40 protein-coding genes and 1 tRNA gene (1 of these 41 only partly in view) are annotated in these 46586 nt (G+C 50.2%); 21 read left to right on the plus strand and 20 right to left on the minus strand.

Translation table 11 applies throughout. The features are described from left to right. Positions 1-758: the beginning of a cellulase family glycosylhydrolase gene (locus ACJMNB_RS04115; RefSeq protein ID WP_405339271.1), read on the minus strand. Its footprint begins 1777 nt before the window's first position; the window shows 758 of its 2535 coding nt (coding positions 1-758); its start codon is at positions 756-758; its stop codon lies off the left edge, out of view. Positions 759-927: 169 nt separating this feature from the next. Here ACJMNB_RS04115 and ACJMNB_RS04120 point away from each other — a divergent pair, with 169 nt between their 5' ends. The 3 genes from ACJMNB_RS04120 to ACJMNB_RS04130 are packed head-to-tail and all read left to right on the plus strand — an operon-like array spanning position 928 to position 6029. After that, a complete protein-coding gene (locus ACJMNB_RS04120) occupies positions 928-2595 on the plus strand; it encodes a hypothetical protein (protein WP_405339273.1) in 1668 nt (555 codons plus the stop codon). A gap of 45 nt (positions 2596-2640) precedes the next feature. Next, complete coding sequence (locus ACJMNB_RS04125) at positions 2641-4650, plus strand: hypothetical protein (protein ID WP_405339275.1); 2010 nt, start codon at positions 2641-2643, stop codon at positions 4648-4650. A gap of 23 nt (positions 4651-4673) precedes the next feature. Next, on the plus strand, positions 4674-6029 hold the full coding sequence (locus ACJMNB_RS04130; RefSeq protein ID WP_405339277.1) for a hypothetical protein: 1356 nt from the start codon (positions 4674-4676) through the stop codon (positions 6027-6029). A 144-nt stretch (positions 6030-6173) separates the two neighbouring features. On the opposite strand, the gene ACJMNB_RS04135 is transcribed toward ACJMNB_RS04130, so the two are convergent. From ACJMNB_RS04135 to ACJMNB_RS04150, 4 genes are all read right to left on the minus strand, one after another. Beyond that, positions 6174-8354 (minus strand): glycoside hydrolase family 5 protein, encoded by a 2181-nt coding sequence (locus tag ACJMNB_RS04135; RefSeq protein ID WP_405339279.1) that lies wholly within the window; start codon positions 8352-8354, stop codon positions 6174-6176. A 218-nt stretch (positions 8355-8572) separates the two neighbouring features. Continuing rightward, positions 8573-10066 carry a glycoside hydrolase family 5 protein gene (locus ACJMNB_RS04140; RefSeq protein ID WP_405339281.1) on the minus strand — a complete coding sequence of 498 codons (1494 nt, stop codon included), beginning with the start codon at positions 10064-10066 and terminating at the stop codon, positions 8573-8575. 114 nt (positions 10067-10180) lie between these two features. Next, positions 10181-13030: a DNA polymerase I gene (polA, locus tag ACJMNB_RS04145; protein WP_405339283.1), complete on the minus strand. Its 2850-nt coding sequence runs from the start codon at positions 13028-13030 to the stop codon at positions 10181-10183. A 17-nt stretch (positions 13031-13047) separates the two neighbouring features. Next, complete coding sequence (locus ACJMNB_RS04150; RefSeq protein WP_405339285.1) at positions 13048-13950, minus strand: hypothetical protein; 903 nt, start codon at positions 13948-13950, stop codon at positions 13048-13050. Positions 13951-14080: 130 nt separating this feature from the next. Between ACJMNB_RS04150 and ACJMNB_RS04155 the strand changes: the two genes are divergently transcribed. Both ACJMNB_RS04155 and ACJMNB_RS04160 read left to right on the plus strand, forming a co-directional pair. After that, complete coding sequence (locus ACJMNB_RS04155) at positions 14081-14782, plus strand: SIMPL domain-containing protein (protein ID WP_405339287.1); 702 nt, start codon at positions 14081-14083, stop codon at positions 14780-14782. A gap of 56 nt (positions 14783-14838) precedes the next feature. After that, complete coding sequence (locus ACJMNB_RS04160) at positions 14839-15996, plus strand: FprA family A-type flavoprotein (protein WP_405339289.1); 1158 nt, start codon at positions 14839-14841, stop codon at positions 15994-15996. 60 nt (positions 15997-16056) lie between these two features. Here the strand turns inward: ACJMNB_RS04160 and ACJMNB_RS04165 are convergent, their stop codons facing one another. Together ACJMNB_RS04165 and ACJMNB_RS04170 are read right to left on the minus strand one after the other, a co-directional pair. Next, on the minus strand, positions 16057-17643 hold the full coding sequence (locus tag ACJMNB_RS04165) for an NAD(P)H-hydrate dehydratase (RefSeq protein WP_405339291.1): 1587 nt from the start codon (positions 17641-17643) through the stop codon (positions 16057-16059). 59 nt (positions 17644-17702) lie between these two features. Then, positions 17703-18635 (minus strand): outer membrane beta-barrel protein, encoded by a 933-nt coding sequence (locus ACJMNB_RS04170; RefSeq protein ID WP_405339293.1) that lies wholly within the window; start codon positions 18633-18635, stop codon positions 17703-17705. Between the two features lie 209 nt (positions 18636-18844). Between ACJMNB_RS04170 and ACJMNB_RS04175 the strand changes: the two genes are divergently transcribed. The 9 genes from ACJMNB_RS04175 (at position 18845) to ACJMNB_RS04215 (ending at position 28646) form a co-directional block, all read left to right on the plus strand. Then, positions 18845-20266 carry an esterase gene (locus ACJMNB_RS04175; protein ID WP_405339295.1) on the plus strand — a complete coding sequence of 474 codons (1422 nt, stop codon included), beginning with the start codon at positions 18845-18847 and terminating at the stop codon, positions 20264-20266. 191 nt (positions 20267-20457) lie between these two features. Continuing rightward, entirely contained in the window at positions 20458-21864 is a 1407-nt protein-coding gene (locus tag ACJMNB_RS04180; RefSeq protein WP_405339297.1) for an ATP-binding cassette domain-containing protein, read from the plus strand. A gap of 2 nt (positions 21865-21866) precedes the next feature. Next, positions 21867-22991: an Mrp/NBP35 family ATP-binding protein gene (locus ACJMNB_RS04185; protein ID WP_405339299.1), complete on the plus strand. Its 1125-nt coding sequence runs from the start codon at positions 21867-21869 to the stop codon at positions 22989-22991. Beyond that, on the plus strand, positions 22991-23287 hold the full coding sequence (locus ACJMNB_RS04190; protein WP_405339301.1) for a DUF971 domain-containing protein: 297 nt from the start codon (positions 22991-22993) through the stop codon (positions 23285-23287). Before ACJMNB_RS04185 ends, ACJMNB_RS04190 begins: the two co-directional genes overlap by 1 nt. Before the next feature lie 29 nt (positions 23288-23316). Next, positions 23317-24201 carry an RNA polymerase sigma factor RpoD/SigA gene (locus ACJMNB_RS04195; RefSeq protein WP_405339303.1) on the plus strand — a complete coding sequence of 295 codons (885 nt, stop codon included), beginning with the start codon at positions 23317-23319 and terminating at the stop codon, positions 24199-24201. Continuing rightward, the gene (locus ACJMNB_RS04200) at positions 24201-25916 is read left to right on the plus strand and encodes a tetratricopeptide repeat protein (protein ID WP_405339305.1); all 1716 of its coding nucleotides are present in this window, start codon (positions 24201-24203) and stop codon (positions 25914-25916) included. Before ACJMNB_RS04195 ends, ACJMNB_RS04200 begins: the two co-directional genes overlap by 1 nt. A gap of 83 nt (positions 25917-25999) precedes the next feature. Beyond that, the gene (locus tag ACJMNB_RS04205; protein ID WP_405339307.1) at positions 26000-27904 is read left to right on the plus strand and encodes a tetratricopeptide repeat protein; all 1905 of its coding nucleotides are present in this window, start codon (positions 26000-26002) and stop codon (positions 27902-27904) included. Beyond that, positions 27891-28340: a septal ring lytic transglycosylase RlpA family protein gene (locus ACJMNB_RS04210; protein WP_405339309.1), complete on the plus strand. Its 450-nt coding sequence runs from the start codon at positions 27891-27893 to the stop codon at positions 28338-28340. The genes ACJMNB_RS04205 and ACJMNB_RS04210 overlap by 14 nt, the downstream gene beginning before the upstream one ends. Positions 28341-28457: 117 nt before the next feature. Continuing rightward, positions 28458-28646: a hypothetical protein gene (locus ACJMNB_RS04215; protein WP_173556590.1), complete on the plus strand. Its 189-nt coding sequence runs from the start codon at positions 28458-28460 to the stop codon at positions 28644-28646. On the opposite strand, the gene prmC is transcribed toward ACJMNB_RS04215, so the two are convergent. The 3 genes from prmC to ACJMNB_RS04230 form a co-directional block, all read right to left on the minus strand. Next, positions 28647-29555 carry a peptide chain release factor N(5)-glutamine methyltransferase gene (gene prmC / locus ACJMNB_RS04220; protein ID WP_405339311.1) on the minus strand — a complete coding sequence of 303 codons (909 nt, stop codon included), beginning with the start codon at positions 29553-29555 and terminating at the stop codon, positions 28647-28649. A 55-nt stretch (positions 29556-29610) separates the two neighbouring features. Then, the gene (prfA, locus tag ACJMNB_RS04225) at positions 29611-30678 is read right to left on the minus strand and encodes a peptide chain release factor 1 (RefSeq protein WP_405339313.1); all 1068 of its coding nucleotides are present in this window, start codon (positions 30676-30678) and stop codon (positions 29611-29613) included. Between the two features lie 67 nt (positions 30679-30745). After that, a complete protein-coding gene (locus ACJMNB_RS04230) occupies positions 30746-31060 on the minus strand; it encodes a hypothetical protein (protein ID WP_405339315.1) in 315 nt (104 codons plus the stop codon). A 56-nt stretch (positions 31061-31116) separates the two neighbouring features. On the opposite strand from ACJMNB_RS04230, the gene ACJMNB_RS04235 reads away from it, so the two are divergent. Genes ACJMNB_RS04235 through ACJMNB_RS04245 form a run of 3 tightly spaced genes read left to right on the plus strand, consistent with a single transcriptional unit; the run spans position 31117 to position 33832 of the window. Next, on the plus strand, positions 31117-32439 hold the full coding sequence (locus ACJMNB_RS04235) for a hypothetical protein (RefSeq protein WP_405339317.1): 1323 nt from the start codon (positions 31117-31119) through the stop codon (positions 32437-32439). A 3-nt stretch (positions 32440-32442) separates the two neighbouring features. Next, the gene (gene tsaA / locus ACJMNB_RS04240) at positions 32443-33255 is read left to right on the plus strand and encodes a tRNA (N6-threonylcarbamoyladenosine(37)-N6)-methyltransferase TrmO (protein ID WP_405339319.1); all 813 of its coding nucleotides are present in this window, start codon (positions 32443-32445) and stop codon (positions 33253-33255) included. 25 nt (positions 33256-33280) lie between these two features. Continuing rightward, entirely contained in the window at positions 33281-33832 is a 552-nt protein-coding gene (locus ACJMNB_RS04245; protein WP_405339321.1) for a hypothetical protein, read from the plus strand. On the opposite strand, the gene ACJMNB_RS04250 is transcribed toward ACJMNB_RS04245, so the two are convergent. After that, positions 33789-34391: an NUDIX hydrolase gene (locus tag ACJMNB_RS04250; RefSeq protein WP_405339323.1), complete on the minus strand. Its 603-nt coding sequence runs from the start codon at positions 34389-34391 to the stop codon at positions 33789-33791. The genes ACJMNB_RS04245 and ACJMNB_RS04250 overlap by 44 nt on opposite strands. A gap of 64 nt (positions 34392-34455) precedes the next feature. Between ACJMNB_RS04250 and ACJMNB_RS04255 the strand changes: the two genes are divergently transcribed. Next, positions 34456-35586, plus strand: coding sequence for a GGDEF domain-containing protein (locus ACJMNB_RS04255; RefSeq protein WP_405339325.1), 1131 nt, complete (start codon positions 34456-34458; stop codon positions 35584-35586). On the opposite strand, the gene ACJMNB_RS04260 is transcribed toward ACJMNB_RS04255, so the two are convergent. The 3 genes from ACJMNB_RS04260 to ACJMNB_RS04270 all read right to left on the minus strand — a co-directional run bounded on the left by ACJMNB_RS04260 (position 35583) and on the right by ACJMNB_RS04270 (position 38200). Then, positions 35583-36776 carry an MFS transporter gene (locus ACJMNB_RS04260; RefSeq protein ID WP_405339327.1) on the minus strand — a complete coding sequence of 398 codons (1194 nt, stop codon included), beginning with the start codon at positions 36774-36776 and terminating at the stop codon, positions 35583-35585. The two genes, ACJMNB_RS04255 and ACJMNB_RS04260, sit on opposite strands and share 4 nt — an antisense overlap. Before the next feature lie 134 nt (positions 36777-36910). Beyond that, positions 36911-38071, minus strand: coding sequence for a class I SAM-dependent RNA methyltransferase (locus ACJMNB_RS04265; protein ID WP_405339329.1), 1161 nt, complete (start codon positions 38069-38071; stop codon positions 36911-36913). A gap of 57 nt (positions 38072-38128) precedes the next feature. Further along, a tRNA-Gly gene (locus ACJMNB_RS04270) sits at positions 38129-38200 on the minus strand. A gap of 125 nt (positions 38201-38325) precedes the next feature. On the opposite strand from ACJMNB_RS04270, the gene infC reads away from it, so the two are divergent. The 3 genes from infC to rplT are packed head-to-tail and all read left to right on the plus strand — an operon-like array spanning position 38326 to position 39530. Beyond that, positions 38326-38952, plus strand: a complete 627-nt coding sequence (gene infC, locus ACJMNB_RS04275; protein ID WP_405339331.1) for a translation initiation factor IF-3 — start codon at positions 38326-38328, stop codon at positions 38950-38952. A gap of 18 nt (positions 38953-38970) precedes the next feature. Further along, a complete protein-coding gene (rpmI, locus tag ACJMNB_RS04280; protein WP_072800243.1) occupies positions 38971-39168 on the plus strand; it encodes a 50S ribosomal protein L35 in 198 nt (65 codons plus the stop codon). 11 nt (positions 39169-39179) lie between these two features. Then, positions 39180-39530 carry a 50S ribosomal protein L20 gene (gene rplT, locus ACJMNB_RS04285; RefSeq protein WP_405339333.1) on the plus strand — a complete coding sequence of 117 codons (351 nt, stop codon included), beginning with the start codon at positions 39180-39182 and terminating at the stop codon, positions 39528-39530. 81 nt (positions 39531-39611) lie between these two features. Here rplT and ACJMNB_RS04290 read toward each other — a convergent pair whose 3' ends face one another. Genes ACJMNB_RS04290 through ACJMNB_RS04315 form a run of 6 tightly spaced genes read right to left on the minus strand, consistent with a single transcriptional unit; the run spans position 39612 to position 46139 of the window. Further along, positions 39612-41357 carry a hypothetical protein gene (locus ACJMNB_RS04290; protein WP_405339335.1) on the minus strand — a complete coding sequence of 582 codons (1746 nt, stop codon included), beginning with the start codon at positions 41355-41357 and terminating at the stop codon, positions 39612-39614. Positions 41358-41359: 2 nt separating this feature from the next. Next, positions 41360-42886 (minus strand): NAD(P)/FAD-dependent oxidoreductase, encoded by a 1527-nt coding sequence (locus ACJMNB_RS04295; protein ID WP_405339337.1) that lies wholly within the window; start codon positions 42884-42886, stop codon positions 41360-41362. Beyond that, positions 42864-43298: a GtrA family protein gene (locus ACJMNB_RS04300; protein ID WP_405339339.1), complete on the minus strand. Its 435-nt coding sequence runs from the start codon at positions 43296-43298 to the stop codon at positions 42864-42866. Before ACJMNB_RS04300 ends, ACJMNB_RS04295 begins: the two co-directional genes overlap by 23 nt. A gap of 11 nt (positions 43299-43309) precedes the next feature. Then, positions 43310-44515 carry a hypothetical protein gene (locus ACJMNB_RS04305; protein ID WP_405339341.1) on the minus strand — a complete coding sequence of 402 codons (1206 nt, stop codon included), beginning with the start codon at positions 44513-44515 and terminating at the stop codon, positions 43310-43312. Beyond that, the gene (locus ACJMNB_RS04310) at positions 44512-45366 is read right to left on the minus strand and encodes a TIGR02147 family protein (RefSeq protein ID WP_405339343.1); all 855 of its coding nucleotides are present in this window, start codon (positions 45364-45366) and stop codon (positions 44512-44514) included. The genes ACJMNB_RS04305 and ACJMNB_RS04310 overlap by 4 nt, the downstream gene beginning before the upstream one ends. Then, the gene (locus ACJMNB_RS04315) at positions 45363-46139 is read right to left on the minus strand and encodes a hypothetical protein (RefSeq protein ID WP_405339345.1); all 777 of its coding nucleotides are present in this window, start codon (positions 46137-46139) and stop codon (positions 45363-45365) included. The genes ACJMNB_RS04310 and ACJMNB_RS04315 overlap by 4 nt, the downstream gene beginning before the upstream one ends. Between the last annotated feature and the right edge of the window lie 447 nt (positions 46140-46586).

Consider the following 46586-nt stretch of genomic DNA (forward strand, 5'->3'; position numbering starts at 1 on the left):
CTGACGCTCCAGGTGGGACAAGAACCGTAAATGCGTCCGTAACCGGATGCGTTGGTACCTGTTTGTAATTGTCCGTATTGGGCAACGGGGCCGACTCGTTTGCCATTCTGCTGGGTAGAGGAGCTGGATTTCGGAGTGATGGTGCTGCTAGAGGATGTGGGGGTGACTCCGCCGCAGCTGATAGCGGTTTTTATGACCTGAATGGACATAATCGAAAAACCGGCTCCATCGAAATAAGTCGCCTCGTCGGTGAAGTCGCCGACTGTATGTCCTGCGTTTATATAGAGGTTGGCGGTTTTATCGGAAGCATCGCAATGCTTGTAGGTCTTGGATGTGTATATCGCGTCTAGAGGAGAAAAGCTGAGCTCGTCGCTTAGGTATTGGATTTCTCCATCTGAAGATTGAATTCCGATGGATGCTCCATAATTGGTTTCGCCGGTCTCGTCGTTGTAAAAATAGTAGCCGAGGGCTTCGATTTGATAAGAATATCCGTATTCCAGGGGAACTTTATGTAACGCTTGGATGTAGTAATCGTAGGTAGTGGGGCCGTTAGACCAGAATTTAAGGACGTAATTGTAATCACCGTCGTACTCGCCTTCGATTGCGCCCATTCTTGCTCCACCTTTTACGTTAAGGCTCCAGCTGGTGGGAACGTACTCGTTGTAGTAAAAGTCGCCATCTCCACCCAAGGCGTCGGCGGCACTGGCCATGGCTGTTGCGGTTATAATTGTGCAAACTATAGTTTTGCTTAATTTCATACACATCCCTTTGTTTTTTTAAACACCATCACTGAAAGATAATTTTTTTTTACACAATTTCCAATAAAAAATATTGAATTTTGTTTACAAATGTGATGAAAATCATTGACGATTGTTAACTATTGTTTTACATTTCGTCTTTGAATAATTTTTTGAAAAGAGGAAAGTAATGAAAAAATCACTTTTTCTGCTAGTTCCGGCAGCTTTTGGCATGTTGACGCTGAGTGCTTGCTTTGACGAGTCGTCGACATCGGGTTCTTCGGAATCAAACAAGAGCGCTTGTTTGCTCAATCCCTCCGAAACAGGACTCGAAATTGCCTGTAATAACGAAAGCTACGGCTTCCTTAAGACCTCGTCAGGTGGCGTGTATGGCTCCTGCGGTGCCGAAGCTTTAAGAGACGATTCCGGGTTCAAGCTGGTTTGCGGCGGTGATTCTGTCGGTGTCGTGTATAATGGTAAGGCTGGCCGTAATGGTGTGAATGGTGATAATGGCTTAAATGGCCAGAATGGTGAAAACGGTACTTCCTGCGAAGCCAAGAAGGTTGAAAGCGGCTTTGAACTGTTCTGTGGCGAAAAAAAGGTTGGCTTGATTCCGAACGGACATTCCTGTACGGTTTCCAAAACAGACGGAGCTTCCGTGATTAGTTGTGAAGACGGAACCGAGGCCACCGTTTTGAACGGCATTAACGGAAAGAATGGTACTAACGGCATCAATGGAACGAGTTGTACGACGAGTTCTTTGAAGTCGATTGATATTGATGGTGGTGTATATTCTACAATCACCTGTGGAACAACGACTGTTAAAATTTATGATGGTGCCAAGGGTGAGCAGGGCGAACAGGGTGAACCTGGCGAAAACTGCACTGTTTCCAAGAATGCGACGACGGGCGTGACGACCATTACCTGCGGTGACGATGTGGCTAAGGTATATGATGGTGAAAATGGTGCTGCCGGTAAGAATGGCGACAACTGCTCGATCGAGGACAATGGCGATGGTACTGCAACCATTACCTGCGGTACTGGAACAAGTGCAACGACCTATACTGTGAAAGATGGTGCCGCTGGTGAAAATGGTGCTGCCGGTAAGAATGGCGACAACTGCACTATCGAAGACAATGGTGACGGATCCGCCACGATTACTTGCGGAACTGGTACTGGCGCAACGACGTATACCGTTAACGATGGCGCTGCCGGTGCGAAGGGTGATGTTGGTTATAGCTGCTCTGCCACGAGTGCTGTTGGATATTCGATCATTTCTTGCCAGACAGGTGTTGATGCAGACGAAAATCCTGTTTATGAGGCAGACACTATCCTTGCTGCTGGCTATGCAACATGCGGTGATGAAAATAAAAATGTTTACAATACCCTCACGCATACTTGTGTTGCCGGTGTCGTGACGGCGTTTGATTGTGGTTCTGCCATTCTTGGCTCTAACCAGTTCTGCGAAAACGGTGTCGCGTATGATACTGCCGCTTACTGGACGGCCGCAACGACTTACCCGAAGGCGACATACGGTAGGTGCGAGGAGAATGACGGATCTGATACGGGTGAAGTGACTATTGGTGCATACTACTTGCTGGCTTCTCAAATTTGCAAAGGCTTGGTTGCTGTGGATAAGTATCAGGGATGTAACGGTGTTCTCTATAACGCAACAACCCATTTCTGCAAAGCTGGTACAATTTATGCCCTTTGCGGTGGCGAAACCTATGATCCTGCGACCGATTTCTGTGTTGGTGAGACAACGTTCGATCTTGAACATTTCGGCCCTTGTGGTGACACGTACTATGACAAGGGATCGCAGACTTGCGAAGATGGCGTTCCTACTGATAAAGAATAACCCAGCATAAAGGCAAAACATTTTTAAAAAAGGATACCAAAAACTATGAAACTCAAACTCGCATTTGGAATCGCATCTGCCGCTATGCTGCTTAGTGCTTGCGGCGACGATACCGTTACAAACATTACGGACGAAGCAAAGTCCAAGGGCACAATCACTCTCAAGGTTGTGGACAACAACACTGGCCTTGCCATTGATTCTGCTGAAGTCTATTCCCTCATTGATGCCGAAACGGAATATACGGACTCGGTGGGTGTCACCACTTGGAAGAAGAACGCCATCGGTGATTACGAGTACACAATCGTTAAAGAAGGTTACGCTACCCGTACATATACGGCCCTGCTTCAGGAAAATAGCCAGGGCGACATCGCCCGCGTAGAAGACCGTATCGAAATCGTTCCCATGTACAAGGAAGGCGTTTCGGTTAAGGGTACCGTGTTGCTGAAGGATCCCCAGAATGGTAACCTTTCTGCAGCAAAGAACGTGAAGGTTGTTCTCTCTTACGACAATACCTTCATCGTTCCTTCCGAAATCACGACCAAGACCGATACCTCGGGCGTGTACGAATTCAAGAACCTGGCCGAAGGTCTTACCTACTCTGTTAAGGTTCCGCAGGTGTCTGTGGATGACAAGACCTACGCTTCTGAAGAACGCAAGGTTATCAACTCTGAACTCCGCAATGGTGAACAGCGTGTTCTTGAACCGGTGACCATGTCCATCGTGGGCCTCACGCCGGAACTCATCAAGGACAATCTGCAGAGCCTTGAAACCGACGACAACGTGAAGCTTTCCTTCTCGACGGCTTTGCTGGCAGACTCCGTGTCTACGGCATGGAAGGTCTACAAGGGTGCTTACAACTACTATGTTGACGAATATGATGTGGTTTACCCTGATCTTGTTATCGGTAGCAATACGGAAGTGTTGGTCACGGCATCTTTGGATGAAGATGATAGAACCGTGGTGATCAAGCCGGTTTCTGAAAAGTGGACCAAGCTTGCGACCTATACGGTTGTGGGTACCGTGTACACCAACGAAGGCAAGAGCGTTCGCGTTACCAAGAAGTTTGTGCCGGGTAGCACCGTGTCTAGGCCCGACTTGATCAAGGGCCTGGTTGCCGAAGACTATTATGGTCGCTATGTCGCATTGCGCTGGAATAAGGGCGAAAATGAAGTCAAGGGCTACAAGGTGTTCTTCCAGACGAGCGAATCTGCTGATTTCGAAGAATACAAGGCTTGGGGCTCCGGAGAACTTCCGATTGACTCTACTTCTTGCAAGAAAGAAACGAACGTGATGAATTGCGTGCAGTACGAAGAATTCGGTAACTTTAGCCGCCAAGAAACCAATTACAATTACTTCTGGTATACGGATTCTTCCAGGACTGAAGTGACTTCAATGGATGATTATGACACCTATGAATATACCTTCACTTGGACAAAGTCTTCTGCTCTGGATTCAGTGACTTGCACGGTTCCGTATGGTTATTCGTATTCGACATATTGTGCTGATTATGATGATGCGTATGGATCTTATACGAACTATTCGGGAAGTTACGATGCAGATGATCATTACATCTATACATACAAGTGGCGCTTTAACAAGGCTCTTGCCGAACCGGTGACCTGTACTTCGAAAAACTACAGCTATTCCAGCATGGCCAATGAATGCTATGAAGTTTATGCCGAGATTGGAACGGCTCCGACAACTACAACGCGTTACTATGTAACGGCTTACACGGATTCCGTGTCCTGCACTACTAAGTATGATCAGACTATGTATATGAATGACTCGAAGTGTGCTGACAATGCTGATCAGTATGGCGCATACGACCGCTCCAGTATTGATCATGACTACTACTGGTATAGAGGATATGCTTCCATCAAGCCGACTGCCGAAAGTGAACGCGCCTTCGTCTCTACTGCAAGCGTGGTTCGCACCGGTACGGAATGGGTCAAGTTCATTGTGCTCCCGTACGTGATTGTGGACGGCGATACGGTTACGGCTGACGCTGTCTCTGCAACTCCCAGCAAGTTCGAAGTTAAAACAGAAAAAGAATAAGCAACTAATCAATAGGTAACAACATGAATAAAAAGGTTTTAATTCTTTTATCGTCTGCCGCCGCATTGATGACGGGTTGCTTGGAAGATGAAGTTGTCAACGCAACTGATGAGGCAAAGACTAATTCTACGATTACGATGAAGATTGTGGATTCCAAGTCTGGTCTTCCCATTGATTCGGCTGTGGTTTATTCGGAACTGGATCAGGATACGCTCTATTCTGATTCCATGGGCGTTGTCACATGGGAAAAGAATGCTATCGGTGATTACCGCTACATCGTTTCTAAAGAAGGCTATGCTCACCAGATTGCAAATATCTCTATCGAAGAATCCGGCAAGGGCAGCACCGCCCGCGTGGCCGACAAGATTCTGCAGATAGATTTGCACAAGGAAGGCGTTACCGTTAACGGAACGGTTCTTCTTAAGGATACCAAGACAGACAACTTGACTGCCGCTTCCAAGATTCCGGTGGTCATCAGGTATGTCAACGGTGAAGTCTATCCGTCTGAAATCAAGACAACCACCGATGCTTCTGGCGTGTTCTCTTTCAAGAACTTGGCAGAAAACTGTGAGTACCAGATTGTGGTCCCGCAGGCAGAAATCGATGGCCAGACCTATGAGGCCCGCAACGCCGATGAGTTGGTGGTGGGAGGCCTCCGCGCTGGTGAAGTTCGTAGCATGAATCAGATTACCATGGAAGTGGTCGGTCTGCTTCCGGAACTGATCCGCACGAATTTTGCGACTCTGGATACCATCGACGAAGATGCCGATATTTTTCTGACCTTCTCTACTGACCTTGTGGAAGACTCCGTGGAAAACGCCTGGTCGGTTTACAAGGGCGGTATCGCTAACGTAGAAGCTGGTCGCTGCGAAGGTGGCGCCCAGGTGTTGGTGGCTTCGGGACTTGACCGTGATGGCAAAACCGTTATGGTCAATTCCATTTCCAACAGGTGGAACCGCACTACCTATTGCCTTGAAGGTTCTGTTTACACTAAGGAAGGCCGCTCCAAGAAATTGGCGCTGAACTTTACACCCGGTTCTCTTTCTGGTCGTCCGTCTAACGTAACCAAGATTACTTTCGACGATACGGAAAACAAGCTTTCCTGGACGGTGTATAAGAACGAAATTGCCGGTCTTTCTGGCTATAAGATCTTCTATAGGACAGATCGTATGGCGGATGCCCTTGAATTCAGGGATATTACCGACAATAAGACCACTGAAATCAATATCAATCTCTATGACACTCGTTTCGAAGACGCAACCCGCGTATACTTCTACGTGTTGCCTTATGCCGAAATCAACGGCAAGATTGTTACTTCTGACGTGGGTGACGAAGACCTCCTGACGAAGAAGGTTGACCTCGTTACCGGCGACGAGTAATTCAAAAGGTGATTGAACGAAGGGCGGGGCCTTAGGCCTCGCCCTTTCTGTATATAAAAAGAAAACCGGTCATGCGACCGGTTCCCTTTGCTTTGTCAAGCATCCCGGCGAGACACTCCAACCTGCCGGGACTCCACACGAAACTTATTTCAGAATCACCTTCTGCATGTAGCGCTGGCTGCCCTGCTTAACCATGAGCATTGCCGGACCGCGGTAGTCGCTGGAGAGTTCCACGCGGTTCATGCCCTTGTTGGCGGTGAAGTTCTGCTGGGCGATTACCTGGCCGAGGCTGTTCAGGAGCATGGCCTTTGCCGGGGCGGTCGTTGCTGCGGTGAAGCTTGCGCTTACCATGCCGGGTTGCACGTTCACGAGCATCTTGGAGGCTGCTGCGACAGTTGCAGGCTTGATGGCGTCAGAATTGCTGAGGGCAACGATCTTGCCGACTGCAGTGCCTTCGGTAGACGGCTTCTTTTCGAAGTCATCGATGATTTCGGTGGATCCGTCAGCCTTGATGCCCTTGATGTAGTCGATGACGATGGTGCCAGAAACCTGGGTGCCGTAGAGGTTGAGGCCGATGGCGTTCACAGAGTTGAGGCCGGTGGGTTCGGTGCGGAAGTCTTCCCACTTGATCTGGAACGTCTGGAACTTGGTAGCGTCGAGTTCCTGGTCAGCCTGTTCCAAGACGTTGGCGTCGAACCAGTCCCAACTGCCGCCGGTCATCATGAAGAAGTCCATGGAGGTCCAGCCGTATTCGCCACAATCCTTTGCTGCGTTGGTGCAGGGACCAGCTGTTTCTACAGAGCCCTTCATGCGGATTTCGATGCCGACATACTTGGAGAGGTCCTTCTTGTCGTTGGCCAGGTTGATGCGGAGGGTGCCCGTTTCGCTGGAGTCAGCGGTGGCGCTCGTGTAGGTCACTTCGACGCCCTTGCCGCCTTCGGATTCAACAACTTCGTTCAACTTGACAAGGCTATCGATGTTGCTCGGGAGGTTGCCTTCCATGCCGTAGGCCTTCTGCAAGGCGTTCAGCACATCCGGGTCGAGAATGGCGTTGGTGCCCTTCTGGCGGGTAATGATGGTCATGTTACCGTCGTCTTCGGCGCCGGTGTCCCAGACGTAGGGGACGATGCCGTTAGCCTTGGCGTTCTTGGCGACTTCGCCGTAGAAGAGTGCGCGGCCCTGCAGGTGGAGTTTGAGGCCAGCAGCGTCGGTAATCTCGCCGAAACGCTTGATGGCGCCAAGTTCACCGATAATTACCGGAATGCCCTTGTCGCAGAACATGGTCTTGAGTTCACCGAAGGCCTTGGCAATCTGGTTTGGGGTGCCGAGAGCGGAGTTGTCGACGCTCTTGCTGTAGACGTTCCAGCCCATGTTGTGGGTCTTGTCGGTGGTGCTTTCGAGGCCGGTGTAGTAGAAGTACTGGGTGCCCCAATCTTCGTCGGCGGTCATGAGGGAGTACTGATACGGATAGTAGTGGACTTCGGCCATCATGTAGCCTTCGCCAGCCGGGTCGGTCGGGAAGTTCTGGCTGAGCATGGGGGCCATGTCCATTTCGGTACGCGGAGCCTGCACGATGAGGGTACGGGTGTCGTTGTTGCCACCGGCGTTACGCACAGAGGTAATGAAGGCTTCGTAGTAGCCCTTCAGAATCTGCATACGGGAATCGTCAAATGCCCACTGGCCACTGTCGCCCCACGGGTCGTTCACGCCCGGTTCATTGGCGCCTGCGAACAGGAGGTGTTCGTCGTAATCTTTGAAGTAGGTGGCAATCTGGCTCCAGAATGCGGCCTGGCGGGCCTTGGTGGTGGCAGAAGTGTTGGCGATGTCGCCGGAACCACTACGGGGATTGGCGGTACCTTCGTAGACGCGGTCTTCGAGCCAGCCTTCGTCCCAGTGGGAGTTGAGAACCACGTACATGCCTTCGGCGATGATCAGGTCCACGACATCCTTCACCTGCTTGAGCCAGTCGGCATCGATGGTCGGGGTGGTGAAGTCGACAGCCTTGCCTACGTGGGTGTAGTACTTGTTGTCGGCGGTGCCGCCGTTGGCGGTGATATCCTGGGCGAGGGCGTCGGAATGGGAGTACCAGGCGCAAGGAATACGGACGGTGTTGAATCCGGCTGCCTTGATGGCCTTGATGTAGGCGGCGTTCGGGAGGGGGTTGCCCCAACCGGTCGGGTTTTCCGGCACTTCCATGGTATTGCCGATGTTATAGCCCATGCCCATGGGCTCGACCAACTGCGTGGCCTTGGGGAGTGCGAAAGCAGCAGTGCTTGCGAAAAGAACTGCGCCGCAGGTGATTCCAAACATACCAAAACGAGTCATGATTACTCCTATAATTTTATTCCTCGTATTGAAATTAAATTCTAAAAGGGGTGCCGTAAATAAAAATGTCCCTTGGCCCCAAATATGTGGTGATAAATTCTCAACGGCTACAACATTGCTTTTTTAAAACTAAAATCGCTAAAAAAGGCCGAAATTGCATAAAAAAGCCCCGATTTCGTAAAATCGGGTGCTATTATATATGGGGGTGTTGAGATTTTTTAACGAATCTGGATCTGCATCATTTGACCGCCGCATTTGGCAATGTATACGCCCTGGTGGATCCCCTGTAGATCCATTTTCGTGTTGCCGACCTTGCCGGCGGAGCGAATCAGGTTACCCTTCAGGTCGTAAAGGGAAATCTTTCCGGAGCCATAAAGGGTGTTTCCGTCACGAGTGAACTTGACGGTGGCAGACGTGGCGACCTTCAATGCGGTAGTGTTGCCTTCAGTAATAAAGTCTTCTACATGGGTGACGCCCTTGTTTTCGTAGTTGCCGAGGTTGTATACGCTACGCATGGCGTTGATGACATCGGTTTCGAGGATTTTGCCCACCGGCGAAGATTGACGGCGGATATAGGCCATGTTGTCGTAGCCGGAGTCGCTTTCGTTGCCCATGTCCCAAAGAATCGGGGTAAGCCCATACTGCTTGGCGGCAGATACCACGTCTTTATGCCACTGCACGCGGCCGTTCTTATGGAGGGTAAGGTCAGATCCGTTCAGTTCCGGGGTGCGGACATTTGCGCCGAATTCACCCACGATGACCGGATAGCCCTTGTCCACATAGTTCGTCTTCATCTTGGCAAACTGTTCTTGTGGGTGGGTAATGCTTGCGAGTTTGGAATCTACGGAGCCTGCCCAAGCATTGTAACCTGCGTTGCGCTTGGGTTCGCTAGATTTCTGGTAGTCGCCGTAGTAGTATTGCGGCTGGATGGGTTCGCTTGCGCCCCAGTTCTGTTCGCCTGTCATGAGCGTGTACTGGTACGGATCGTAGTAGTGTACTTCGAACATCAGGCGGCCTTCCACGTTGTCCTTCGGGAAGGTGTTCACCGGAGCGTTGGCGACAGACTTGTTGATGTCGGTATTGAGACCTTGGATAATCAGGGTGCGTGTCTCATTGTTGCCGCCCGTGGCGCGTACGGCGTCAATAAAGGTCTGGTAGTAGTGCATCAGCGTGCTTACATGCTGTGCAGTCCAGGTGTCGATATTCGGGCCGGGTTCGTTGGCGCCTGCAAACATCAAACGTTCGTTATAATCCTTGAACTTGTTTGCAATCTGCGTCCAGTAATTTTTCATCTTGGTGTCGATGCCGTTATCGACGTTCGTGCCGATGTTGCTCTGGAACCAGCCTCCTTCACCTTCGTGGTGGATGTTCAAAATCGTGTAGAGGCCTGCGCGCATGGCGTAATCGACCACGGTTTTCACAGAGTCAAGCCAGGTTTCGGTGATTTTTCCGCCCAGAGCGTGGCTATCCCAGGCGCAGGGAATACGAACCGTGTTGAAGCCGGCCGCCTTTACGGAATCGAGCAGGGCCTGAGTCGGATAGGGGTTGCCCCAAAGGGTGGGGTTGTTCGGCACTTCCATGGAATTGCCGATGTTAAAGCCCATACCCATGTTGGCCTGGACTTCTTTTGCGGTGGGAAGGGTGGCTGCCGAAACGGTGCCTGCCAAAAGTGCAGCGCCGCAAACGATTCCGAAAACACCTAAACGAGCCATAAACACTCCTTGAAATAGCCTTTTTCAAGGAAAATATATTTGTAACAGACAAATTCAAAAGAAAAAGCGCCTGGCGGGCGCTTTTCCGATGAAAAAGACTCAACAGGGGCTGTTTTAATGTGCCACTAGCCAGTTCTCGCCGAAGCCGACGCTGGCGACGAGGGGGACCTTGAGTTGCATGGCGCCTTCCATTTCGGCCTTGACCATTTGCGACATGGCGTCCACCTGGTCGCGGGGGCATTCGAATACGAGTTCGTCGTGGACCTGCAGCATCATTTTGAGCGGCAGGTTCTCGGTGTTGATTCGCTTTTGAATGCGGATCATGGCAATCTTGATGAGGTCGGCGGCGGAGCCTTGGACGGGAGTATTCACGGCCATGCGCTCGGCCATTTGCGATTCCATGCGGTCACTAGAGTCGATGCCTGCGATGTAACGGCGGCGGCCCGAAAGGGTTTCCACGTAACCGTCTCGGTGGGCGGCCGTCTTGATATCTTCGATGTAGCGCTGCACGCCCTGATACATGTCGAAGTAGCCGGTAATGAAATCTTTTGCCTGCGACATCGGAATTTTCAAGTCGCGGGAGAGGCGGAAGGCGGTCATGCCGTAGAGTACGCCGAAATTCACCACCTTGGCGTCGCGGCGCATGTCGCTGTTGACTTCGTCGAGTTTGACTCCGTAAATGGCGGCGGCGGTGCGGGCGTGAATGTCGATGCCTTCCTTGTAGCTTTCAATGAGCGCCTCGTCGCCGCTCAAGTGGGCAAGCATGCGCAATTCAATCTGTGAGTAGTCCACTGCCAGAACCACGTTGTCCTTGCTCTGCGGGATGAACGCGGCGCGAATCTTTTTGCCCAGGTCGCTGCGAACAGGAATGTTCTGCAAGTTCGGATCACGGCTAGAGAGGCGGCCTGTCGCAGTACCCCACTGAATGAAGCTCGTGTGAATGCGCTTGGTATCCGGATTCACCAGCGTGGGGAGCACCGAGATATAGGTGCTCTGCATCTTCTTGAGTTCGCGGTATTCGATAACGGCGAAAACGATGGGGTGCGGGGCCTTGAAACTGAGTTCTTCGAGAACGACGGCATCGGTACTGCGCTTCTTGATTTCGGGAAGTCCGAGGGTGTCGAACAGCACTTCACCCAGTTGCTTGGGCGAGCCGATGTTGAATTCGAAACCAGCCATGTCGCAGATTTCTTTTTCAAGCTTTTCGATGCGGTGCTGCAATTCCAATTCCAGCGTCTTGAGGGCAGGAACATCGATGGCTACGCCCACGGATTCCATCTGGTAAAGTACTTTCAAGAGAGGCATTTCCTGTTCAAAGAAATACTTCTCGTAGTCAAGCTTTTCAAGTTCGCGGCGGAGCGGTTCCCAGAGGCGCAGCGTGTAGACCGCATCTTCGGCGCCATATTCGGTAGCTTCCTTGACGGCGACGCGATTGAAGGTAATCTGGTTCTTGCCGCGGCCAATCAGGTTCTCGATGGGAATCATCTCATGCTGCAGGCGTTGCATCACCTGATTGTCAAGGCCAAGGCCAGACTGTCCTGGCGAAAGCATCCAGGCGGCAATCAGCGTGTCAATCAAGTTTGCGTTGTCGATGACCGACTGCGGAATCTTGAAGGCACGGGCCAGCACGTGTAAGTCGAATTTCGCATTGTGGAACACGAAGGCGCGGGGCTTCTCGGAGCCTGCGGCGGGTGCGGTGTCGGCGAAGAATCCGCAGAACCATTCCTTCGTCTTGTTTAAATCAAAGTTGCCTTTCGGGCCTGTGGGGAGCGGGAATCCGATTTCGTCGGAATGTCCCAGCGGAATGTAATAGCCTTTGTTGACTTTGCCGTCGTTGTCGGCGGCGGCCAAGCAGAGTCCCACCAGGTTGCACTGCATTGGGTCGAGTCCATCCGTTTCGGTGTCAACGCCAATCAGCGATGAGACGGCGAATTCGGTCTTCATCTGTTCGAAGACTTCATCGCTATCGACGCAGATATACGGGGGCGGAACATCCACCGGAAAATCGGCGCTTGCTACGGCGTCGCTGCTTGCGGAATCCGCGCTTCCTGCGCTATCGCCTTCGCGTACGAATCCCGTCTTGCTCGGAATGCCTTCCAAAAGGCGTAACAGGCTGTTGATTTCGTGGTCCTTGAACATCTGTGCCAAGGTATCCACATGCAGGCCGTTGTATTCGAGGGCGTCCAAGTTTCCGCTGAAGGCGCGCTTCGTCTGGAGCGTCACCAGTTCGCGGCTGAGGAAAGCCTTCTCGCGGTTGTTGGCCAAATTGTCGTGCAAACCCTTCTTGGTAATTTTGTCGAGGTTTGCGTAAAGGTTGTCCATGTCACCGTAATCGTTCAGCAACTGGATAGCGGTTTTGGGGCCTACCTTGGGTACACCTGGAACGTTATCGCTGGCATCACCCATAAGGGCCAGGTAGTCGCGGATTTTCTCCGGCGGGAGCCCGTATTTTTCGAGCACCTGTTCGGGGCCAAAGTCAATACCGTCGGCGCCCTTGGTCAAATGGAAAAGATGGATCTTGTCGGTTACAATCTGCGACATGTCCTTGTCTTTACTCAGAATGACCACATGGTCAAAACCTGCTTCTACGGCGGCCATGGCAGTACTTGCCATCACGTCGTCCGCTTCGTAGCCCGGCTCCGACAAAAGGGGAATTCCACTGGCTTCAAGGCTTTCGCCCAGGAGCGGCATCTGTGCCGCCATTTCTTCGGGCATGGGGCCGCGATTGGCCTTGTAGTCGGGGTAAAGTTCGTGCCTAAAAGTCTTCGTGTGCGCGACATCCCGTGCAATCGCAAAATGCGTCGGCTTGTGCTTAGCCAGAATGCGGAGCACCGCACCCCAGTAACCATGCATCATCGAGACCTCTTCGCCCTGGCTGTTTTTCAGCGGGTTCTGCGAATAGGCGTAAAACATGCGGAACGCAAGCGCGTATGAGTCGAGCAAAAGTAAAGTCTTTTCGGCCATATTTTGAAAGATAACAATTATTGCGCGGAACTTTCAGTCTGTTGTTTTTCCAGCTTGTCTTTCAACTCATAAAATTTCGGGAATGTTTCCTTGCATTTTTCGTCTTTAGGCATGGTGGCGTACCAGACGAGTTTGTCATCTTGAACAGAAGCGGAGTAGGTCCAGATAGAATTTCTATTGCAACCTTTAAGGGCTCTGTAACTCACTGAAATGCCTATTTTCAAGTCCTGTGTTTGGAAATGCCTTGAATTATTACATTTGTAGGCGCTCTCAATGAAGGCGATGTCTTCAAAACTTCCAAGATGTTTTTCTGCCGCAAAGAACTTTTCTTGTCTCACAATGTAATCATCTATAGAAGCTGCGGTTGTTTCGTAGCAGTCTTGGATGCTACTGAGTTGGCTTTCGTATGTGTTAATGTCAAAAAATCCGTTGGCAATGTTTTTCGTGGTGCCCGCTAAGATGAATATACCATCGACACAGTATACCAGTATGGCTATGACAATCATCCATGTGGCGCCAACATAAGTAAAGCCTTTCTTTTGATGGGTGTATTTTCCGCGAGCGATTTTCCAGAGGTCAATGCTAGCCAGAATCGTAATGACGATGCTTGCGAGATTCGTGAAAATGTATACCCCTACAGGGAAACTAACGCCGAAGGGATTTAGGAATCCTATGAGAAAGTTGAGGGTGAAGCCTCCGAAGACTGCGTATAAAATGCCTCTTAAGTTTCTTCCGCTTATAAAGCAATGTACGCCGAGTCCTCCGAGAATGGCGCCCATCCAAAAGAGCAACGTTCCCTTGTGGGGTTTGTTCTCCTGTTCCTTGTCTTCAGGGTTGTTATCCTGGTTTGTTTCTTGAATAGCTGAGGGCTCCTTGCCGAAATTTGGATTGGGCGTGTCGCACCACAGACATTTAGGCATGTCGTTTTCGTATTTTCTATTGCATTTAGGACAAATCACCTTCTAACCTCGCTTTGTCAATTGCGCTGCAAAATATAAAATTTATCGGAACCATTTTTGTATATTAAATAGTATAAAAAAGGAGTTGTTTATGCAATCGAGAATCAAGGAAGCGATTGTTCTTGCTATCGCCATATTGGGTTTGGGTGCTTTTTTCTATTCGGCAATGCTTCATTCCAAAGATCGTGATCGTGTGGTGTTTGTGCGTGGGCTTGCGGAACGCGAAGTCTCGGCGGATTTCGTGATTTGGCCAATCGTTTACAAGGAAGTGGGCAATGACCTTGCCGAGCTTTCTGCAACGCTACAATCAAAGTCGCAGATTCTAGAAAAGTTCCTGCTCGAAAATGGTGTCCAGAAGGAAAACATTACCTACTCGACTCCGGCGATTGTAGATGCAAATAGTGAACTGTATAGCGGTGATAAACATGCTTATCGTTATGTGGCAACAGCGGTTGCAACGGTGGCTACAAATGATGTTGCTCTTGTCCGTAAGGTCATGGAAAAGCAAAGCGAGCTTTTGAAAAATGGAATAGCATTTAGTGGCAGCGATTACCAGTACCGCACCATTTATAGTTTTAACGGCCTCAACGAGATCAAGCCCGCCATGATTGACGAGGCAACTCGTAACGCACGCACCGCTGCCGAAAAATTTGCGAAGGATTCCGAAAGCAAACTCGGCAAAATCAAAACGGCTACGCAGGGTGTATTCTCCATTGAGGACCGCGATGAAAATACGCCTTATATCAAGAAGGTCCGCGTTGTGACGAACGTGCAGTATTTCTTGGAAGATTAATATTTTAGCCCTCCAAAAATTATTAAATTGGCGCGGTTAACAAAAAAGGAAAAATCATGAAGAATTTTAGTGAAAATATCAAGTACATTGGCGTCGATGACAGAGATATCGATCTGTTCGAAGGTCAGTATGTGGTGCCCGAAGGCATGGCCTACAATTCTTATGTCATCGTTGACGAAAAAATTGCCGTGACCGACACGGTGGATGCCCACAAGGTAAATGAATGGCTTGCAAATCTGGATGCCGCTCTCGCTGGCCGCAAGCCGGACTACCTGGTGATTCACCACTTGGAACCGGATCACGCCGGTGGCATAGCTGATTTCGTGGCGAAGTATCCTGAAACGACTCTCGTGGCCTCCGCCAAGGCTTTTGCTCTCTTGCCGCAGTTCATGACGCTGCCTGCATCGACTAAGACTTTAGCCGTGAAGGAAGGCGATACGCTTGCTCTCGGCGCTCACACCTTGCAATTCATTGGTGCTCCGATGGTGCACTGGCCCGAAGTTCTGTTCAGCTACGAACAGTCCGAAAAGGTCTTGTTTGCTGCCGATGCATTCGGCAAGTTCGGTGTGTACGATGCTGACCCGGATGATTGGGCTTGCGAAGCCCGCCGCTACTACTTCAACATTGTGGGCAAGTACGGCAACCAGGTGCAGGCGGTGCTCAAGAAGGCTGTTGCGCTTGACATCAAGACGATTTGCCCGCTGCATGGTCCGGTGCTCACCGAAAATCTCGGCTACTACATCGACAAGTACAACACTTGGAGCAGCTACGCTCCCGAAGACAAGGGCGTGCTTGTGGCTTTCGCCTCGATCTATGGCGGAACCAAGAAGGCTGCCGAAAAGCTTGCAGAAAAGTTGACCGCCGCCGGTGTCGAAAAAGTCGTGGTCTCTGACCTTGCCCGTAGCGACATGGCCGAAGTCATCGAAGACGCCTTCCGCTATGACCGCATGGTGGTCGCCGCTCCCACGTACGATGCTGGCCTTTTCCCGGTGATGGAAGATTTCTTGAACCACTTGAAGGCGAAGAACTACAGCAACCGCAAGGTGGGCGTTATCGAAAACGGCACTTGGGCTCCCATGGCCGCGAAGAAGATGACCGAAATCCTTTCTACGCTCAAGAACGTAACCCTCGCCGAAACTGTGGTAACGGTGAAGTCTACGCTTAGTGCTGAATCTGAAGCTGCGCTGGATAAGCTGGTTGCGGAGATGATATAGATTCCGGCTCATAGGCCGGAATGACGAAAAACGTCATGGCGGGCTTGACCCGCCATCTCTTTAGCAGCCGAAAGCCTGCGGCAACATTTCAATGACATCTGTCGGGAGCATGCTGAATGCTCCCATTTTTTCACGGGTGAGTCTGCCGGCTTTCTGGTGCAGGAGTACGCCGAGAACGGCTGCTTCCGCCGATTCAAGACCTTGTGCGAGCAAGGCGGTGATAATGCCTGTAAGCACATCGCCTGCGCCACCCTTGGCAAGGCCGGAATTGTGGGCCGGAATTACGTACACGCGACCGTCAGGAATTGCCACATAGGTGGGGCACCCCTTCAGGACGATGGTAATCTTGAACTGCGTTGCAAACTGCTGCAGGTACTCGGGATAAAAGTTCTCGTTGGCAGGGAGGGGACCGAAGTTCCGTTCCCATTCGCGCTTGTGGGGCGTGATAATGGCGTTGACAGGACCGCCTTCCATGCAGAAAAATGCGGAGCCGCAAGCGTTGATGGCGTCTGCGTCTACGACGACGGGCTTGGTAAGCCCTGTCAAGAACATACGGATGGCGTCCTGGGTTTCGGTGTCGGTTCCAAGTCCTGGGCCAATGGCGATGGCGCTTTGGTGGGTTGCAATGTCCTGCAACTGCATCAAGTGCATAATCGAAAGCTTGTCGGTGGTGGAATCGCCGATGCCGTAGAATACGGGTTCGTCAAGCTTTGATTGCAATGCCGGGAGTAGTGCCTTGGGCACTGCGGTAGTGACAAGGCCAGCTCCGCTTCTTAATACCGCTTTGGTGCAGAGGGCGGCAGCTCCGGTCATGTTGCCCGAACCGGCTATGACCATGGCGGTACCTTGGCTGCGCTTGTCGCCGTATTCGTCACGGTTGGGGAGCAAGGACGGAATCATGTCTTCGGTAGCAAGGAAAACGCCTGATAAGACCTTATCAATGAGGTTGTCGGGGTAGTCCAGGGCTTCGACCGTTGTCTTGCCGAAAACCCGTGCGCCTTCGCTGGTATAGGCATCTAGGCGGGGGAGCCCGAAAACGATGGTTTCTTTTGCCTGGATGCAATTTTCACCGCAGCGGTGTTCCGAAGAATCGTAACCCGTGGGGGCGTCGGCGGCAAGAATGGGAATGCCCCAGTCGTTGATAGCGATAACTGCTCGTGCAAAAGCGGGGCGAAGTTCTCCCGAGGCTCCGTTCCCGAGCATGCAATCGACCACCAGTGCAAATTTCGGGTCGCGTTCGGGAAGGTTGTTTACCTCAATGAGCTGGCCGCCGTTATCGGCAAAGTCCCTGTAGGCGTTCGCAGCTTCGTCCTTGAAGGCTTCAGCCTTTGCAAGGGAGTAAACGGAGCAGGGAATGCCGGCTTCGATCAACAATCTGGCCAGAACAAGTCCGTCTCCGCCGTTGTTTCCTCCGCCAATAAAGATGGCGACGGATTTGTCTTCCCGGTTTTCTCCGAGGTGGTCACAGACTCGTTCGAACAGGGCTTGTCCGGCCTTGTTCATTAAAGCGTAACCGGCGTCGATGGCGGTCGTAAACTCTTCAGAAGGAACCTCTGCAGAGTCTATGTTGAACTGGGGTTCGCCAAAATATTGGAATGTGGGGCTAGAAACGCGACTACGCTTGGTGTCGTTGTCTAGAAACCGCATTGCCTCTGCCGATACCATCGGCGGGCATTCTTTGTAGGATAAACTCGTTAGAGTCTTCATTACATGAACCAGTAGCTGATACCGACTTTAAATTTCATCATTCTTGCGCCAGACATGTTGATCATGTAGAAGTCTCCTTCGGCAACATCTCCGTCGTTGAAATCATCCATGCTCTTAACATCAGGATAGAGCTCTGTGAGACCCATATAGTAGCGCAGGTCGATAAACAGGCCTTCGTAGATGTTGAAGCCGGCGCCGGCTGCGATGCCGAAACCGAAGGATGCCTGGTCGATTTTTTCTTCGCTCTCTTTGGTAATACCGACTGAGGTTACCTTAAGAGGTTCGATTTCAGCTTTGCTGCTCATAGAAAATACAACCTGAGGACCGCCGGTAACGTAGAACCTGTCGGCAACAATTCCGCGCATCAGCAAAGGAATTTCCAAATCCACGCTGTTGTACTTGCGTTCGCTTCCCATGTATTCGTGGTTGGTGCTGATGTAGGCAACGTTTACTTCCGGTGCAAAGTAGAGGTTGGGAATCATCTGGAAGCGAACCATAAGGCCTGCTTCAAAGCCGATGCCGGACGGCGAGCCGCTGATATCGCTATCGTTATCCATGTCTTCCTTGAAGCCGAACATTCTGCCGTAATCGAAAGCGACCTTCAAACCGAAGCCGAAGCGCTTGACTTGACGGGGTGCGGGTTCTTGAGCGTAGTCGTTTTCGGCATTTTCTTGAACGGGTTCTTGGGCACTGGCCTGGTTGTTGATCGGGGCTGCAACCGGTTTGCTGGGGGCTGCTTCTTCTGCAGTGCTGGGCTGTTCAGCGTCTTCTTCAGAAGATGCTGAGGCTTGTTGTTCGTCGGCCTGAACTTCGGCCTGTTCCTGTTCGGTATACTGTTCATCGGCTTGATCTGCGTAATCGTAGTCGTCTTGTGCGAAAGCGGCAGATGCGACCAACATGGTGCTAGCAATGAGTGTCCAAATCTTTTTCATATTCTCTCCAAACTAAATGTTTCCTATGTAATAAAATAGTATAATTCGCCGCTTTCCCTGTCAAAGTGTATGGAAAAAGGCTGTAAAACGGCTAGGTTGTAAAGATTTGAAAAACTGGCTGTGGACTTATTGTCCAAGGGAATGCTTTTTCCTGATGAGCCATTGACTTTTTTTGAGTTTATTTTCAATGTACAATATAGGAGCTAGTTATGAAAAAGAGTGCTTGGGAATCTCTCGTTTTCGTCTGCGCGTTAGCGGTGACGGCGAACGCCTTTACGCTTACGGGCAAGGTAAATGATGAACAGGGTGCTGCTGTCAGTGGCGCATCTGTTTTATTGGTCCAAAACGGACTTTCCTCAAAGACCGATGCCAAGGGTGAATTTGAAATTCACCAAAACGAAATGTCCGTGATGGGGCGCGTGCTTCCGGGCTATATAAGTGTCAATAACGGTGTACTTTCGTTTTCGCAGCGTTCCAGCGAACCCGTACAGGTAAAAATCTTCGACATGATGGGGAACCGTTTGTTGAGTGAAACCCTTTATGGCTCTGGAAGTCTTGACTTACAGGCTTGCGTCAAGACCCAGGGGGCTTATTATGCGAACGTGAAAATCGGTAGCGTACAGCGCAACATCCGCTTTACTTCCAACGGCAATTATGGAGCCTCTTACGGCAACGGCACAAAGGCGGCTCTTGCAAGGCTTACCTCCAGCGAAACCCTTAAGGTGATTGCCGATGGTTATGACACCCTTTCGGTGATTTTAAACAATCTTGACACCAACGTTACCCTAACCGTGAAAAAGACGAAGGTTGAACCGCAGTACGCCTACGGTTGGGGCCTTAAGAACGATCCTGTGCCTACTCGCGGTTGCGGCAAGACTTGGGACCGCGTCAAGTCCGGTAGCTACGATTTCCAGTGGAGCAAGGGCAAGCGTACCATCCGTATCGACATTCCGGACAATTATGACAACAAGAAACCTTATCGACTGGTGTTCGGCATGCATTGCATGGGTGGCTGGGCCGGTGGCGTGCAGCAAGAAGGCTACTACGGACTTAAGCCTCTCGATACCGAAAAGACGACCATCTTCGTGGCACCTGAAGGTAACGGACAGCAGGCCCCGTGGGGTCAAGATGATTACTTGCTCTTTGATGAACTTTTGGCCGATCTACAGAGCAATCTCTGCATTGACTCGAGCCGCGTATTCTCTACAGGCTTTAGCTATGGTTCCATGTTCAGTAATGGACTTTCCTGGAATCATCAGGATGTACTCCGCGCCGTGGCTGTATACGAAACTGCCGAACGCAACATTTGGTTGCCGCAGCGCCAGAACAAGGGCATCGGTTGGATGGGTGTGCTGGGCCTCGATGACGGTCTTTGCACTCCCGAAATGGGTCGCTCCGCTCGTGATATCATCTTGACGCTTAATTCCGAAGGTGGCAAGGCCAAGAATGAACAGGCCGAAGAAGCTCAGCGCAATGCCGCCCACAAATGTTACGATTACACGACTGTTGAAGAACGTTTCCCGGTCCGTTGGTGCACTCAGTCCGGCGGCCACATCTGGGACCACAAGGATCCTGGCCAGCAGCAGTCCTGGGTTCCGAAGACCACTTGGGAATTCATCAACAAGTTCTAAGAATCAACGAGTTTTAAAATTTCCTATATAACACATCCCCCAAAATAGGCGGCCGAAGAATTACGAAAACTCCAAAAGGGTTAGTAAGTCTTCGGTCGTCCTTCGTTTCGACAACAGGCTGATGCCTGTTGCCTCAACTCGGCATTAACGCCTTCCCGTTAGGGAATGGCGTTTTTTCTATCTTTGTGGCCATGGAATTCAAGCGTTTTGAGGCCCTGATCGAAATGTTCCCGCAGGTGCAGATCTTCAGCACCGAGGGCGAGGACCTGGATAGGGTCATTACCCATTTTTTGAATCAGCAGAATAATGTCTCCACCATGTCGGAGGCTATGCAGCGTAAAATTCAGCATGCCCTTGCGCCGTTCTTTCAGCAGCGCTTTATTAGCCTGCACGACGAAGAGGCTCCGCTGGTGCGCCAGCTCCTTTTGAAGAAAAAATTCTTTTTGCAGACGGATCGCTATATCGATGATATGGCTTGGCCCGAAACGGACCCCGATAAGCTGGAAGAAGCATTGAAGATTGCGGACTTGTCCGAAGAAATTCTGGACCGCAAGTTGCTGAGTCTTTCCAACGGGGAACTGCGCCGCGTGTTGCTGGCCCGCATGTGGATGGAAAAACCGCAGTGGGTTTACTTTAATGATTTGTTTGGCGGTCTCGATCCGGAATACCGTAGTCATCTGGCCGCTAGCGTGGTGCAACTCTCCAAGCGCGAAGGCTTGAAGGTCGCAGTGCGCCTTGCTCGCGAAGACGAACTGTTGCCCGAAATTCCGGCATTCGTTTACGCCGACAAGACCTTTACGCAGTATGCAGGGAAACTTCCGGATGCTGCCGCAAAACCCAAGTTCACCAAGGCCGAACTGAAGGGTTATGAAATTGTAAATCTGAAGGGGGAACGTCATTGCGAGCGTAGCGAAGCAATCCATGATGGCGAAATCCTTTTCGATTTGAAGAACGTCAATGTCCAATTCGGCGAAACCACGGTTCTCAAGAATTTGAACTGGACCGTTCGCAAGGGTGAACATTGGGCCGTGATGGGCGAGAATGGCGCGGGCAAAAGTACGCTCCTCGGCATGCTTACGGCCGACCACCCGCAGATTTACAAGAACGACATTACGCTCCTGGGTGAACGCCCGGGCCATGGTCTTAACATTTGGGATCACAAGGCAAAACTCGGATTCTTCTCGCCGGAACTGGCACTCCAGTACCGCGAAGACCTGGACCTTTCCGAAGTGTTGTGCACGGGCTTTACTCCCAATCTTTGCAAGGCTGAAAATTCCACTTGGGAAGAACGAGGCAAGGCGAAGGAATGGCTGGAATATTTGGGCTTTGAAGATATCCATGCCCGTTACCGCAGTTTGTCTCCTATCGACAAGCGCGTGATTCTTATGGCCCGCGCCGCTATCCGTCCGCCCAAGGTGCTTTTGCTGGATGAACCTACCCAGGGCCTGCAGGGTGCTTACCGCGAAAAGATTTTCAACTTGTTGCAATTGCTTTCTAAGGAAACGACCATTATCCTGGTAAGCCATTACGAAGAAGAATGGCCGCCTTGCATGACTCATTTGCTCCGCATGCCTAAATTCTCCATGGAGAAGTCCTAATTATGCAGCTTAACGAACAAACTATCATGAATGCCTTGCGGGCGGTCCAAGATCCGGACCTCCACAAGAATATCGTTGAACTGAACTTCGTTCAGAACCTGAAAATCGATGGTGACAAGGTGAGCTTTGACTTGAAGCTGACCACTCCGGCATGCCCCATCCGCGACCAGTTCAAGGACCAGTGCATCGCTATCGTGAAGTCGCTGGGAGCGAGCGAAGTGAACGTGACGTTTACCGCCCAGGGTCGAGTCGAAAGCGGAAATACTGCGGCACAGGCTCCCAAGGTCTCTTACATCGGCGATGTGGCCCATGTGGTGGCTGTTGCTAGCGGCAAGGGTGGCGTGGGCAAGTCTACGGTGACGGCGAACCTGGCCATGGCGCTTAGCCTTTCCGGTGCCCGCGTCGGTATCCTCGACGCTGACATTTATGGCCCTAGTATGGGTCTCATGTTCGGTATCGACAAGGCTCCCGAAGTTTTTGATGACAATACCATCGCCCCGGTGGAGGCGAAGGGCGGCATCAGCATCGTCTCGATGTGCATGTTTGCCGATTCCGACAAGGCGACGATCTGGCGCGGCCCCATGGTCTCCCAGATGATCCAGCATTTTATCCATCATGTGCGTTGGGGCAAGCTTGACTATTTGCTGGTGGACTTTCCTCCAGGAACCGGCGATATCCAGTTGACCCTTACCCAGAATTGCCCCATGGCCGGTGCCGTGGTGGTGACGACTCCGCAAGAAGTGGCCCTCGCCGACTGTCGCAAGGGTCTTGCCATGTTCGATTCCGTGGGCGTTCCGGTGGTGGGCGTCGTCGAGAACATGAGCTACTTCATTTGCGACGAATGCGGCAAGCATCATCATATCTTCCGCGAAGGCGGTGGTGAGCGCATTGCCCAAAAGTGGGGTGTTCCCCTGATTGCAAAGGTTCCGCTTGAACCTGCAGTCGCGGGCTGCGGTGACGAAGGTACGCCGGCGGTGCTCCGTTACCCGAACTCCGAATCGGCCAAGGCCTTCATGCAGGCTGCCGATGCAACGGTGCGCACTCTTTCGATGTTTGCATCCGAAGGTGACGGCGTGCTCAAGACATTTAACTACGATTTCGAACAACTTCCGGTGGAGGCGGTCTAATGATTCAACCTAAGAAAGTTTTTAGAACTGCCGACGGAAAGCTGGGCTTTGAATGGAACGACGGAAGCCGCGGCGCTTGCGATATCCGCGCTCTCCGCTTGGCTTGCCCTTGCGCACTGTGTGTCGATGAACATACAGGCGAAAAGCTTCTGGATGATTCCACCGTGCCTGCAGATATTTCGCTTGTTAAAGTTCAGTCGATTGGACGCTATGCCGCAGGCCTTACCTTTAGTGATGGTCACAATTCGGGAATTTACCCTTACGAAAAGCTATATAACTTGACGAAAACAAAGTAAAAAGACATATTTGGATAGTCTTCAAGGGAATGTCCCGTGAAGAATGGAAGGTATGTATTTCTATGAGTGATGCAAACGAAGCGCTTTATTTTAGGGATCTGAATAGGTTCCCGACCCTGAGTCCTCAGGAGGAAGAGGCTCTTCTTGCGATTATCAAGAGCGACCAGGCGGAAGAAATCCGCAAGTCGGCCTTGCAGCGCCTGATTCGGGGTAACCTCCGTTTTGTGGTGAGTGTCGCAAGAAAGTACCAGGGGCGTGGACTTTCCCTGCTTGATTTGATTAACGAAGGAAATATCGGCCTGTTCAAGGCGGCAAAACGCTTTGATATGGGTAAGGATGTCAAGTTTATTTCTTACGCGGTCTGGTGGATTCGCCAGTCTATCCAAAAAGCCCTGTTTGAACAGGTGGGGGCGGTCCGAATCCCTCCCAACAAGCTTGCCTTGGTAAACCGCTTTAAACGCGCCTTGATGCAGAACGACGGCGACTACGATCGTACCATTGCCATGGACGAATTTGCCCCGTTCGAAAAAGATATCGTCGAGGTCATGGAAAAAATCGTGGATATCTCGCTGGATGCTCCCATTGGCGATAGTACCAATGTGGGCGGATCTGGCGATACTGTCAGTACGCTGATGGATGTCTTGGGCTCCGATGGAAACCAGGACGAAGACATGGAAAAAGATGAACGCCGCAAGCTCATCCAGGAAACCTTGTCTGCCCTTCCTCAGCGTGAAGAAGAAATTCTGCGCATGTTCTATGGCTTGGATACGGTTGAAGATACCACCCTCAAGGACATTGGCGAAGACCTGAAGCTTAGCCGTGAACGCGTGCGCCAGATTAAGAACAAGACCTTGCGTCGTTTGCAGAAGAGCAAGGAACATAAAGAGAAACTGGCTGACTTTTTGGAAAAGTAATGACGAATTCGTCCTCGGCGGCCCGTAGAGCCGCATACTTGTTTTTGACATTGTGTTGCGGAGCCCTGCTTGCGTTTGCAGGTTTCCGCATTTATGATCTTTATGGCCCCAGCAAGATTTCGGTAGGTGGAATTCCCTATGGTCTTCCGGCTGGAACGACGATTGTTCGTGGTGATACTCCGGACTTGTCTGCCGAGATGACCAAGGTGCCGGTGCAGGTTCAGACGGAACTTCGCCGTGCAGCGGAATTGTCGCGTGCGGGTTCGTACCAGGCCGCATACGATATCTATGATGGCGTGGTTGTTCTGTACCCGGATCTTTTGCCGGCCCTTTTAGGACAAGTGACTACTTTGTTCGAAATGGGCTCCCTTACGGAAAATCAGCAGGACCGCCTTTCTTTGCTGATTGGAAAATTGCAGGCTCGTTTGCCGGGCTCCGGGGTGGCCGCTTATCTGGAAAGCCGCAAGATTTATCAGGCCGGCAATACCTCTGCCGCCTTGGAACTTGCCCGTGTGGCCTCTGAACGTGCGCCCGCCTTGTACCAGACTCGCCTTTGGTACGGCCAACTCCTGATGGATGGTGGCCGATTCTTGCAGGCTGCCAATGAATTCAAGACCGTGGTGAGCCTTTCCAGTGGCGATGTGCCGGCAGCCTATGAAATGCTGGCTGAACTTTATCACCGTAGCGGTCAGCTGGACAGCTGCGCCGCTCTTGTAGAATATGCCCTTTCCCAGTATCCGGTAAATGTGAAGCTTTTGCTGTTGCAGGGTTACATGGACGAATACCAGGGTCATTTCGATTCTGCCGAAAAAGTTTACCAGCGCATTTTGGCCTTTATGCCGGATTACGCCCCGGCTCGCGAAGCCGCTTCTACCTTGGGCGAGAAGTCTCCTCCGGGTCCTGGTAACGGCGTGGTGCTTTCTCCTCAGGACCGAGCACAGACTGCCCTTGACATTCTGGAACCCATGGTGGAAAGGTACCCCGAAAATCTTCCCCTTAAAGAAGCTTTGGGTCGCGCCTATTTGAAGGGCCGCCAGTTCGACCGCGCCCGTACCCAGTTCCAGGAAATCCAGAAAATTGACCCGGAATACCCCGATATCCAACAGCGCATTCAGGAATCCAATATTACCCGTCCGGCACCCATCAACAAGAACGATGGCCTGACGGCAAACCTGAACCGTGCGGTAGACAGCTTGCGGGAATCCCTTGCGCCTTCTGCGGTTCACGATTTCTCCACCATGTTGGGCCATTACGTTGTTCGCTACGGTGCAACCCCCAAGGAATTTTTCAAGAAGTATGCCATTTCGAATTTTAGGCCTGTGGCAAACAATGTTTGGCAGGAATCCTTCTACATGGCGCCTTACAAGCATACCTATACGGTGGTCTTTGATTCCTTGAATCATTTCCGTGAAGTGCATGTGGTTGTTTACGATTCCTCTTCTAGTTCGAACCATTTTGGAATCGCTCCTGAGGTCTATACCAGGTTCCTCAAGCAGAATTCCAGAATTTCGGGCATTGGCAACAGTACTGGCGAAACGGATTGCGGCGATGGATTGATTATCGACGCAGCCGTGTGGGAAACCCAGGACAACTTCGAAATGCTTGCCCGCGTGGTGGGTAAACCTGCCGAGGTCCGCATGGTTCGCTTCGACAAGACCGCACTTCCGCCGGGTCTCAAACTCTGCGATTACACCAAGTACTTGAACCAGTATTAATTAATGTTGAATGTGTAATGTGTGATGATTAATTCCACATTTTCCATTACACATCTCACACCTGTTTTTTGTATCTTTACACCATGATGTTCCGTTTTCTGGCATTGGCTTTTGTCGCCCTCGTTATAGAGGGGTGTACTTGCTGTGCCTACTTGAACCATATGTTCAATGCGGAACGCCTGGATGAACAGGCCGGAGAAATGCGTGCGGCACGTCTCGACAGCATTCCCGACAGCGAAAATTCCCTGCCCGGTTCCGAAGAACGTCAAAAGTACGACAAGATTATCGAGAAGGGCTCCCGTGTGCTGGAACGTTTCCCCAAGAACAAGAAACGTACCGCCGAGGCTGTGTTCTTGATTGGTGAGGCTTTCCGCCATAAGCATGAATGGAGCAAGGCCATTACCAAGTACGACGAATTTGAACGCTACTTTGCCGACCACGATTCCATGCAGGCGGTGGAGTATCAGCGCGCCTATTGTCTTTACCGCAACCAAGAATATAATATCAGCCGCTTTGCCTTGGAACCGGTGATTGCCTCCAAGGATCACCCCTATTATTTCCAGGGCCTGAACCTTCTTTCCCTTTTGGACGAACAGGCGGAATTTCCGGACCAGGCCATTGCCTCTTTGGAAGCAGTTTTGGCCGATACGGCGGGTACCCCTTATATGCGTGGCAAGGCTCATTTCAGGTTGGCCGGTCTCTACTTCAAGAAAGAAAACTGGGACAAGGCCCGTGAGCATTACACCGCCAAGGAAATCAAGGAACTGAATCCTCGCGAACAGCAGACGGCGGGGGAACAGGCGGCGGAATGTCTGGCGAACCGCAAGGAATACCTGCAGGCTGCCGACGAATATAAGGAACTCTACAAGAATCCCGAAAACGAGTCTAAACAGCCCGATTACCTGGTGCGCATTGGCGAACTGACCATGCTGGGCGGACGCTATCCCGATGCCATTATCATCTTGCAGAAGGTGAACACGGAATACCCCCGTACGGAATATGCCTCCCGTAGCTATTTCTGCCTGGGCGATTACGAACAGCACAAGACCATAGATTACGACAAGGCAGTCGTCTATTACGACAGCAGCTTTATTTCGCGCACCATTAGCAAGTGGGGTCAAGAAAGCCGCGAACGCCGTGACGCCCTTAAGCGTTTGATTGCCATGCGCAACCAGAACGATAAGGAACGTAAGGATTCAATTCCGAACGTGGATAATTTCTTCAAGTCCGAATTCTTGATTGCTGAATTGTTCCTGTTCAAGTTGGACGAGGTGGACAGCGCCATTACGCGCCTGAATACGGTGATTGAATCGGGCGATAGCGCGAAGTCATTGCGAGCATTCTATGCCAAGGCCTTTATTTACGACGAATACATGCATGATCCCGATGCTGCCGAAGAAATCTACAAGGAAATCATCGAAAAGTATCCGGACACGGAATATGCGAAACAGGCCCAGGTGAACTTGGGCATGCGCGTGACTTTGAAGACCCGCGAAGACCTGGCCAAGGAAAAGTACATGGAAGCCGAAAGCCTTTGGACAATCGCTGCCGAAATGCCTTTGGATCAAATGGATCAGGTGGATTCTGCCTATGCGCGGGCGTTTATGCGGTTCGATAGCCTTTACCAGGAATATCCTGAAACCCAGTCGGGCATTCAGGCCCTTTACATGAAGGCCATGTATTTCCAGATGAATCCGGAACGTGTCGACAGTACCTTGATGACTTACAAGTTGCTGCGCGAAAAGTATGGGCAAACCCCTTGGGGCAAGCAGGCGGCAAAGATGATGAATACCCGCCTGACCATCACCGACCAGGATTTGGAACGCTTGCGCAAGCGCGTCAAGAGTAGCGAAACTCACGTGAACAAGCTGTCTGCCCAGTATTACGAAAACTTGAACAAGGCTCCCGAAGAAAAACAGGCCGAAGTCAAGAGCCAAGAAGACGAAATTCTTGAGAATACGTACAATAGCATGTATGATTTTGAGTAAGCGGATCATTGCGCTAGTTGCGTTTTCTTTGGTGGCTATATGGTTGTCCGGCTGTGCTGCCGGAAATGCGAAAATTGCTTCCCGTCAAGGTTATGTGCGGTTCCCTGGCAAGCATTATGCCAAGGGTGAAAAGGCCGCTGTAGGGACCAAGATCGAGGGCGAGGCGAGCTATTATGGCCCGGGTTTTCATGGCAAGAAGACTGCCAGTGGAGAAACCTTTAACCAGAACGATTACACTTGCGCCCACAAGACTTTACCCTTCGGCACGGTACTCAAGGTTGTCCGCGTAGACAACGGAGCCTCTGTAGAGGTGCGTGTCAATGACCGTGGCCCTTATGTGGGCGACCGCATTCTGGACTTGAGTGTTGCTGCAGGCAAGAAGATTGGCCTTGATAAGGTCGGTCACGCCAAAGTCACCGCAACGGTGATTGAATAATTCTGCCCAAAAAAGAAAAATTTAGAATGTCATAAATTGACATTCGCTTGATTCTATATTTATCTGCACGGAAAAACACTGGTGCGTTTGTGTGTTTTTCTTGAATTAGAGGTAAATATGTATAGCGAGAATAATCTCTGGAATAATTCCGGCTTTTCGTCTTTCAAGCGTCGCATTGACGAACAATTGCAGCTGAATGGTTTTGATGATTCCTTTGTGGATGACGAAACCTTGTTGCCCTATTATCGCATGGGCGAAAGCGAAACCTACGTGCTCTCTGCCCTCGGCTGCACCGTAGGCGTGTAATTACTTGTTCTTGTAACTGACGAAGCGAACGTTGCCGCAGTAGTCCTTGTGAATGCCTGCGAATTCTAGCCAGGGGTAGTTGGCGGCTTCGTTCTTCAAGACTTCTGCCTGTTCCGATCCGATTTCAAGGAGAATCGAGGCACCTGCGCTAAGCTTGCCTTCGGTCTGCTGCAAAAGCTTGCGGACAAGGTCAAGACCGTCCGGGCCGCCATAGAGGGCGAGCGCGGGGTCGAACTTGTCGACTTCAGGCTGGAGCTTCCCCTTTTCGCTGTCGGGAATGTAGGGGAGGTTTGCAATCAGGCAGTCAATTTTCTGGTCGGCGTTGCCGGCGGCCTTAGCAATTGCGTCAGCCGAGGCGGCATCCAGCAAGTCGCCCTGGGCGAAAGTCAAATTCGAATTTTCTGCGTTTGCGCCCAGCTCGTTTGCGTCGGCATTTTCGCGGGCGAGCGAAAGTGCTTCTTCAGAAATGTCCGTGGCGAGCACTTTCGCACCGGCGATTTCTTTCGCGCAGGCGATAGAAATCGCGGCTGTTCCCGTGCCCACCTCAACGATGAACGGATTTTCGACACCCTTCAGCCTTTCCTTCGCCATATCCACCAGCGACTCCGTTTCGGGGCGCGGGACCAGTGCCCGCGTGTCGCACTTGATGATGAATCCGCGGAAGCTTGTGTCGCCAATAATATGCTGCAGCGGCTCGCGGTTGGCGCGGCGTGCTACCAGCGGACGGAGTGTATCCAGCTCGGCGGCGGTAAGGGGCTTTTCAAAGTTCAGGTAAATGTCCATGCGGCTCTTCATGCCGAGCCCGTGGCTAATGATGTACTCGGCATCCAATCGCGCGTCAGGAACCCCCTTCTTTTCGAAGAAGGTCTTGGTGCGATTCAAAATCTCGAGTACAGTCATCTGTTGCATAAGACATTCCTATCGTGCGTCATTGCGCGACCCCTGTAAGGGCCGCGGCAATCCATTAAGCGTTGAATTTCCCGAGCTTTTCCTGGGCGTTAGCCATCTGGAGCCCGTTGATGATTTCGTCGAGTTCGCCGGTGACTACTTTGTCCAAATTGTACAGCGTGAGACCAATGCGGTGGTCTGTCACGCGGTTCTGCGGGTAGTTGTAAGTGCGGATCTTTGCGCTACGGTCGCCAGTACCCACCAAGGCCTTACGGCTGGCGGCTTCTTCCTGTTCCTTCTTCGCAATCACGGCGTCAAGAATCTTGGAACGCAACATTTCCATAGCGTGCAAGCGGTTCTGCAACTGGCTACGTTCGGTCTGGCAGCTCACCACCACGCCTGTCGGAATGTGGGTGAGTCGCACGGCGGAGTCCGTCTTGTTAATGTACTGACCGCCAGCGCCCGAAGAACGGTAGGTGTCCATGTGGATGTCGGCTTCGCGGATTTCCACGTCCACTTCTTCAGCTTCCGGGAGGATTGCCACGGTTGCGGCAGAAGTATGCACTCGGCCCTGGGTTTCGGTTTCGGGCACGCGCTGCACGCGGTGCACGCCACTTTCGAACTTGAGCGTGCCGTACACGCTATCGCCTTCGATAAACACGCGGATTTCCTTGTAACCGCCCACGGTACCTTCGCTGGCGTCCTGGATAGTCATCTTCCAGCCCATGCGGCTGCAGTAACCCTGGTACATGCGGAAAAGGTCGCCTGCAAACAGTGCGGATTCGTCGCCGCCGGTACCGCCGCGAATTTCGAGCGTTGCGTTGCGGTAATCCCACGGATCCTTCGGGACCATCAAAATCTGGAGTTCGTCGGTCACGCCCGGCAACTTCTTTTCGATGTCGGAAAGTTCCGACTTTGCCATGGCGACCATTTCAGGATCGGAATCGCCAAGGGCGGCCTTCCATTCTTCCTGGTCATTCAGCATCTGCAGGTATTCCTTGGCCTTCAGGACGGCCTTTTCGATACCCTTGTACTGCTTGTGAATCTTGTTGTAGCGAGCCTGGTCAGAAAGAACATCCGGATTACCGAGTTCCGATTCCAGTTCCTCGTACTTTTCAATGAGTTTGCGAGCTTTATCTTTCATCGGGTGCAAATTTAGTAAATCTTCACCCTATCCATCCTTGGCCGACGCTTTATAAGAGTCGGAAATATTAGAGACCGTCTAAAAAACCACCAATAATGCTTCCGGCCGCTTCTCCCGCGGCATCAACAGCTTGGTCTATTACAGGACCGGCTGCATCGATGGCTTTTTCGGCAGTAGATCCGGCTACGTCAATGACCGTGTTTGCGGCGGATCCTGCGGCATCGATAGCGGGTTTAGTGATGCTTGATATTTTATCGACTACGGAATCGAAGGCTGCGTCAATGGCTTTGTCGCTGATGGCGTCCAAGACCTGTTCCATGAAGGACGGATTACCTGAGGTGTTTTGTGCTTGGTTTGCATTTTCAATCGGTTCGTTATTCATATAGTCATAAATTATTAAATTTTACGTGTTATAAAATGATGAAAATGAGGTCCGATATGAAAAAATGGATTGCTTCTGCCGGGTTACTTGCCGCATTCTCCATGAGCTTGGTTGCTTGTAGCGATAATTCGTCGAGCCCGGATTCGAACAGAACGCAGGAACCGGATTCGAAAAAAACGCAGGACTACTGTAAGGTTGTTTCGACGGACCCCTTTACGATTGAATCTGTTCAAAATGGCTATTTCAGCACGACGACCATCAAGTATGAAGATGAAAAGCTTGTGGAAAAGGTTGAATTCGATGAGGCTAGAGCCGCCCAAATGGCCTGCGAGTCGTACCAGGATGATCCCGACTATGGCAATGTCGCTTGTAATGGCAAAACCATTGCCGCTATTGGGCAGAAAAGAATGACAACCAGTGAATATCGGGAAGTGTTAATCCTGTTTTCTACGATGTGCGAAGGAAAGTCTATCCTCGAAGACCGTTCGTCGTCTAGCGCAGAACGATTGTCTTCCAGCTCAGAAAAAAAATCTTCCTCTTCTAGAAACGAGAATTCGTCCAGTTCTACAAAAACGGTAAGCTCTTCGTCGGAATGGGTTGATTATTCCTCGAGTATGGAAGTTTCTTCGAGTTCCGAGATTTCGTCTGATGAAGGTGAAAGCTGGTATGGAAAGACGACCTTCAATAAAGAAAAGGTGGTTGCTGCAAATGCCGCTGATCTGGAATGCCCCGAAAATACAACTGCCGATGACCTGACTGGCTATGATGTTGCCTACGAATTTAACGATCCGAATGATCTAGGCCGCGACTATCTTGGCGAGAACACCGCCTATGCCGATGACAATACTACTCCGGTATCTGCAGAATGCGGAAGCATTGTCTTTAATGGGGACAATGGGTTGCTTGTTCCGCTTTCGGATACGTTCAAGACCAGGGGCTTTGTGATTGAAGCACGCTTTATGCCGACGTTGGAAGACGATGTTGGAAACATTATTGCGACCGAGCCTCCTGGAGGCAGTACGGATGGATGGGTGCTTCGCCTAGAAAATAACGGGGTCACCTTCTATTATCGCGATGCCGATCAAAGCTATAGTTGGAAGTCGGTGAATATTGGTAAGGTTTCCTTGGATGAATGGCATGTGGTACGTGTCAAAATATTCCCGAAAAAGCCTGAATACGGTAGCATCTTCTATTCGATGAACGTGTCTCTGGACGGAAGCTTGACTCAGGCTTTGTCTTACAATGACGATACTTCCGATTTGGCATACGGTCTTGGAATTGGTTTCGATTCTATGTACCAAGAAACTCACCGAAAGTGGTTCTTTACCGGGAAAATGGATTACATCCGTTACGGGAAAATAACGGAAGATAATTTGTAATAAATGAATCCTATCGGTACATTTTTCGGCGATGCCATCTACAAGTACGACGCACCCAGACAGGGGCGCTTGTTTGCGGGGCATCCGGGCCGCATCGAGCTGAAGCCGGGAATGAATTTCGAGACTGCGCTTCGGGACTTGGATGGCTTTGAACGTATCTGGGTGATTTTCCAGTTTCATGAAAATGAGGGCTGGCGTCCGACTACCCGGCCACCGGTTCCGCCTAAGGGCAAAGACCGCGTGGGCACTTTTGCAAGCCGTAGCCCTTACCGCCCCAACCCAATTGGATTGAGTTGTGTGCGCCTGTTGAAAATTGAAGGTCTTACCTTGTATGTGGATGAGGCGGACTTATTGAACGAAACGCCGGTTCTGGATATCAAGCCGTATATCCCCATGGCAGATGCCTTTCCCGATGCCAAGGCGGGTTGGGTCGAAGAACAGGTGGGCGACCTGTGGAATATCGAAGTGTCCGATGAATTTGCGGCGCAGAATCGCTGGATTGCCGACCATAGCGTCTTTGACTTGTTCAGTTTTGCGCAGGTGCAGCTTTCTCGCGGAAATTTCTCGAGGGATGTTTTCGATAGTTCCCGCCGTCGCTTGACCATTGACGAAAACGCCCGTACGGGGGTGCTTGCATACCGCACCTTCCGCATTCATTTCAGCTACGATGAATCTGAACGCCAGGTGTTGTTGCTGCGTATAACGAGCGGTTATTCTGATGAGGATTTAAAGCCCGGTGTCGAAGACAAGTATGGCGATAAGGACTTGCATAGAAATTTTCTACATTTGTGCGCGAACGGCTTTAAAATGTTTTAAGGCTTTAATTAAGACTGGAGAAAAAATGAAAAAAATAGCCCTTTTGCTAATCTTCCTTGCAATCCCTTCTTTCGCCATTTATGTTGATGCGGGGTTGGGCATTGGTGGTTCAAGTACCGATATTGACGATACGTCCGTAGATAAAGTTATTTGTAACGACTGCGATGAATTGGCTGCGACTTTTGGTGTCCGCGTTGGTGGACAAATCACAGAACGATTTTGGATTGCTGGCGAATTATCCGGTTTGGGACACCGATACTATGATTCTGACGCATATGTTCAGTTTAACTCGTATCTTTTCGGCCCGAGTTTTATTTTCTACCCTGTAGATCATCTTCATTTGTCCGGTTCAATCGGTCTTTCTTGGACTGCTAATGATACCGATATTCGTGGCTTGGATATGTATGATGGAACAGGCGGTGCAATTGAGTTTACTGCGGCCTACGATACCGGAGTCCGTGGTCATGGAGCCTTGATTGGCATGAGATTGTTCTCTTCTACGAACGAATTGAAAGAAAGCGAAAAGGATTTGTCTATGGTTGGCGTGACGTTCTTTGTCGCTTACGTTCACAAGTAAGTCGCCATTTGAAATATCCGGCGATTTGTAGCGGGTGGTTGAATGAACCATCCGCCATTTTTTTCTGCAGTTCTTCGTCGCTCAGCAACAGGCTTTCAATTTCCTCGGTGCTGTCGAAGTGGGTGCTGCCGCCCTTTTCTACGCCGTCAATGAATACCACATGGAACTTTCCGCGGTGTCTGTCTGGGTTCACGGGGTACGCGCCCAAGTACGTTATTCTGGAAGCGGAGCATCCGGAATCCATACGTTTCTCGCCTGCACTAGTGTATCCGCATTCTTCCTGTAATTCCCTGATGGCGGCCTGTTCCGGTGTTTCTCCCTTGTCTATGATTCCGGCGGGGAACTCCAGCGCAATTTTGCCGGTGCCGTGGCGGTATTGTTCCGTCATGACCCATTTGCCTTCGGTGGTGCGGGCTAAAATCAGCACCCAGTCCGGTTGCCACAGCGTATAAAAATCGTCTATTACCTTGCCGTTAGGCAGTTCGCAGGTTTCTTTTGCAACTTTCAGCCAGGGGGCGTCAACCAGATATTCCGAATTCAAGAGCTTCCAAGGTTTCATATTGGGCAATTTAGTAATTGAAATGTAAGATTTTTACTATTATTAGTACGGTAGGTGTAAGAATATGAGTGATTTTGTTTTTTATGCAGAAGCTAGTGTCGGGTGTGCGTGCATTTTGATGCTCCTTTTGTATAGCATCAAAAAACTCCCGACACCCCAGTTTAAATTCAATCTGTTTTACCAGCTGGTCGTGTGGCATATTATTTATTTTGCTAGCGATACGGCATGGGCGTTGGTAAATAATGGCGTAATCCCGAAAACGACCTTTAGCGTGTTGGCCACTAATTACTTAAACGCTGTTATTCTTGCGATTGTATTCTATTGTTGCTTTGCCTATGCAGAAATCAGTACGCGGCCAGAGATGACTCGCCTGCAAATTCAAAGCCTCCGTACGAAACTCAGAATCCCGATTTACGTAGAATCCGTATTGCTGCTAGTCTCTTTCATCCTGATGCCAGAATTTTGGCTTGACCAGAATTTGGAGCCGCGGGACCTTTATTTTTTCTTGCTGGTTTTCTTGCCCTTCGTCTATATTATGACGGTGACGGTCCGTTGCTTTGGCCGCGTGCTCAAACCTCACAGCCAGTTGAGCTTGAAGACTTACCTGATTGTGGCTAGCTACACTCCGGGTTGCATTGTGGCTGGCGCTGCGCAGATTTTCCTTTCGCTTACGACCCCGATTTTCTGTTTCTGGTGTACGATGATCATTCTGTTCGTCTACTTGAATTCCCAGAACCAGTTGATTTCTACCGATCCCCTGACGTCGCTTAACAACCGCAATCAGTTGCAGCGTTACCTGCAGCTGTCCCATGAATCAATAGACCATTATGTGATTATGGTGGATGTGGACAAGTTTAAGCAGATTAACGATACCTACGGACACGTAGAAGGTGACCGGGCCCTGGTGTTTGTTTCCAAGGCACTCAAGAGCGCCTGTGGACGCCTCGGAAAATCGACGTTCCTGTGCCGTTACGGGGGCGATGAATTCTTGGTTGTCGTGCCAACGGAATTGCCTGGCCTAGCAATCAAGGTTATCAAGGATTGCCTGAAAGAAGAACTGTCCAGTCACTATACTATGCCGAGCTATGCGCTGGAAGTGAGCATTGGCTACGCTTTCTGGAATGGCAAACTTTCCAGTTTCAAAAAGAGTGTGGCCGAAGCAGACCATAAAATGTACGAAGACAAGCGCTCTTAGCCTTCCAATTTATTCTTTAAATAATGCCTTGCGGTCCATGTAAAGTACAGGATGTCTGCAATCACTAGTGCCACGGCGCAGGCGAAAAAGACTTGGCGATGCATGCCGAAGTAGTTCGCCATGGATCCGCCAACCAAGATTCCTGTACCGATACCGATATCCCAGCCGCTCAAATAAGTGCTGTTGGCGGTGCCTCGCTGGTCGTGGCGGGCGAGGTTCACGCACATGGTCTGGTAACCCGGGAAAATCAGGCCGAGACTGGTGCCGATCAAGAATGCCGCGATAAAGAAGGTGGCGGGTGCGTGACTCATGGCGAGAATGAAGTAGGCGATAACGTTCAGCGTCATGCCGGTTCCTACCAGGTGAATCAGGTAACCCCTGTCGATGAGTTTGCCCGTCATGATGCGGTTCATGATAAGCCCTGCGGCAATGAGGGCGTAGAACCAGCCGGAACCGCCGATGCCCAGTTCCTTGGCGTAGAGGGCGATGTAGTTGGTTACTGGGCCGTAGGCGAAACCCACGAAAATGAAGTTCACGAACTGCGGAATGGCGCGGGTCAAAAAGAAACGGTCCAGCGAAAGGGGGGCGTGGGGCTTCTTTTCTTTCGGGGCGATTTTCAATGTTTGCACCAAAATCAATCCGATGACGCAGAGCGCAATGGAAATCACGAAAACGATGGTGTCGCCAAAGGCTTCGTACAGGAACATGCCTGTCATGGGGCCCGTTGCAAATGCCAGGTTCACGCTGATGCCGAAATAGCCGATTCCTTCGCCGCGGCGGCAGGCGGGCAGGGCGTCGATGGCGACCGTATTGCTCGCGGTACTGGAAATTCCGAAGAACAGGCCGTGCAAAAAGCGGACCACGGCAAGAATCACGATGATGCTGACCGCCTTGTAGCCCACAAAGCAGGCCGTGAATGCGAAGAATGTCCAGAAATACAGGGGCTTGCGGCTCAGGGTGTCCACCAGGAATCCGGCGAAGGGCCGGCAGGCCAGCGCGCCAATCGTATAAAGCGAAATGACGATGCCCGCCGTCGCATTGTCGGTCTGGAATTTGTCGATAATGTAGAGCGGGAGAATAGGTAGTAGCTGGTAAAAGCTGAAGAACAGCAAGAAGTTCGCGGCGGCGACCGTCACGAAATTCCGCGTCCAAAGGGGCGGCTTTTGAGTTGTTGAAACATCGGCTGACATTATCCCTCCATAATGTGTGATGTGGAATGAATTGTAGTCATTCTCCGAAGGAGAATCCATACAGTTCATACAAGCGCATGCTCAAGATGTATGGACCCCGTCATGCCTACGGCACTCCAGGATGACGCTTCGCGTCATTTTCTCTCCAGCATCACGATGGTTTCAAGATGCGGTGTGCCGGGGAACAGATCCAGCGGCTGCACCTCGCGCACGCGGTAGCCGTAGCGTTCCCATTCCTTCAGCGAGGCGGGAATTTCGTCGGTGCCGCAGAACACGTGGCATACGCGAATCGGCTTGCGCATGGCGAGCGCGTGAATCACGCCCGGTTCGCAGCCCTTGCGCGGCGGGTCCAGCAAGATTTTTTCCGGTTCGCCAGGGATCGGCCGCGGGAGTCGTGTCTGCACGAACATCTCGTCGATCTTGCCCGCGATAAAACGGTAAGACTTTTTTAGGTGCTTGGCCGATGCCTTTGCGCAGTCGATGGAGGGGCCTTCCCATTCCACGCCGAGTACGTCTTTGGCTGCTTCGCCCAAGGCAAAGCTGAAAAGTCCGTAGCCGCAATATAAATCCAAGAAGTGGTCTTCTTTGCCCAGGCTGAGCAGGCGGCTTGCGGCCTTGATCAGGTTGTGAATCTGGCTTTCGTTAATCTGGCTGAATCCTGTTACAGGGTAGCGCAGACTGAACTTGCCAAGACCGAGACTCAGTTCGCGAGGCCCGTAGAGTTGCTTGAAATTCAAGCCGTCTGTGGGACGCTTCGATTCCAGGTAATAATCCGATTCGGTGGTGTCCACGTAGGCGTGGGCCGCTGTCACCTTGTACGGAGTTTCTTTCAGGGCGTCCGAAATCAGCTTGAGCTTGCGCACGATGCTGGCATCGATTTTCTTGATGTTGAAAATCACCACGCGGTACTGGTAAGTTCCGCGAATGATAATCCAGTTGAGCGCATAGGCGAGCGGCTTGTAAGCCGGCGTAATCAGCTTCTCAAACAGGAAATCGTAAATCTTGTTGTGCTCTTCGGGCTCGAGCATCGATTCCTGACGGTCGAACTGCAGGTTGCCCGGCTGCATGAACACGCGGCGCTTGCTCGTGGTGCGGTAGGCACGGGGGAGCGGGCTCGCAATGACTTTCTGCGGGTTGCCGGCGAGGCGGTTTACGTCCCAGAATTCTTGGATGGCGAGGTCCTTGATGCGGAGCTCGTCTTTGTAGTCGAGCATGGCGAGAGATTCGCCGTGGGCGGAATCTGCTTCGCGGGTATAGCCCGGAATCTGATGTGCAATGGCTTGTTCGAAGAGCATGGCGCAAATTTAGAATTTTTGAAAAAAAAGAAAAGACCCCTCAGTGAGGGGTCTAAGAGCGGCGGACCGGGATCGAACCGGCAACCATTAGCTTGGAAGGCTAAGGCTCTACCATTGAGCTACCGCCGCGAGCAAGACCAATTATACAAAAATTCGCCTGTTTTCAAAGGGGTTTATTAAAAAGTTCTTGCATTTTTTAATAAAAAAACTATATTTAGCGCCACAATAACAATTTTACCTAGAGGTAGCTTAACTTGGCGTTACAAAACCCCCGCGACCGTCGCATGCCGAACAGACAGAGTGATGGTACCCGCATTAACGAAGACATTCGCATTTCCCCGATCCGTCTTGTAAAGGAAGATGGCGAAGCCGTCATCATGGATACCAAACAGGCTCTCCAGATGGCCAAGGACGCCGGACTGGACCTGGTGGAAGTGTCTCCCAATGCTAAGCCGCCTGTATGCCGTATCATCAACTACGGCAAGTTCAAGTTTGAACAGATCAAGAAGGCCAAGGCCGCTAAGGCCAAGCAGCACGTGGTGAAGCTTAAGGAAATCAAGATGCACCCGAAGACTGCCGAGAACGACTACCTGTACAGGATCAAGCAGGCCGCCGAGTTCTTGCAGGATGGCATGAAGGTCAAGCTTATTATGCAGTTCCGTGGGCGCGAAATGGCGCACATGGACTACGGCAAACGCCTGATGGAGCGCGCTAAAGAAGACTTGCTCCAGTACGGCGATCTGGAAATGGACTCTAGGGTCGAAGGCAACACAATGCTTTCTATCTATGGTCCTAAACGCGGTGCAGGTACTGCCAAAAAGCAGCCCCAGGCACCAAAGCCCGTAACCGAGCCCATGGCAGCAGGTGAGGCTTCAACTTAATAACCTAAAGAGGTAAAAATGCCTAAGATGAAAACACACAGCGGTGCTAAGAAGCGCTTCCGCCTGACTGGCTCCGGCCACGTCAAGTTCAAGCGTGCTGGCATGCGCCACATTCTTGCCAAGATGTCCACGAAGCGTAAGCGTAACCTGCGTAAGGGCGCTCTCGTTAAGAAAGTTGATGTTTACCATGTCAAGCGTCTGCTTGTCGTTGCATAAGGAGTGTAAGAATGCCACGCGCTAAAACCAGAGTTCCTTCCCGCGAACGCCGCAAAAAAATCCTTAAGGCCGCCAAGGGTTTCTATGGCCGTCGCAAGAGCAACCTTCGCCTTGCCATTGACGCCGTAGCCCACGCCGGTCAGTATGCCTACGCTCACCGCCGCGACAAGAAGGGTGACTTCCGCTCTCTGTGGATCACTCGTCTCAATGCCGCTGTTCGTGAACTCGGCATCAGCTACAGCCAGTTCATTTACAAGCTTTCCAAGGCCAACATCAAGATGAACCGCAAGGTTCTCGCTGACATGGCCGTCGCCGATCCGGCAGCATTTGCCAAGGTCGTGGAAACTGTGAAGGCTGCCTAATAGCTGCATCTTTACGCGAGAAATTCGCCCCACTCCTAACCGAGTGGGGCGTTTTTTTTGCTGGAGAATTTGCTGCAGGCCTTAACTAAAGATGTTGCTCATCAGCATCACGGAGCATACTACAAAGACCATTACCGTAATCATTCCGAGAATTTTCCATTTTAGGGAGAACCTGTTCTGGTAAACGCCAAGCCCAACATAAGGCAGAAAACTAAGTAGGGCGGGCATAATATAGCGGAAATCGTTGCTGCAGGCATAAGGATATTTGTAGCGGCAGTAGGCGAGAGCGGCAAGGAATGCGACTCCTTGAATGAACAAAATCCAATGGTAAATGTCAAGCCTAGTTTTCCACCAGCCTCGAATTGCGAAAATGATTAATCCGAGTAGCGATAGGCTCATTAACAAAGCAAGTGTGTTTCCGGTTGAAGTGTTGACTAGTTTCCATTCACCAAATAAAGATGACTTTAAAGCGTAATTAAGGAAGTATTCCCTGCCGAACCCATCAGCCCATCCGTTGGTGTAAGGTTCCGTCAAAAATGATTTCAAATCGAAATACAGATAGTTCTTTGCTTCGTTACCGACTCTTAGGCTAGAATTTAAACTGCTTGCGTTGGCGACGAAATTACCGTCATGAGATAAATGCCCTGCGACAATTCCAATAAAAACAAGCGACAGTAAAACCCATCCGACAAGTTCTGTTTTGTAGGGACGATGCAGCTGATTCGTTTTTACAAAGCCGATAAAGGCGAATAAGATTACAAGACCGATAGTGACGTAGCCTGTGGATTTTGTCCAAACCGCAAGTGCTGCGCTTGTGGTTGCGACAATGAGGTGTAGCCCTTTTCCGTTTTTGATATAGTTGAATCCAGCTAATAGGCATGCAACATGTAATGCATAGAATAGTTGATCGTTTCCGATTCTTGGTGCGACTAGGAGTAGGGTGGGCCAAACGGTCCAAAGTATAGCCGCAATTTGCAGAGGAATGCCGGAAACAAATTTTTTCAATATGATTAAACCGCATAACAGTAAGAAGATTGAGAGGGCTAGGCTGAACGCCTGTACTCCTGAACTAGAGGCATAGCCAATCAGCCCGCTAAGCAAAAATGAAGGAACTGCGCTTGTGTAGTAAACGGGTGGGTGGTAACAAGTCCAACAGTCTTTTGCGTCAGGAATAGAATGATTGTCTACGATATATTGAATATAGGAGAGGTGACCTTCCACGTCCATCGTAAACTGGGTGTATGGCATGGCGTAGAACATCGCAAAACGCAGGAATACACCGATAAGAATACATAGAAGTAAAAATCTATTCAGCTTAAAACGCTTCGCGATCGATGCCACGGTTAATCCTGTGAAAATCGCTATCATCAGCTTCATAAAGAACAATAGCGTACTGTAATCTTTCGGGAAAATGTTGATTCCTGCGATTCCTCCTTTGTTCATCAAGTTTATTTCGTAATGAGTCCTGTTTCCTACGCGATGCGGTGATGTAACGGAGTCTTTAAGCCAAAAGCCTTTGCCGAAGTTGCATCGGTCGTAGTTCATTAAAGAAATTGCGTTGCCATTGACGATAATGGATTCTGCGCAATCATCGGGAATAATGTTGATGTCGTAGGGTGCGTTTAACGGATTGGACACAACAAAGCTGACGCTGAATCTTTCGCCTACACCCATACTTTGCGATAGTGGGAGTATAATGGGGCTCTCTGTAAGTCCTTGGTGCAGAACGATGTTTTCTACTCGAACCTGTCCGTAATGGAGAATGCCGAAGCATATTAGAATGCCGATGACGCAATAGAGTTCTAAAGACTTGAATAAATTTTTCATGGTTATTTCTTCTCGTGATAATCTTCTTCAGTGTTTACATTCCAGAGATTGGTCTTGTCGGAGGAGCCTTCGCGTATGCACGTGACCGCTTCCATGGCGGTAAGCATGCTGTGGTCCATGTTGTTGTATTTGTGCATGCCGTTACGGCCCATGGGGAATAGGTTTTCGATGGTGTCGAGATAGTCGCGAATCTTCGCGAATTCTCCGTAAGTTCCGAAGTAGGCGGGGTATGCCTTTTTGATGTGGTATACTACAGAATCTCGGACAGACTGAGGTTTTGCGATGTGAATCTTGTCCAGCTCGTTAATTGCTAATTGAATGAAATCGGCGTCCGGCTTTGTCCACATGTCATCGCCCTCGTTGACAAAATATTCAAGTCCAATCCAGATTTTGGATGGGTCGCTAACTAGGTAAGGACTCCAGTTGTTGAATATCTGAATGCGACCCAATTTCACGTCACTTTCCTGAACATAAATCCAGTTGTCGGTCGTGCCAATTTCCAATTTGTCAAGCAGTAGCCCTACAGTTATAAAGTCGCGATAAACGAGACCTTCTGAAATTTGCCTGATTTCTGTTGGCACGGGAGTTGCTTCGTTAGACAACGCTGCGATTAAGTCTTTTACCGGCATGGTGCTGAGAAAATAATCGCATGGATAGGTCGCTTTTGTGATTAAACCATCTGCATCAGTGCTCTCAACGACGACACTTTCTATGCGGTTGCCATTCTTGTCGCGGTTCACGCCAACAATTTTCGCATTCATGTGAATTTCTCCTCCCAACTCCGTCACTTTCCCGGCGACGGTTTCCCAAAGCTGACCAGGACCGAATTTCGGATAGAGAAATTGTTTGATAAGGCTTGTTTCGGTGTCTTTCTGATGGATGTCGGAGGAATTTGCGAATGTTTGTTTGAGTGCGTGAAGAATGGTCTTGGTGATAGAAAGCCCCTTGATACGTTGGCCGCCCCATTCTGGACTAATCTTGTTGCAGGGAACTCCCCAAAGTTTTTCGGTGTAGTCCCTAAAGAATGTTTGATAGAGCTCGACGCCAAAGCGGTTTATCATAAAATCTTCAAGGCTTTTTTCTTTGCGTTTGGGGAGTAGCTGCACTTTCAGGTAACTCATGCCAATCTTGAACATCCGCCAAAGACCTAGATTGCGAATGGTGTCTTCGTTTAAACTGATGGGGTAATCAAATAGCTTTCTTAAGAAGAGAATCCGGGAAAGTCGACTGCGACAAAGCATTACCAAGTCGTCCTTCTCCGGATTGGACCCATTCGGAGATTCTAAGGGCAATATATCTAGCCACCAACTCATAACGGAGTCATTCTTACTAAAGAATCTGTGCCCGCCAATATCCATTCGATTCCCGTTGTGGTTGACTGTGCGCGAAATTCCACCGATGATATCGTCCATCTCGAAAATAAGGGGCTTTATATCTGTTGTACGGAGCAATTCTAAGGCTGCAGTCAATCCTGCTGGACCTGCTCCTGCGATAATGGCAATTTTATTAGTCTCTTTTCCCGAAGTCATCCGTTTTCCTTTCCTTAAATAAGATCAGTTTACGACTGCAAAAATTCCACAACAAGACTATGGTGGCGGCAATCATCTTCGAAATCATTTCTTGTACGCAGAAAAAGTTGACTAGTAGCAACATCAATAGTTCGTTGATTCCAACACCGATGAAACCCACAATGGCGAATACGGAAAACTCTGCCAGTTTTCGATTTTCTAGTCGTCGTTCGCAATCGGAGAATACCCAGCTTATGCTTAGGGCGTAATTTAAAGTGAGCCCAGCTATTAAACCCATAAGGTTTGCTAGCAGATAATGCCATTCAAGGGCGTACAGGCAGAGTGCGAAAAGCCCGAAATCAATGACAAAGGCAATTCCACCCACTAGAGAGTAACGTGCTAGTTGGGCTAGCACTAAATAGATGGTCGGCATGTATTTTTTAGTTAGAGTTTAATCCATTCCCTGTAAGCGGAAACATTAGAATTAGAGTTGCTGTTTTCGCAGTTCCAAATTTCGCTTGTGAATGTCTTATGGGATGTCTGAAATTCCGTTGCTTCGATTTCGTTTTCGCAATCTTCAATCAGGAAAAATACGGCGAAGAACATGTTTGATGTTGCGCACATTCCGCTTCGATTTACACTTGTGAATTCAAGTTCGCCGTTTGCGATGCTGCTTAAAACATGTCCGGTGGGTTGGCCTCCATCGCTTGCGAATGTCATGAAGTAGCGGCAGCTTTCTTTTTCGTCGGAGTTCTGTTCCTTCAAAAGTTTAGCTGCCATCGGGAAACATTGAACGATGCTGTCTCTCTCCATTTGGACAATGGGTGAATTGGAAAGCAGACTTGTCGTTGAAATGCCTGTAGCGCGTTCCGCGTAATCTATACAGCTCCTCTGCGGCGTACCGTTGTAAGCGATTACATGGTTATCAAAAGAGAGATCTTCTGAACTTGTTGCAAACTGCAAGACGTATTTTTCCAGCGTTCGGCTAGAATCAATGCTTACTGCTGTATCGATGGGGTTTACTACTTCGCGAATTGTTGTATCGGGCTCACTTACGCTAGAGGATGATTCGCCGACATTTGATGATGACGACGGCTGTTCGAATCGTCCTGTAGAAGTTTGGGCGTTTCGGGAAATTGCGGAGCACCGGTTTGCCGCTTGGTTGCTGAATTGGCTGGTTAGACTGTTCACGGAGTCTGCTTCGACTTCGCTTATGCGGCAGGCTGCGTCAAAGGTGCCGTCCTTACAGCCGTTGCTGATGCTAAAGAATTCGCTGTTTTCCTTGTTATTGCATGAACCCTTGAATTCGACGAACATCGAGTCGCATGATTTGCCAAGTTTGCTAGCGTTCAGGGTGCTGATGGCGACATCTTCAGAAATTTGTATAGTCATTGCCAATGCAGAGCTATCGGCTGTACATTCGGCACGCATCCCGGAACCGTTGCCCATTACGGTTAATTCGCCACCAGTTAAATGATTGCGGGCCACCCCATTTTCGTCTAGGCCGAAATTGTACCATTCCTTTATTTGGGCTTCAGAAATAGCGTTTGAATCTTCTATAGTACCGCCAGAAACCTTGCCCGAATCGGAGCAAGATCCTGTCAGTAAAACGATTGGGCAAAGCAATAGAAGTGCGTAATCTAGTTTCATAACCGTCCCCTTGTTTTAGGTGTGGCCTTGGAGGGTTCAATTTTTTCTGAAAGCGGGAACATCTGCAGGTTCAATCGATAGACGCGATTGCCGCCTTTCTTGGCTGTTGCGATAGAGACGATTCTCTTGCGACAGGTTTCAAGTTCCGTTAAAATCTTTTCATAGTCTTCGTCATCGATTCCCATGGTGATACCCGTAAAGTTGCGCTCATCTATGGGGTATTTTTCAATGGAGTCTTTTGCAAATTCGGCCATTTCTTTGTGCATGGCGCGTACAAGCGTCGGCATTGCCACAACAGACATCTGAAGCGATCTGTCGACTTGTTCATAGACGTCTTCGGCGGTCTTTTTCAAAAATTTCGCCCGAGTCAAAAATGCAAGAGCATTGCGCACTTCTTCGGCAGAGAATGCTCCACCGCAGGCCTTGGCGATATCCAGCGGCTTTGCGCCAGGCATCATAGGGGCAAGTTCGCGCAGTACCGGGTATTTCCATGATTCGTAAAATGACACGGATTCGCCTTCTAGAATGCGGACTTTGTGGGCGCTGGCAATCACCTTCATTTCGGAGTATGCGGCCTTTTTGTCGGCATCCTTCTTTGCTTGCACAAATTTTACTAGCTGCCTAAAATATTCGCGCTCGGCACCGACAAGTTCCATGGCGTCGGCGGCGCGCTCAATTCCATTTTTCGATAAACCGCTCTTTCCTTCGCATACTAGCTTCAAATAGTTTGGCGAAGTGAATCCGCCCTTCTTCGTGAACTCACGCCAAGAAAAAGCGGATGTCCGCTTTTTCCATTGGTAGTAATCGTTCATGAACGAACGGTAATCTTCGTACTCAATCACAGATTTCATTGGTTCCACGTGGTGTCGCAGGTCATGCCGTTTTCTGTATCTCCCTGACAATGTACAGTTGGGATTGGCTCCGCTTCAGGGAGATTGGTGACAAATGCTTCGCATTCTGCCTTAAGAGTGTTGGCGATTGTTTTTAGAGTGGTTTCGTTCAAAACTTTGGCGATGCAGGATGCTTCAAGAGTTGTTTGGGGAGAACATTCTTTGCTGTAAATTTTGTAAATGCCTCCCTTTTCATTACATTCGGAGATGAAGGCAATGCTGTCGGCTATGCAGCGGTCCATTTTCCCGGCATTGGTTTTGTAGAGCAAATCTTGCCTATAAAGAGAACCTTCGTTCTCTTTAAGGAGAATTGTTCTTTCATCATTTAATTGTAGGATAGTTGTTGAACCGGGGATTGTTTCCTGCATGGACTTATAAAAAGAGATTCCGTTTTCTTCGTTGTACAAGTTCACCCAACAAGTTCCTTGGTTATTTATTTCACTGAAAACAATATTCTTTTGGGTTGTGAATGTATGCCGAACAGGCAATTGCATGATTACTGGTTCTTGTGTTAAAGAAGAATCGTGAAGATCAATGGCATCGTTGGAAATGATTGCGGTATTGTTGCCATTGGTATTGAGCGCTTCAGTCATAAAAGCGATGTCGGCTTCAGACAACGAGACAACTTCTTTTTCGGTTAGCTCAGTCCCTGTGGAAGGTGTTGAGCTTTTGTCGTCGGAGCAGGCCGCAAATGCGATAATTGCTGCTGCAGAAAAAATGATTTGCTTATTCATGTTGGCACTCCTTCGCTTTTCCGCTGGTAGTAATCTAAATATATTTTCTTCTTTGGTTGTGATGCATGATATTTCTATACAAAATTGTTGAATTTTACTCAAAATGTATAATTTTGTGTATAAAATCAAAAAATGAAGAAATTTTTATACGGTGAGGGGCGTGTCGCTTAGAGAAAGGGATTTACGGAAAAGGGACTGCTCGCTCGCAGTCTCCTTGCTAACGCAAGGCTGCTCGTTCGCCCTACGGGCTCGATGCTCGCTTGCTCGCATCAAGCTCATAATTTGCCTCTACGCACTGCGTGCATGAGCCAAATTATGTCGCACCCTCTTCGAGGGTGCCTGGTCCCTTCCCGTGTTATAAAAAAAAGAAAGCCACCTGATAGGTGGCTTTTCTTTTTTTTAGAGCGGGAAAAGGGACTCGGACCCTCGACCCCGACCTTGGCAAGG

This window comes from Fibrobacter sp. (assembly GCF_045131395.1).
Taxonomy (GTDB): Bacteria; Fibrobacterota; Fibrobacteria; order Fibrobacterales; family Fibrobacteraceae; genus Fibrobacter.

Coding starts and splice junctions, on each gene's coding strand:
- ACJMNB_RS04120 (WP_405339273.1), top strand. CDS start 928: ATGAAAAAATCACTTTTTCTGCTAGTTCCGGCAGCTTTTGGCATGTTG.
- ACJMNB_RS04125 (WP_405339275.1), top strand. CDS start 2,641: ATGAAACTCAAACTCGCATTTGGAATCGCATCTGCCGCTATGCTGCTT.
- ACJMNB_RS04130 (WP_405339277.1), top strand. CDS start 4,674: ATGAATAAAAAGGTTTTAATTCTTTTATCGTCTGCCGCCGCATTGATG.
- ACJMNB_RS04135 (WP_405339279.1), bottom strand. CDS start 8,354: ATGACTCGTTTTGGTATGTTTGGAATCACCTGCGGCGCAGTTCTTTTC.
- ACJMNB_RS04140 (WP_405339281.1), bottom strand. CDS start 10,066: ATGGCTCGTTTAGGTGTTTTCGGAATCGTTTGCGGCGCTGCACTTTTG.
- polA (WP_405339283.1), bottom strand. CDS start 13,030: ATGGCCGAAAAGACTTTACTTTTGCTCGACTCATACGCGCTTGCGTTC.
- ACJMNB_RS04150 (WP_405339285.1), bottom strand. CDS start 13,950: ATGCCTAAATGTCTGTGGTGCGACACGCCCAATCCAAATTTCGGCAAG.
- ACJMNB_RS04155 (WP_405339287.1), top strand. CDS start 14,081: ATGCAATCGAGAATCAAGGAAGCGATTGTTCTTGCTATCGCCATATTG.
- ACJMNB_RS04160 (WP_405339289.1), top strand. CDS start 14,839: ATGAAGAATTTTAGTGAAAATATCAAGTACATTGGCGTCGATGACAGA.
- ACJMNB_RS04165 (WP_405339291.1), bottom strand. CDS start 17,643: ATGCGGTTTCTAGACAACGACACCAAGCGTAGTCGCGTTTCTAGCCCC.
- ACJMNB_RS04170 (WP_405339293.1), bottom strand. CDS start 18,635: ATGAAAAAGATTTGGACACTCATTGCTAGCACCATGTTGGTCGCATCT.
- ACJMNB_RS04175 (WP_405339295.1), top strand. CDS start 18,845: ATGAAAAAGAGTGCTTGGGAATCTCTCGTTTTCGTCTGCGCGTTAGCG.
- ACJMNB_RS04180 (WP_405339297.1), top strand. CDS start 20,458: ATGGAATTCAAGCGTTTTGAGGCCCTGATCGAAATGTTCCCGCAGGTG.
- ACJMNB_RS04185 (WP_405339299.1), top strand. CDS start 21,867: ATGCAGCTTAACGAACAAACTATCATGAATGCCTTGCGGGCGGTCCAA.
- ACJMNB_RS04190 (WP_405339301.1), top strand. CDS start 22,991: ATGATTCAACCTAAGAAAGTTTTTAGAACTGCCGACGGAAAGCTGGGC.
- ACJMNB_RS04195 (WP_405339303.1), top strand. CDS start 23,317: ATGTCCCGTGAAGAATGGAAGGTATGTATTTCTATGAGTGATGCAAAC.
- ACJMNB_RS04200 (WP_405339305.1), top strand. CDS start 24,201: ATGACGAATTCGTCCTCGGCGGCCCGTAGAGCCGCATACTTGTTTTTG.
- ACJMNB_RS04205 (WP_405339307.1), top strand. CDS start 26,000: ATGATGTTCCGTTTTCTGGCATTGGCTTTTGTCGCCCTCGTTATAGAG.
- ACJMNB_RS04210 (WP_405339309.1), top strand. CDS start 27,891: ATGATTTTGAGTAAGCGGATCATTGCGCTAGTTGCGTTTTCTTTGGTG.
- ACJMNB_RS04215 (WP_173556590.1), top strand. CDS start 28,458: ATGTATAGCGAGAATAATCTCTGGAATAATTCCGGCTTTTCGTCTTTC.
- prmC (WP_405339311.1), bottom strand. CDS start 29,555: ATGCAACAGATGACTGTACTCGAGATTTTGAATCGCACCAAGACCTTC.
- prfA (WP_405339313.1), bottom strand. CDS start 30,678: ATGAAAGATAAAGCTCGCAAACTCATTGAAAAGTACGAGGAACTGGAA.
- ACJMNB_RS04230 (WP_405339315.1), bottom strand. CDS start 31,060: ATGAATAACGAACCGATTGAAAATGCAAACCAAGCACAAAACACCTCA.
- ACJMNB_RS04235 (WP_405339317.1), top strand. CDS start 31,117: ATGAAAAAATGGATTGCTTCTGCCGGGTTACTTGCCGCATTCTCCATG.
- tsaA (WP_405339319.1), top strand. CDS start 32,443: ATGAATCCTATCGGTACATTTTTCGGCGATGCCATCTACAAGTACGAC.
- ACJMNB_RS04245 (WP_405339321.1), top strand. CDS start 33,281: ATGAAAAAAATAGCCCTTTTGCTAATCTTCCTTGCAATCCCTTCTTTC.
- ACJMNB_RS04250 (WP_405339323.1), bottom strand. CDS start 34,391: ATGAAACCTTGGAAGCTCTTGAATTCGGAATATCTGGTTGACGCCCCC.
- ACJMNB_RS04255 (WP_405339325.1), top strand. CDS start 34,456: ATGAGTGATTTTGTTTTTTATGCAGAAGCTAGTGTCGGGTGTGCGTGC.
- ACJMNB_RS04260 (WP_405339327.1), bottom strand. CDS start 36,776: ATGTCAGCCGATGTTTCAACAACTCAAAAGCCGCCCCTTTGGACGCGG.
- ACJMNB_RS04265 (WP_405339329.1), bottom strand. CDS start 38,071: ATGCTCTTCGAACAAGCCATTGCACATCAGATTCCGGGCTATACCCGC.
- rpmI (WP_072800243.1), top strand. CDS start 38,971: ATGCCTAAGATGAAAACACACAGCGGTGCTAAGAAGCGCTTCCGCCTG.
- rplT (WP_405339333.1), top strand. CDS start 39,180: ATGCCACGCGCTAAAACCAGAGTTCCTTCCCGCGAACGCCGCAAAAAA.
- ACJMNB_RS04290 (WP_405339335.1), bottom strand. CDS start 41,357: ATGAAAAATTTATTCAAGTCTTTAGAACTCTATTGCGTCATCGGCATT.
- ACJMNB_RS04295 (WP_405339337.1), bottom strand. CDS start 42,886: ATGACTTCGGGAAAAGAGACTAATAAAATTGCCATTATCGCAGGAGCA.
- ACJMNB_RS04300 (WP_405339339.1), bottom strand. CDS start 43,298: ATGCCGACCATCTATTTAGTGCTAGCCCAACTAGCACGTTACTCTCTA.
- ACJMNB_RS04305 (WP_405339341.1), bottom strand. CDS start 44,515: ATGAAACTAGATTACGCACTTCTATTGCTTTGCCCAATCGTTTTACTG.
- ACJMNB_RS04310 (WP_405339343.1), bottom strand. CDS start 45,366: ATGAAATCTGTGATTGAGTACGAAGATTACCGTTCGTTCATGAACGAT.
- ACJMNB_RS04315 (WP_405339345.1), bottom strand. CDS start 46,139: ATGAATAAGCAAATCATTTTTTCTGCAGCAGCAATTATCGCATTTGCG.